The following is a 40,526-nucleotide window of genomic DNA, read 5'->3' on the forward strand; positions in this document are numbered from 1 at the left end:
CTTTGTCCGCAGTGGATATTTTTCGATATAATCAAGTACAATGCACATTTTTACTTTGAGTAGTAGATACACATTTTATTTTTCTACCACTTTTTTATACCGTATTTATATTTCGGACAGGTCTAATAATTTGATTTTGGGCAAAATCAACATCTTTAACTCTTAAACCCAGTCCTTCAGTTAAGCGTAATCCTGTGCCGTAAAGTAACTTAATTAAAAGTTGATGTACGCCGGATAATTTTTGAATAATTGCTAAAATTTCATATGATTGTCAAAACGGTTGGTAAATATTTAGATTTCTTTGCACGAACTGCATCGACTTTCAAATCTAAATCTTGTTTTAATACCTCTTTGTAGAGAAATAAAATAGCATGAAGTGCTTGATTTTGTGCGTTGATGCAGCTACATTTTCATTTACAGTAAGATGTGTTAAAAATTCTTCAATTTCCTTACTCTCCATATCTTTAGGATGACGCCTATTATGAAAAAGGATATAGCGTCTAATCCAGTAAATATAAGTTTTTTCTGTTTGATAAGATAGTGCTTATTATCAAGGAGTAGTAAAAATGCCTGAGCTTGTAATTCATGCGATTGCTTGTCAAGTCGTTTCGAGTGGTGTTGACTCTGATGCTATTGATGCAGTAGTAAACACAGTGAAGAATGCGGCTGATGTAGGTGCTGCCTCTGCTTCTTTCTTCGGTCCTACTGGAGTTGCAGTAGGTGCTGCTTTACAAGCAGCCAAGGGGTTAATTAGTGGAGTTCCAGGATTAATTTCTGCACTAGATAAAGTAGGTGATTATCCTGACCAGTTATATCTCAGTTTTTCTAATCAGGAGCGTGTGGCTAAAATTTGGCCTCAAGGAAAGTACTATGAAATTAATGGCGGGCAAATTGTTCGTCCTAATCTGAAAGTTCCTCTTTCTGATGTTGTTGATGTAAACTTTTGGGAATATGACACTGGCAGTAGCGATGATTTCTTAGGACGACTGACAGTGGATACTTCCCATGCTGGAGGAGTACGCTATCAAATTGTAGCTCGACCTTCTGAAGGAAATGTGTATGTGGTTGCTTACTCCGTCGAAGGGGTAGCTATTTCTCGTCCTGGCACGGGTTGGGAATCGTTGGGGGGATTCCTGAACTCAGGACCTGATGTTTGTTCTTGGGCACCTGGACGATTAGATGTCTTTGCTCGTGGTGGTGATGATGCGCTGTGGCATAGGTACTTCGAGAATGGCTGGTCTGATTGGGAATCTCTCGGTGGATTCCTGACATCAGATCCAAGTGCCGTATCTTGGGGCAATGGTCGGATCGATGTTTTTGCTCGTGGTGGTGACAATGCTCTCTATCACAAGTACTTTGATAACGGTTGGTCGGACTGGGAATCTCTCGGTGGCGAACTGATCTTTGGTCCTGATGTTTGCTCAGCCCGTCCAGGACATCTGGATGTCTTTGTGCGGGGTGCAGACAATGCCCTTTGGCACAAATATTTTGACGAAAATGGTTGGTCAGAGTGGGAATCTGTGGGCGGTGTTCTCACCTCAGATCCAACGGCTGTATCATGGGGAAATAATCGAATCGATGTTTTTGCACGGGGTGGAGACAACGCGCTGTGGCACAAGTGGTTCGATGGTGCTTGGTCTGATTGGGAATCTCTAGGCGGCAGCCTGAGTTCTAGTCCTGATGTTTGTTCGGCCCGTCTGGGACATTTAGATGTCTTCGTGCGGGGCGACGATAACGCTCTGTGGCATCGTTGGTTTGATCAGAATGGCTGGTCTAATTGGGAATCTTTGGGTGGTCTTCTCACGTCAGATCCAGCAGCAGTTTCTTGGAGCGATAGCAGGATTGATGTCTTTGCACGGGGCGGCGATTTTGCGCTCTACCATAAATGGTTCGATGGTAGTTGGAAGCCATAGCTAGTTACCTCTACTTGGTTAAAAAAACGTCTTTGCCGTTCTAGTGAGACATTAGACCTCTTGCATAATTATTTTGTGGTATGGTTAAGGGTTTAGAAAAAATCCATATCAAAATCTATACAGAGAATTGTTGTTACCTCATTAAGATGTCTGATAGAGAAAGAAAGCAAATTTTTAAAACCCCCAATTTTACCATAATTTATAAGAACGGCAGGCTGAAAACCCTTGAGGAACAGGCGCACCGCGCCGTATTCCGTACTTCAGGCAAGGGATGAAAGCCGCCTGAGAAGGCTTTAGCCTTCCGTGAGGTTATGTTTTTGTGGTTCCGGTAAAGTATCTATTAAGTCTTCAATAATTTGAGTTATTGTTTTATCTTTTTCCACTGCTAATAAGCGTAGTTTATTAATTCTACGTTCTGTTATACGTATATGTAAATCTTTCTTTACCATAACTTACACACGATGTGAACACATTTAGGTTAGCATATAGAAAGTTAAATAAAATAAGGAGGTGATTAAGTAGTGTTGGTACTAGAGTACAAAGTTAAAGGTAAGCGACAGCAATATCAAGCGATTGATGAAGCTATTAAGACTACTCAATTTATTAGAAATAAAGCTATCAGATATTGGATGGATGCTCCTCTAGAAGTAAAAGTGAATCAAATTGCTTTGAATAATTACTCTACAGCACTACGTAAAGAGTTCATGTTTGTAGAACAGTTAAATTCAATGGCTTGTCAATCTGCTACCGAAAGAGCTTGGTCAGCTATTAATAGGTTCTATTCAAACTGTAAATCCCAGAAGTCAGGCAAAAAAGGCTTTCCCAGATTTCAAAAAGATTGTCGTTCGGCTGAATATAAGACATCAGGATGGAAGTTACATCCAACTAAAAGACGCATTACTTTTACTGACAAAAAAGGGATTGGTGAATTAAAGCTTTTAGGGAAATGGGACTTGCAAACATACAATGTTAAAGATATTAAGCGGATACGTTTAATTCGTCGTGCTGATGGCTATTACGCTCAGTTTTGTATTGGTGTTGATCTTAAAGACATTCAACCTCAAACAGATGCCGAGATCGGCTTAGATGTTGGGATTGAAAGTTTCTATTCTGACAGCAACGGATATCACCAACCCAATCCAAAGTTTTTGAGGAAAGCTGAATCAAAAATCAAGCATTCTCAAAGACGCATTTACAAAAAAGTGAAAGGTTCTAGTGGCAGAAAAAAAGCTAGAAAACTTTTTGCGAAAAAACACTTAAAAGTAAGTAGGCAACGTATAGAACATGCAAAGAGAATTGCACGTTGCGTAGTCAAGTCTAACGGCTTAGTAGCCTACGAAGATTTAAGGGTTTCTAATATGGTTAAAAACCATTGTTTAGCAAAATCAATTAGTGATGCTAGCTGGTACTTGTTTAGGCAGTGGATAGAATATTTTGCAGCTAAATTTGACAAATTAGCCGTACCTGTACCACCTCAATACACCAGCCAAAAGTGTAGTAGTTGCGGTGTAATTGTCAAAAAATCCCTATCAACTCGCAGTCACATTTGTAGTTGTGGTTGTGAGTTGCATAGAGATACTAATGCAGCAATAAATATTCTAAATCTTGCAAGAGCGAAAAGTTTAGGGTGTGGCTCTGCCGCGCCCAAAGCTTTTCAAGAAGCTAGGGAAGGGCATTCCCTAAGTAACGCTAATGGACTAGTAACCTCTACGCTACTTGGCGAAAGCCTGGTAGAGCAAGTAACTAGGATGAAGTTATAAGTGCGAATCGTTGGCTAGAAACTAAGACCCAAAAGGGTTTTGGAGGATTAGCCGCAAGGTACTTAACCTTGACAACTGAATGACCATGTAGGTGAGAGACAGTATCCTAGAAACCTCAAATCCTACCCCGTAGGTGCAACGGTGAAAGCATCACCCCCAGGTTTGAGACTAGCCATCAAAGCCTGAAGCGAGGTGAAAAGGTGTTATTACTGACAGCCTAAGTCGGTAAGCATCGAGCAAAATTACCCATGAGTAAAGCCTCGGCTTGAAGATGCGTTTGAATCGTGGTCAACACTCAACCAGCGAAATAAGGCTTAATGCGCTGGAGCCAAAAGGCACAGGATAAGGAGTTGGCAAGTTTCTAATTGACCAGCAAGCACTTCCAATAAACCCGACGAAGAGCATCACTCTAAAGGTACACAGCATGGTCATTCGGAACGAGATAACCTCTCGTATGCTCTCAGGAGGTCGAATACCTGAGTAGGTGCTAACCGTATACAGCGAGTAGGAGAGATTGAGTCAAAAGCGAATGTCTGGGGTAATGCCCAGAATATGCAGACAGACTTACGGTGATTTGGATGATAAAGTCCCAAGTAATGAGTAAATATGTCTAATACACAGTCTCAACAACTGATGGTGGAATGGCACTCTATTAACTGGCGCAAGCTAGAGCGTAGCGTGTATAAGCTCCAAAAGAGAATTTATCAAGCCTCTGCCCGTGGTGATGTAAAAGCATATCGCAGACTCCAAAAGACGCTGATGAAGTCATGGTCAGCAAGAGCTTTATCGGTTCGTAGAGTTACCCAGGATAACCAGGGGAAAAAGACGGCGGGTGTAGATGGCGTTAAATCGCTGACTCCTAATCTTCGTTTAGAACTTACTGGAAATTTAAACCTGGGGTCAAAGGTCAGCCCAACTAGGCGGGTATGGATTCCTAAGCCTGGAACGGAAGAGAAGCGACCTCTAGGAATACCTACAATGAAAGACCGAGCCTTGCAAGCACTTGTCAAACTGGCAGTAGAGCCAGAGTGGGAAGCGCGATTTGAGCCTAACTCATACGGGTTCAGAGCCGGACGCTCATGCCATGATGCGGTAGCAGCCATATACGTAGCCATCAACAAGAAAGCTAAGTATGTATTAGATGCCGACATTGCCAAATGTTTTGACCGCATCGACCATGAAGCACTGCTAATAAAATTAAATACATCCCCCACCATCCGCAGACAAGTTCGAGCTTGGTTAAAAGCGGGAGTGATGGACGGTAAGCAGTTGTTTGCGACATCTGAGGGTACACCACAGGGAGGGGTCATTTCCCCATTACTGGCAAATATTGCCCTTCACGGGATGGAAGAACGGATAAAGCAATATGCAGAAACGCTGAAAGGGAAAAAGAATAAGCGGGATAACCGTAAAGCCCTCAGCCTAATCCGTTACGCCGACGATTTCGTGATTCTCCACGAAAACTTAACCGTTGTCCAAAGATGTAAAGAGATTATCTGTGAATGGTTAAAAGGCATGGGTTTGGAATTAAAGCCCAGCAAAACGAGACTTACTCACACCCTCAAGCAGTACGAGCAAGAAAAACCAGGGTTTAATTTCCTTGGTTTTACGATACAACAATTTCCACAAGGAAAGTATCACTCGAAGCAGGGATTTAAGACAATCATCACCCCAAGCAAGCAGAAGCAAAAGGTACATTACGAACAAATCGCCAGTGTTATTGAAGCTCATAAGGCAGCGCCGCAAGCGTCGCTAATCAGCCATTTAAACCCAATAATTAGGGGATGGGCTAACTACTACGCGACTGTGGTAAGTAAGAAAACTTACTCAGATATTGACTACCTTATGTACCAAAAGTTAAGAGCTTGGGCAAAACGCCGCCACCACAAAAAGAACGGGGGATGGGTGTCAAAAAGATATTGGCAGTCCATTGGCGGTAAAAACTGGGTATTCGCAACCAGGAAGGAAGGTTTAACCCCACTTCGGTTACTAAACCATGCCGACACCCCAATAGTGCGTCATGTGAAAGTTAAAAGCGAATCGTCACCATACGACGGAAATCTGGTTTATTGGAGTACAAGAAGGGGTAATAACCCAGAAATGCCAATTAGGATTTCAACACTCCTGAAAAAGCAAGAAGGAAAGTGTACCCACTGCGAAATGTTCTTCCGCGATGACGATGTGATGGAAGTTGACCATATCACCCCGAAATCGCAAGGTGGAAAGGATGAGTATAAAAATCTTCAACTTTTACATAGACATTGCCACGACACAAAGACAGCCAATGATGGCAGTCCTGGCACCAAATCTGGCTGTAATAGTGCCGAGCCTAAGCCCACCAGAAAACTTGAAAAAGTCGAGGAAAAATGGGTAATGAGGTATGCGTGACAAAGCACCAAATCATTGAGGAGCCGTGTGAGGTGAAAGTGTGCGCCGTGGTACGCACTGATTGAATCGCCAACTAAGTTGGCTGGAGTTCGGGGTAATCGACTCCAAGGCGAACAACTTACCTAGACTCGAAAGAGCGAGGGGACAAGAGCATGTTCGTAAAGCGGAGAGTAACAGAAGACGTGTATGTTACGGTTCCGCAACGCCTGAACGATATGGTTAAAGCCAAACTGCTTGAACCCCAATATCCTGCGGTGGAACTGCACATCCTTCGGTAGCACGTCCGTACACCGATGTTATCGGTAGCCATTAAATCAACTTTCGTTAATGGTACACCCTGACCGATAAGCGATGAGTAATGAACTCATTCAAGGATATGAGTAGGAACCTAAGTCGTTCTTTATACGTTCATCAGTGACGGAACATGGGATTGCCTACGGGACGCGAGTCCTATGGTAACGGAGTGACAAACGTTATCGCACAACCATTGATACCAAAGATGGTACTTACAAAGTACTACAAATTACAATGGAGCGCGATGACAATAAGCCTTTGGTAACTCATTTTGGTGGTGTTTGTTTGCGATGGAATAAGTGGGTCAAAATAGACGATAACCTGGCTAGTCATATCTGGAATGGTCGTAGCGAAGTCGTTCAACGTCTTTTAGCCCAAAAATGTGCTCTTTGCGGGGCAACGGATAATATTGAAGTCCACCATATCCGTAAGCTAGCAGATATTAAGCTTCATAGATGTAAAGAACGTCCAGAATGGATGGTCAAAATGTCAGCACGTCAACGGAAAACCCTTGTGGTTTGTCGTCAGTGCCACGAGAAAATCCAATACGGACGCTATGATGGCGAAACCCTCAAACGTTTTGATTACCGGAAAGCGAAGTGATACGGAAACGGTCATGCTTCGTTTGGAGGGGGGTGGTTGGAAAAGTGCCAATACTAGTAACTCGCTGGCTACCTACCCTACCTCACGCACGGTTCTGAAGACCAATGGGGTTGGTGACAACCTCGTTGAGTTTAATTCTCAGTGTCTTTAGACCGGGGAGTGTCAACACTCTCTTCATACTCAGTGGGGTTGCAATTTATTACAAAAATCTGAGAAAATGATAAGAATATGAAAGCAACCTAGCAATATACTACTACCTGTGAAACTTGATTCTGCACCTTTGGGCATTTCTGGCAGATCTCAACCTGAGATCGAGCTAGAACTAGAAGACAGCATTGATTCTAAATTAACTACTGCAACACTAAGTGAGCCAGTTCAGCCTTTAGTTACCGATAGTCCTCAAAAGCAGCAATCAGCAGCGGTAATTTTTGGTACAACCTTCATAACCATTTTTCTAGCAGAAATTGGAGACAAGACTCAGCTATCCACCCTGTTAATGAGTGCAGAATCTCATTCACCGTGGACAGTGTTTATGGGATCTGCGGCTGCACTGGTAACAACCAGTTTATTAGCTGTGCTTTTAGGCAGTTGGATAGCCAGCCGACTCAGCCCAAAAATTGTAGAAAAATCAGCAGGAGTAATGTTACTGTTGATTTCTCTAATGCTATTTTGGGACGTGTTGCAGGGGTAATCAAAAGTCAAAAGTCAAAAGTCAAGAGTCAAGAGTCAAGAGTCAAAAGTCAAAAGTCAAAAGTCAAAAGTCAAAAGTCAAAAGTCTCTTATTTATTCTCCCTCCACTCACCCACTCCTCCACTCCCCCACTCCCCCTAACCAATATGAACTGGCATCTTTTAGGATTAAGCTTTATTACAGTTTTTTTATCAGAATTAGGTGACAAAAGTCAGTTAGCGGCGATCGCACTTTCAGGCCGTTGTCAATCTCCACGCGCTGTATTTTTTGGCGCAGCAAGCGCATTACTATTAACAAGCCTTTTGGGAGCATTAGCAGGGGGAGCAGTAGCAGAATTATTACCTACACGCGTGTTAAAAGCGATCGCTGCTGTAGGATTTGCCATCCTCGCTGTACGCCTCCTGTTGTTTAACAATGAAGCTTCCTCGGATTCTGAACAAACACCATAACCAAATCTCTGAATTGTACACAGGACTTACGCAAGTGTCATATTTTTAACGCCAGAGGTTGTCCAGAGTCAAAGGTAAAAAGTCCAAAAAATCTTGACCCTTGACCCTTGATTCTTGACCCTTGACCCTTGACCCTTGACTCTTATACCAGAAGCCTTGTGTGCCAGTTGCGTAAGTCCTAGTATATTCAAATAAATATATCCACATAGCAAAAAGACGCCAAGTATTTCTTAGCGTCTTTGCAATCTCTACGTGAGATTGAATCCTTAAAATTCTTGTCGCCAACACCAGCTTAAAAGCGTACCACCAGCTACCAGTTTGACCATTTCCAGTAGCCAATAACCACCGTGCAGTAAATTCATCGTTGATGGAATTGCAGCAGCGGCTTCAAATAGGTTTAGTTGAACTCCTATGGCGCACATTTGCGGAGTTAAGAAATAGGTGTCAAGCAGAGCTATAGTTAGCAGCAGCGCAGATAAAACAATACCGCCAATACGCCAGTGAGATTGGGTTTTGCTCAAAGCTAGTGCCCCAGTCAACACCACAGCAGCAGATAATAATTCCATGCGATTAAAATTCCAAAAAATCACATAGCCTGCTGTAGTAAAACCAGCTTGATTCATCATCCCAGAAAGATAAAGACTAGGCATAATTACCCAATCTAAAACTACACTGGCGCTGAGCCAAAAGCCCAAAGTCAGCATAATGGCGGTTTGCCAAATTGGTCGCTTTAATTCAAAGCTAGAACTAGAAATAGCAGTCATAAAATAATTGCCTGTGTTGTACTCTTAGTGTGTAACCTCACCAGTTAGTTTGACAAGAAATATCAATTATCCTTTACAAAGCAATTGCCACCGCAGAAGCGATCGCTGTTATTTTTGATTCAATTCCAATTTTTTTTAATTTTAGTTGAGAAATATTAACTTAGATAAAAAATAAAAAAGCCAGCCCAAATACTAACTGAGCGGAAAGTTAAAAATTACACAAGAGTGTAGAATATATTTTGTTTGTTTGGCAAAAAAGTTTTCCTAACTTGTGTCCTAATATTTCCTAACCTTGCGTAGAAAATACTGGCATTTTATCAAGCCATATATTTCTTTACAAATGCTGCATTTCAGATTACTTAACATTTTTAAAAGAACAGGCTTCCCACCCGTCCTATCTGATGAAGTGGAACTATTGAAGGCAGCTATCACTGACGCTAAGCAGAGAGGACTTGATCCACAATATACGCCAGAAGTACAGAATATTGTTAGACGCATGATAACTTTGATGCCGTTTGTTGAAAAATTCCGAGAATTAGAACAGGTAGTACGTGCAGACTGGATTATAAGGGAAACGAAGCCATCCGATGATCCTGAAGTTAAAGCATCAGGACAACGAATTATTTTAGTTAGTAATGAATTGTTTATCGATAGGCATTGTCGGCGTTTTTACAAATATCTTCAGCATTTAGGAATATCTGAGCTACCGTTTTTAGGAGAAAATACTTACAAAGAATAACGGGAAGTGTGAAAGCTCCTCATGATGTGGCACTTCGCCGTGCGGAGTACCACATCTGTAATATTTTGGTAAATAACACAATTAGTGCCCCTACGAAAGATATGGTTTTTCAGCTTGATTTATATTTGGTATTTCTTGTCAATGCGTAAGTACTAACAATTTCAAACTTACATCTCTCATAACTTTCCAACGGGCAAAATCTATTTCTCGTGAAATGTCCAAACGCCTTCATCCCAATCTGCATCTGATGGGGGTGATTGCAACCAATGCTGACAACGGCGCAGATGTAACATAGCAGCTTTGTCATTTTTATCGGCGGACAAAACTTTAGCAAACTCGTTTTTAGCAAAGGTAAATTGGCGATTGAGGTAATACTGGCGTCCTCTGTGATAATGCTCAATGACTTGCAATTTTTCGCTACTAATTGGATCAGAACGTAAACTTACCAATTCGTATATGGCTACTGCCTCATTTCTACCCTTGACGCGAATATAATCTAGTTCCCTCGCCCAAATATCATTTTGGCAAGGTTGATAAGTGTTATCGCTAATAATAATGTCGCAACCATATTGTTTACTAACACTTTCTAGTCTGGAGCCAAGATTAACACCATCACCAATGGCGGTAAATTCCATCCGCTTACTAGAGCCAATATTACCACTGATTACGGTATCAGAATTGATGCCAATGCCAATATTAATTCTCGGCTTATTCGCTATATAGCGACGTTGATTAAAATCTTGTAAGCGATGACGCATTTCTAGGGATGTTTGCACTGCCATCCAAGCGTGTTCTTCTAATGCTAAAGGAGAACCAAACACAGCCATAATCGCATCGCCGATGTATTTATCAAGAGTACCTTTATGTTTAAAAACTGCTTCTACCATTGATTCAAAATATTCATTGAGCATACTCACCACTTCTTCTGCTTCCAGGTTTTCCGTCAAAGTGGTGTAGCCACGAATATCAGAAAATAAAATTGAAACTTCTTTGCGATCGCCTCCTAGTTTAGCATCATCCAATTTCAGCAATTCTTCGGCTAATTCCTGGGTCATATAGCGGTACATCGTACTTTTGAGGCGCTTTTCATCACTGATATCTTCCATGACAACTAGCGCTCCACAAACCTGTTGTTGATCGCTAGCATCAGCAATTGTGTTAATCGATAAATTAATACTGTGCTGTTCTATTCCAGTAGTCAAAAGTGTGCGATCGGGGTAATACTGCTGGCGACTTTTTAAGTCTGTTCCATGTAAAGCATCCTGACACCACTTGCTAAAGTCGCTTTCCTTGATACCGATCACATCATTAACTAATTTACCTTCTAAACGGTCGTCTAATTCCACCCCTAACAAACGCTTGGCACTTTCATTCGCAGCGATAATTAACCCGGCTTTATCAGTAGAAACAACTCCATTGGAAAGACTACGCAGAATATCTCGCTGCATTTGTTCTTGTTGCTTGACTGTGGCAAATAACTGTGCATTTTGTAATGCTACTCCTGCTTGAATATTAAAAGCTTCCATGAACTCTTCATCATTACGATCAAAGCTAGCTTGGAAACATTCGGGAGCTTTGGGCCAAAAAGATGGATTATAAAGCGGGAAATCCCCTGATTTTTTTTTATTTACTAACTGTGTAACACCAATTAAATCTTGATCGGCGTTAAACACTGGCATACACAGTAAACTACAGGTGCGATAGCCATTTTGCTGGTCAATTTGTTTAGCAGTATCTGAATCTGGGTGATCATACAAGTCGAACGGAATATTTAGCTTTTTGCCAGAAGCAGCTACTATACCAGCAAAACCTTTACCTACAGGTATTCGCAACTCTTTCGTTGAGCCATCATCTTGAGTAATTTTCGTCCATAATTCATGGCGATCGCGATCTATTAACCATAAAGTACTGCGATCGGCATTCATTAGTTCCTTCGCCTCATCCATCACCCGCTTTAGGGTATCTTCTAAGTCGAGACTGCTTTGAGAGAGTGACTTGATGGCTTTCATCAGCGCCGCCACTGCTCTTTGTTTTTGGGTGGCTACATAAAAAGAGCGTGACGATTCTAAAATTAGTCGAATTGAAGGAGCAAATTCTTGAAATAATTCTTCGTCAGCACTTGTAAAGCCCTTGGTATCAATGCGCTCTGCAAGTGGAGCATGTGGATTATTACTGGAGTTTAATTTATTTAACAATTGTACCACTGCAACTAATTGCCCATGTTCATTCAACAGTGGCAAAGCCAGCATAGTGTAAGTGCGATAGCCAGTCCTTTTTTCTTGTTCCTGGGCAAAATGCGATCGCGGATCGTTATAAAAATCAAAAGGAATATTGATAACTTGCTTGAAAGTAGCGACTTCACCACCAATGCCTTTATCTGTTGGGATGCGAATTTCTAGAGAGCGATCGCCTTGTCCCTCTGCTACTATTGACCAGAGTTCTTTTTTATCTTCATCTAATAAAAATATCGTAGTGCGATCTGCTCCTAGTAATTCACCAGTTTTCAAGGTAATTGAATGCAACATTTCTTGCAGAATTGTTTCAAACCCCTGAGAATCTAGCATTGACAGGGTTTGATGCACAATCTGTAATTTTTGCTCAACATCTCTAACAACCTGTTTAAAAGTATCCTGAGTCAGAGGAGCAAGAAACGTAGAAATAGTTCCTTGTCTTGTGGGAAGAGCACCCACAGGAGCAGAATTTGGTTGTAAGTCACGGTTCTCTTGGTTACGAACACCAATAATCAAATCGGCTCTCTCCCCAGAACTACCTTGATATACTGACATAACTACCATTTGAGATAACAGGATTAGATTTTAGGCTGTTTAACAATGCCATTAAATTTACGTAAGTACTACTAACCGATTCTCATTGAGCACCCAATCTGAAGATGCATTAGCTCTAGCAAAAGTGCGATCGCAAAACTTGCAGATATTACCAGGCCACTTAGCCATAAACTACTTGACTGGCAATGCTTGTGCAGGTAATGTATACATAGTTCCCAAATCTATGACTAAATTAACAGCTTTATATTCAAAATAATCTGGTTGCTAGAGGGAGGAAGGTAATAAAGTTGTGTAACAAATCTTCAGTTGTTGCATAAAACCTAGATAAAAGCCGTAGATACAAAAGGAGACACTGAATTCCATTAGGAAAGTCTCCAGATTATCAAACTGTTTTTTGGTTATCGCTAATCCTTGGCAATTCATTTCCAAACATTTGATTCAAGCGCTGTTTCTTGAAAGAGGTAAACTTACACATGACTTATAAATCAGGGCAAGCGAATATTTTGGTAAAGAGTGGGGCGATCGTCGCATCTGGTCCACCTAATCCATGGCCTCTAATACCTCAATCACCTTTGAACGCCCCACCACGAAAGCCCAAGCAACCTCCAGAGCAACCTAACCCTAATCAACCTCTAGAGCAACAACCTAAGCCTAATCAGCCTCCAGAGATATCCATACCACCACAGGAAACCTCTGAGTCGAACTGAAGGGTTATATAAACTTTTGGTAGTTTTTAATAAAGAGGCACATTCTTATATGACTCAAAGCGCTAAAGGTTGCTCTTGGCAATTAAGTTTATTAAGTTATTTAGCAACTGCTGGGACGCTAACCTTTAGTATTGCTTTTCCTTTTGCAAATTCTGTCTTTGCCCAGAGTGCCATCACTGCTGATGACAGCCTAGGAGATGAAAGATCTCAGGTTATCGAAAACTACCTTGGTAATCCTACTGAAGCGCTGACGGGTGGAGCAAGTCGTGACAATAATCTGTTTCACAGCTTTCTAGAATTTAATGTTAAGGAAAACAGATCAGCTGTTTTCTTGAGTCCCAGTAATATTCAGAACATTCTAGTCAGGGTGACGGGTAGTAACCGCTCTGAAATCCTGGGCAGGCTTGGAATTTCTGGTTCTAATGCCAATTTATTTTTGATTAATCCTAACGGGATCATCTTTGGACCAAATGCGACACTCAATGTGGGTGGGTCGTTTGTTGCTAGTACAGCTAGCAGTGTCAAGTTTGCTGGTGACAACGTTTTTAGTGCAACTGCCCCCCAAACAACATCTCTGCTGACGGTGAATGTACCAATTGGGTTGCAATTCGGTAGGACAGGGGGAGATATTAATCTCCAGGGGACATTAGCAGTACAATCTGGTAAAACTTTGGCGTTAGTCGGCGGTAACATTACCCTAGATGGTGGCAATGTCAGCCTAGAGCGCAATAGTCTAGAAGCAAAAGATGGTCAAATTGCTTTGGGAGGGATACTCGAAGCAGGCACAGTAGAACTGAACCTTGATAGTAATAACCAGATCCTAAGCTTTCCTAAAGACGTTGTACTAGCAGATATATCATTCAAAAATCAAGCTCGAGTGGATGTTAGTGGTGAGGGCGGTGGTTATATCCAGCTACAGGGCAAACGGATTACGCTCACTGATGCGTCACAAGCTGTTGCAAACACCCTAGGGAATCAAAACGGCAGAGGAATCTCTATCCAAGCAGAGCAGTTAACTCTTCAAGATGGATCGCAAGTATCAACTTCAGTAGGATCTTCTGCTCTTCCGGGCGTTACGGGGTCTGGGGGAAGTTTAGTGGTGAGAGCAACTGACTCTGTGAAAGTGATCGGAACAATACCAACTGGTAAGATCAACGCAGGTAATCCCAGCGCTTTGTTTGCTGATACTTATGGTCAGGGCGCAGCGGGCAGCTTAACTATTGAAACGGGAAAGTTAATTGTTGAGAATGGGGGAAACGTATCAACTGCTGCTCGGCAGGGTAGTGGTCGTGGAGGAGAGTTGGAGGTGACCGCCACAGATTTTGTAAAACTAAGTGGAGTCTCAGATCTTGGATTTCCTAATGGCTTGTTTACTCAGACTTTAGATGCCGGAAATGCAGGTTCCTTGACGATTAAAACTCCTGCGTTAATTATTCAGGGTGGATCAGTTGTAACAGCTGGTACTGGCGTGAAAAGCCAAGGTAACGGAGGGGCTTTGACTGTACGCGCCTCTGATTCTGTGGAACTGAGCGGAACAACACCCAATAGTCAGGAGACAAGTGGCTTGTTTGCTCGGAGTCGAGGTAGCGGAGATGCAGGTTCTGTGTCGATTACCACAGGACGCTTGATTGTGCGAGATCAGGCTCAAGTAACCGTAGCCGCATTGGGTTCAGGGAATGCAGGCAATCTGGATATTACAGCCCGCGAAATCCGTTTAGATAGACAAGGAAAATTGCTTGCTAACACCACATCAGGAAATGGTGGCAATATTAACTTACAATTACAGAACTTGTTGCTGTTACGCAATATGAGTCAAATTTCTGCTACGGCAGGTACTGCTGGTGCTGGTGGTGGAAATGGCGGCAATATTACTATAGATAGTCCTAATGGTTTCATCGTTGCTGTTCCTAATGAAAATAGCGACATTAGCGCTAATGCTTTCACAGGCTCTGGTGGCAAGGTCGAAATCACAGCTTATGGTGTCTTTGGCATAGAACCGCGTAGTCGAGAAGACTTGGAGAAACTCCTGGGAACAAATGATCCAACTAAACTAAACCCTCAAAAGCTACCAACTAACGATATTACGGCTATTTCTCAAGCAAACCCGACTTTAAACGGTGTGGTAAATATTAACACCCCCGATATCGACCTTAATGAGGGATTAATTAACTTACCAACCCAACCAGTTGAACTAAAAGTAGCCCAAGTATGTAAAGCGGGTGCAGGTCGAAATCAAAACAGTTTTACGGTTACTGGTCGAGGTGGCGTGCCTTCTAGTCCTACCGAACCTCTTAGTGCTGATGCTGTTCTAGCAGATTGGATTACTCTCGATAAAGTTAGTGCAACTCCACATAACACACCTGTTACCCAAAATTACACTAAACCCAACCCAGAAACCATCGTCGAAGCTACAGGGTGGGAAATAAATGCTAAGGGGGAGATAGTCCTTACTGCTACTGTGCCTAATGTCACTCATCATAATTCTTGGCAGAAGTCAGCTGATTGTAGTGCGCTTCAAGCATCGTCCTAAACTGTGGTGTTAGCTTATCAGTCTGAAAACAATGCTTTCAGCATCAGTCGAGGATTGAGCAAACTGCTCGGAGGTTTTAGTGTCCATAATTATTCCTCCTGTCCCTGACGATCATCGTGGGTGGCGCAACATGGGAAAGATAGCCGGTGATGTCCCAAGCTGAATCGTGCCGAGTAACTCAAAACCGTGCCGTTTGTATAACGGGAGATTTGTTGCATTTGTGGATTCAAGATATGCCAGCTTTTGATCGCGATCGCACTGCATCAGTGTGTGCTGTAGCAAAGCTGAACCGTAGCCATTACCCTGCTGAGCCAGCTCCACACCAAGTAATGGCAGATACCAATGCGGTTCACTCGGATGGTAGTGATCCATCTGCTCAAATACTGCAAATACTTCTGCTTGATCCTGATCGGAAACGCTTTGCTGCAATTGTGCAATCAGCCGGTCTTTGTCGGGATGGATTCCCGGCGGTAACCAAAGTGCGGTACCGGAGTAGCCATCAATGTAGTAGGCGGTGTTGTGTTCAAAGGCTCTACCAGCCAATGCCCTTACAAAGTGTGGGAAGTGTGTCAAGTACTCATGGGCATTTGGATACAGCCAACGTCCAGCCGGATCGGCGATAAACGCCAGTACGATTACAGCAATGACATATTCTTCATTAGATACCGTTGCGGTTTGGATTGATGATGTCATTACAGCTTTCTCCGTTTGTTGTTAGAGGATGTCTGAGAAGTGTGAATCATTACGCTCACTTGAACGGCGAGAAATGCCGTCAGCGAAAACAAGACCGAAGCAATCCAAACATAGCTGGTGCGGTGATAGCCTGCGATCGGGATGTTGAACCCGCTCAACTGTCCAGCCCATCATGGAGTCTCTTGCATAAATGGGCAAATTTTCATCTTATCAATTAACAGATTATTTGTTGTCGTTAATAAATTAATCTCGCGCTAAGCTCGATAGTTGTGGTGCCAAAACTAGTCATGAAAATCTGTATTGTAGGCGCGGGTGCTATTGGTGGTTATTTGGGAGCGAAATTAGCACTAGCAGGTGAAGCCGTAACATTGCTCGCTCGCGGTTCTCACCTAGAAGCAATTCAAAAAAATGGGCTGAAGCTGATAATGACAGATGGTTCCAGTCAAATAGCCACTCCGACTCTCGCAACCAGCGATATCCGTGAAGCGGTAAAACAAGATGTAGTAATCTTAGCTGTCAAAGCTCACAGTGTTGCAGCGATCGCTCCTTCTCTACCATCTCTTTATGATGCTCACACGATGGTGGTAACAGCCCAAAATGGGGTTCCTTGGTGGTACTTTCGTCAGCATGGCGGTGAATATGAAGGTATACGCATTCATTCTGTTGACCCAGATGGGATTATTGAAACTCATATCGGTGCTGATCGAGCGATTGGCTGTGTAGTTTACCCAGCAACTGAGATAGTTGAACCAGGTGTGATCAAGCATATTGAAGGCGATCGCTTTACTTTAGGTGAAATCAATGGTATCAAAACCGAACGCATCCAGTTATTAGCACAGGCTTTGAAGCAAGCAGGATTCAAAGCACCTATACGAAATCAAATTCGTACTGAAATCTGGATTAAGTTGTGGGGTAATCTGGCGTTTAATCCGATCAGCGCCCTGACTGGTGCAACTCTGGAGCAGATTTGTCAGTATCCCCTTACCCGTGAACTGACGCGACAAATGATGTGTGAAGCTCAGGCGATCGCCGAAAAGTTAGATATTAAGTTTGGCATTACCTTGGAACAGCGAATTAATGGGGCGGAAAACGTCGGTGCTCACAAAACCTCAATGCTACAGGATATTGAGGCTGGGCGTCCCACGGAGATAGAGGCTATTGTCGGGGCTGTAGCAGAATTGGGACGATTGACTCAAATCCCCACACCCTATATTAATGCAATTTATGCCAGCGTCAAGCTGTTAGAAGTAACTCGATAGAGGTTTAGTAGCCAAACAGACTGCTCAGTATTTTTGAGAATGCGATCGCGATTAATAAGTTGTACGTTTTGAAGTTTACAGTATCAATTCATCCAGTCACTTCTCATGGGTTTTACTGAAACTGTAAGCGTTCATTTTTGCATTTACTCTCAAACAAGCCTTGATTTAATAAGTAATTTTTAGTACTGAAAATAAAATCAGTATAATTCACTTTTGATTAAGTTTAAGTTGCAGTAGCTCCTAACCCCACCGCAAACCTCTTCGTCGGAAGATACGTAAATCTGCGGGTGTTAATTACCCGGAGTCATATAACCCGCAACTTGGGTTATTGTTATTAGGGTTCGACAAATCGCATGATTTTTAACTCCGTTTAACTTTTAAAACATCCTCTGAGATTGTAGTATGCCAAACTGACGATTTGAAATATCTTTTAGTGCTTGATGCCATTACTGATTTTGCTCCGATATTTGGAAATCGGGCGGTAGCTTTGGCTTGTAAGTTGGGGAGAACGCCAAACTTGTAGAAACACAAACTAAGAACACAATTTCAAATAATTCGTAATTCGCCCTGGGGCTACGCCCCGCTGCGCTAACCTAATTCGTAATTAAGTTTTGCATTAGCGTTCGCGCAGCGTCTGGGGATTTTAACCCCACCCCAAAACTTGTCGCGCAATATAAGCGAGGGACTTAGAATTCTCCAAAATGTTAAATCGAAATAATTTAAATTTAAATTTAAGACATTGAATAGCTCTCATGGATATACAGTAATAAGAGCGATCGCTAATTAATATTTAAATTAATTTAACACAAGCAATAATATCTTGTTGTCTACTAATTAATATAATTAATAAGCAAAAATTTACATCTTTATCTTTATCAATAACATCAGTTATTTTGATGCAATAGTTCTAATGCATATCCACTTCTTCTGAACGCTAATGGATAGAGGCTTATCTGCAATGACTTGTAGCAAATTTAAAAAATATATACTGATATGGACTTGACATTTTTAAGGAAAATGTTAAAACAAATACTATGCATTAAGTGGTCTTTTTAAAGCTCATTTAAAGTTCATTGAAATGATCAAACAACAGGTAAGCTCATCAGGTTTTACCCACTTTTTGCCACTCCTAAATTATCTATAGGAGTGTAAGTGTCTTTTATTTTTTATGCTGAAATTGGTTAACCCAAGTTTCTAGCAGCCATTAATGAACCAGCACTGCAAGAAGGTTTCCTTCTGTGGTGACTGGTGTCATCACAATACTCATTTGACAGGTTTCAGATTCCGTTTTATTCCCAAGCACCTACACACTTTAAGCAATTAAATTATGTTTCTTTCTCAAGCTCTGATGATAACCCTAGTTATCAGCCCAGGAATTGGCATAGGGTTAAAAGCTGCACCTTTTGGAAGCGTAGACTTGAATAAATCGAAACTGACGCACACAGATACCACAGGTAATTTTAACTGGGGTAAAGGCGCACCTACTTCTAAAATCGGCTCTGACAAATTATCTTTGAGTACTTCTAAGACGTACTATGTCTCTGAGAATGGAGACGATAAAAATGATGGTCTGAAATACACTACCCCATTTCGGACGCTGCAAAAAGCAGCAAATCAGGTGAAAACACCGGGCGATATCGTCTACGTCATGAACGGCACTTATACGCGAGCAGACACTTCCAAAGAACTCCTGGTGATTTATGAGAAACATGGCACACCCACTGCTCCGATTACTTTCAAGGCTTATAAGGGACACCGACCCGTCATTAAATCGCAAAATCCTTATGCCATTAACGTCGTTGGCTCCTCTTACATTATTATTGACGGTCTTGAGCTAGTTGGGAATAACGACAATGTGACTTTGGTGTATGCACAACAGCAAAAATCCAACATAAACAATCCGCTAACGAATGGCGCGGGGATTGCGCTCCATCCATCCTTCTCAGCAGGAGTAATTAAAAACAATTCTCACCATATGGTGATTCGCAACAACAAAATCTCTAAGTTTGGTGCTGGAGCAATCGTTGCCTTCAAAACCGACTACATCACTATTGAGAACAATGTGATCTTTAAAAACTGCTTGTATAGTTCGACAGGAGCAAATACAATTACCATGCTTTACAACTGGAATTATGACGATAATACCACCGACTATAAAATTATTATTCGTGGGAATACAGTTTACGACAATCAAAGTTTAATTCCTTGGAAATTTTCAGGAAAGATCGCTGAGTCTAATGGAATCATAATTGATGATGCTCTAAATACCCAAAAAAATTCATCTCATGTACCATATCGGGGAAAAACATTAATAGAAAATAACATTGTTTACAACAATGGCGCTGCTGGGATTCAAGTATTTAAAAGTCCCAATGTGGATGTGATTAACAACACAACCTATCAGAATTCTCAGAATTCTACTACTAGTTATTTAGGAGAAATTGCAGTAGTCATGACTGAGCAAGTAAGAGTTTTTAACAATATTATGTACGCCAAGAAAAACGGAATAGTCAACCATACAAAAGGATCAAAGAACACTGTCAAGTTTGATTACAACATTATTTACAATTCTTCTAAATTCACCAGTTCAGAATCTAACAACATTATTGGGCAAAACCCACTATTTGTAGATATTGGCTACAAAAATTTCTCCCTTAAACCTGGTAGCTTTGCCATCGATTCTGGAATTAATAGCTTTAATGGCGTGCAAGCACCGAAGATTGACCAGAAGGGCGCTATTCGTCCACAAGACGGAAATGCTAACGGCGATGCAAGGATAGATATGGGTGCTATTGAAGTTAGTTCACCTTAGCAGCAAAACCCTTTAAACAAAAAACGATACAGCTTTTAGGCAGACGCGCTAAATGGCTTCTCTGCTGATTGCACGACGGTGCTAGTTTGGTGAGCAAATTTTGCACCGTCACTGATTCCTTAAAATATAATGTAAAATCACAACGTTTTTCCTGCTTCTTAATTTTATCCTTCAGTGTTATGACTTACGCAGGAGTTACGGAATAACGTAGACGCATTCGCGCAGCGTCTCGTAGAGAAGCGGCTTGCCGCAGGCTACCGCAGGGGCACAGAGAAGCCAGTGCCCCTGCGGGGGTTCCCCCCGTTGTAGCAACTGGCGCAACACGGAGAAATCAGAGTTTGAGAGATATTTTGCGTAAGTCTTAAGTGTAAAAACAAAACTATAAAACGATTTAAATTATCGTTAGCAAGCATACTGACTGCTTCAAAACACGATGCATCATGTCTTAAAACTAAAAAGCATAAATTATATAAACAAATATTTATTTTTATACTATATTTAACTGAATGTATAGATTAGTATAGTTTTTTGTACTTGTGATTTATAACTTAAGTTATTGATGAAACCTACTATAGAGGGATGAAATAGGGAACGTTCCTGTTAGAGGAACGTCAATTTTCGCTATTTTAATTGCATCCAAGTCTAAACAGCAAAGGAAAGGAGCGAATTACTTTGAAACTCCTACACATTGTGTTTCATTCTGCCCACAACTACCCCAGACTATAAGTTTTATTGCTCATGCTCAATCTGTCAGTTCCTAACTCTCAAGAGAATCAGTCACTGCTTGACGCTACTAACTGGAACGTTATTGAAACGAAGTTTGACCCCACGCAGCTCCACCATAAAGAAACTGTCTTCACGCTTAGCAACGGTTTATTAGGAACGCGGGGTACTTTTGAGGAAGGCTATCCCCAAGATTTTTCAGCAACACTCATCCACGGTGTGTATGATGATGTGACAATTTCCCATACCGAACTAGTCAACTGCCCGAACTGGCTGCCATTGGTGGTGCAAGTGGCAGGCCAACGCTTTAGTATGCATACTGGTGAGATTCTCAACTACGAGCGTCAGCTTGACTTGCGTTTGGGTATAGTTAGCCGTGATGTGCGGTGGCGCAGTCCTACTGGTCATACCCTAGATTTCCACTTCGAGCGTTTTGCCAGTTTAGCAGATCAACATGTTTTGGCCATCCGCTGTCAAATTACATCTGTAGACTTTGAGGGTGAAATTACTGTAGAAGCTGGGTTTGACGCCGAACCGTACACCCAAGGTGTTCAACACTGGCAAACCTTAAATCAAGGTGGTGCAGATAATATTATCTGGCTGCACAGCCAAACTTATCACTCAAGCACTCAACTGGGTATGGCAGCTAAGTTAGTGGTAGAGGATGACGATAGTCCATCTATGCATGTCGAGAATACTTCTAATTCTCCAAGCTTGGCAACCACCTTTGAGTTATTAGAAGGAAAAACGGTGACTGTAGAAAAGATTGTCACCCTGTTTACGTCACGGGAGACAGAAACCCCGATGACAGATGCTCTACAAAGGTTGGCTGATGAGCCAAGATACACAACCCTGTTAGCCGCTCACATTACCGCATGGGAACAGGTATGGCAAGACAGTGACATTATTATTGAAGGCGATCGCATTTCTCAATTAAGTGTCCGTTATAATCTCTTCCAATTACTAGCTGTTGCACCGCGTCACGACGAGCGGGTGAGCATCCCTCCCAAAACTCTCTCCGGTTTTGCCTATTGCGGACACATCTTTTGGGATACAGAAATTTTTATCCTTCCCTTCCTGACCTTAACTCAACCAGCTTTAGCGCGTAATTTGCTCACTTACCGTTACCACACTTTACCAGGAGCACGACGCAAAGCCCAGGAAGCGGGATATCAAGGAGCCATGTTTGCTTGGGAAAGTGCCACCACTGGCGATGAAGTAACTCCCCGGTGGGTACCAGGTGCCAATGGTGAGTTAGTTCGGATCTGGTGTGGTGATATTGAAGTGCATATCACTGCTGACATAGCTTATGCCGTTTGGCACTACTGGCAAACCACCAACGATGATGACTGGATGCGGGATTATGGTGCAGAAATTATCCTCGATACGGCTGTTTTCTGGGAAAGTCGGGTGCAGTGGAATCAAGAGCGCAACAGCTACGATATCCTCGATGTAATTGGCCCAGATGAAAATCACGATCGCGTCGATAATAATGCCTTTACCAATCTCATGGTACAGTGGCACTTACAGTCTGCTTTAGCACTTTTGGACTGGTTTAAGCAAGCTTATCCCGAAAATTCAGCACAACTTGTGCAAAAACTCAACTTGACCACAGAACGTTTGCATCAATGGGCGGAAATCCAAGAACGTCTATTTATCAACAAAGATGCCCAAACAGGTTTAATTGAGCAGTTTGAGGGTTTTTTCCAATTAGAACAAGTCAATCTTGCTGATTACGAACCACGCAGCAACTCTCTGCAAGGACTTCTAGGAATTGAAGCCACCAGCCAAAAGCAGATTCTCAAGCAACCGGATGTGTTGATGCTGCTTTATTTACTGCGCGATCGCTATGACTATAATACTCTCGCCACCAACTGGGACTATTACACCGAGCGCACCGACCATAGTTATGGTTCTTCACTCGGCCCAGCAATTCACGCTATTTTAGCTTGTGACCTCAATCAACCAACCATAGCCTACACCCACTTTCTGCGGGCAGCATTGGTAGACTTGGAGGATGTCAGACGTAATGCAGCTGAAGGAATCCATGCCGCAAGTGCTGGAGGAGTATGGCAAGCGGTGGTTTTCGGATTTGGCGGTATTCGGATGACTCAATTTGGCCCGGTTGCTTGTGCAAATCTACCCCCTGGCTGGACGCGTTTGAAATTTCGACTGCAATGGCGTAATGAGTGGTATGACTTCGACTTGCAAGCAGAAAAACAAATGGAAATTGCCAACCAAGAAGTAAAAGTTCCGAAGGCAGATACACATCCGGCAATTAGTGGCGTAATCTTCGACTTAGATGGAGTGTTAACTGATACCTCAGAGTTTCACTATCTGGGTTGGAAGCGACTAGCAGATGAAGAAGGCATCCCCTTTGACCGAGAGGCGAATGAGGCGATGAGAGGCTTGCCAAGACGGGAATCACTGCTACACATTTTAGGCGATCGCCCCGCTCCTGAAGAGAAAATTCAGGAAATGATGGAGCGTAAAAACCGCTACTACCTGGAACTTATGCAGAAAATTAACACCGCAGATTTACTGCCTGGGGTGACAAATTTATTGCAGGAATTGCGAGCATCTGGAATAAAAGTAGCATTGGGTTCATCAAGTAAAAATGCCCAGACTGTGATTGAACGGTTGGGTATTAGAGATAAATTCGATGCTATAGCCGATGGCTACAGCGTCTTTCAATCTAAACCAGCACCAGATCTGTTCCTATTTGCTGCCCAGCAACTCGGACTCTCGCCATCACAGTGTGTTGTCGTGGAAGATGCAGCGGCGGGTATAGAAGCTGCTCATGCTGCTGGCATGTCATCTGTGGGGATTGGCCCAGTTGAGCGAGTGGGTAGGGCTAATGTGGTCTTATCCAGTCTGAAAGGTCTGCGCTGGCAAGATTTGCACGAGCGGGTAACTACCAGCAAGAAAACACATGCACTCGTAGAAGCGACAGTGTAAGAGGTTGTTTGAAAAGTCTGATAGGTTGTAAAAAAGCTCTCTCGGTATACGCTTAAGCAAGACTAGACTAATTCCGCTTTGCTATCGGCTTTCAGCCATGAGAGAGTAAACAGGTTTAATAGAGGGTGCAATTTTACATGATGGAAACCTTATTTCATGCCTACACCCCTCTACTGACCTGGATAGGTTTAGGTTTTCTAATATCTCGGTTCATCCCAGATAGTTTTCTAAAGCTACTGGGTTACGCGCTTTACTGGGTTGGAATTCCGCTGCAACTTCTAGTTCTGGCACGTCATACTAACTTGTCTACTGGTGGACTAATACCTGGGATAGCAGTAGGAATCTTGGTTCTGAGTCTGATTTTAGCCCTATTAATCTGGTGGGGACGGCAATGGTTAATGAGTCGAAAAGAGCAGCCAAAACAGGAAAGCCTGGATTTGTCACTCAATACTTCATCTTCCATTAACTCCTTGATGCGAGCAAGTTTGGGCAGTTTTCTTCTAGCTACAATTTTGGGCAATACAGGCTTTGTCGGATTGACACTTACACAGGTGCTGACCAGCCCTGAAAATACTGACTGGGCAGTATTATTTAGCGTCACCAACAATGTTGTAGGCACATACGGGATTGCTGTCTTAATTGCTAGCTATTTTGGGAAGAGTCAAACCCAGAACCGTTGGTGGATTCAGTTACGGGATTTAGCCACTGTCCCCAGTCTATGGACATTTTTCATTGGCTTGAATACTCAGTTTGTGGAATTACCAGCAGTGGTAGAGTCAGGACTAAACCAAGCCGTTTGGGTTGTAATTGCTTTTGCTTTGTTACTGGTGGGTCTGCGACTTGGAACAATGAGAGGATGGAAAAATTTAGAAATCGCCTCAATTGCCAGCGTGTTAAAAGTCTTCATTGTGCCTGCGTTGGTGGGATTAGGTGCTACCTATTTAGGCGTGACTGGCGAACAGCGTCTAGTACTGGTGCTGATGTCTGGAACACCCACAGGGCTTTCTGTACTGATTCTGGCAGAAGTTTACGACCTGGATCGGAACTTATTGGCTAGCAGTATCGCTCTGACTTTTGTGGGGTTATTTTTCGCACTTCCCCTCTGGCTCGCCTGGTTTGGCTAAAGTTGACATCTGGAAGACCCAATAATTTCTGAGAAAAATTCTATGGGTTTAGAAACTAGGATGGATCTATCAAGCAAAAAAACAGTTACACTAGCCTTGATCTTGGAAAGTCTAAGCAAAACAAAAATGATGCCTCAAGTCAGCCGTTCAAGCTAAATTATATTCTCATTTCTAATGTCATACATATCGGTTACTAAAGCTAAGCACCTTGGAGGTTTCCCGAAATTTATGGTTTCCAAAAACATCTGCTTCCAGGAGGAAACACTAGTAGTAATAAGCTAGTCTATTTTCCAACAGAAGCAAGGGATTTTTTCGTAGCTCTATGATTGATGATCGTACTAGTAATTTAAACAATAAGTTGATCGGTTTTTGTGTCAAAGGTTTGACAGCGAATTACCGAACAGTAAATTTGTTAGTCGGAATGTTCGTCGCTGTTCCCGTCACTTTGGCATTGCCTGTGGATGCTTTGCAAGTAAAAGTGATTCCGACTAATCCTAAATTAGGGGATACGCTGTCGATAGAGATTAATCTAGATAATCCAGAAAGTGGTGGCAATCCAACGGTGGCTGTTGGCCAGAAGACTTACCCAGCATTTGCAATTGCACCGAGTAAGTATCGGGCTTTTGTTCCTACAACTCCATTAGAAACTGCTGGAACTAGAAAATTCAGGATTTCTGGGGATGGTCAGGTGCAAAATTTGGCGGTGAAAGTGAGCGATCGCAAATTCCCCGTACAACGCATTAATTTACCACCTGGAAAAGCCGGACTGCAAGCGACAAAGTTGGAACTTCAACGCGTAGCAGCTTTTAAGGCACTACAAACACCACAAAAATATTGGAGTGGTTCCTTCCTGAAACCAAACGCAGGGCGGATTAGTACGACCTATGGTGTACGTCGCTACTATAATGGTAAATTTGCAAATGACTACTACCATCGTGGCGTTGACTACGCTGGCGCAACGGGTTCGCCTGTGACAGCCCCAGCCGCAGGGCGAATTGCTTTGGTTGGTAGGGTATCTCAAGGGTTTCGGGTTCATGGTAACGTAGTTGGCATTGACCACGGTCAAGGCGTAACCAGTATTTTCATGCACCTGAGTCGTATTAATGTTAAAGAAGGTGATTTAGTGAAGGCTGGTCAATTAATTGGCGCAGTCGGTTCAACAGGTGCTTCCACAGGCCCGCACTTACACTGGGGGCTATATGTCAATGGGCAATCTGTTGATCCAACACCCTGGCGAACCAACATCTTTAATTAGTAGAGACTCAGTTGATTATGTCGGTACATAATTTGTGTTTTTTGTACCTATAATTAGGCAAAATAAATTAGATTGATACCGTCCCTACCTTGCTTGGCTAGAGTAAAGATGATGAGCGTTATGAGTATCGAAAAAATTGTAGAACAAGCTCTCCAGGATGGTTATTTGACACCAGCAATGGAAGCAGAAGTCGGACGAATCTGTGATAATGCCTCGGAACTCTCAATTGAGGAGTACATGGCACTGGATCGGCTGATGGGGTCACTGTTGACTGGTGAGGTAGTGGCGGTACCTCGCAAACAATTTATTAACGTCATGGAAGAACTGGTATTGACGGAAGCGATCGCCCGAGTAGCAGAAATTGAAGCTACCAGCGAAAGTTCTCTGGATGTCGGAGATATTGCCGCTTACGCCCTCAACCGTCTCCCACCTTTGTATGCTACTACCGAAGAAGGTGCTAACTACCAGCGTCAAAGGGCTAAAACAGAACTTCAAGAATTAATTTCTCAGCAAGTAGGCGAAGCGATCGGCCGTTACCTGGATAGACCTAATTTCTTCCCAGAACGTCAGGACTTGGGTAAAAATACTGCTAATGATGTTGTACGCCAAGTCAGTGCTTTACTCCAGGCACACGCACCTAACTTTGAGCAAAAATCACCACAATCTTAATAAAAGTCGGTGGGAAACTCTGTTACGAAAGTGGTTACAGAGGGATAGCCGCCCGCCGACTTTGGGCATTGGGCATTGGGCATTGGGCATTGGGCATTGGGCATTGGGCATTGGGCATTGGGCATTGGTAACTTCTTCCTTATTCCCCATTCCTTGTCTTAAAAAGTTTCCCACGGCAGGAAATCCGCCGTGGGAAACTTTTCGCCTGTGAATGAAGTTTTTCATAGTTATTAGGACTTACGCACTGTACAAATAAAACATTATGTGTACGAACGGGATTTGGTCGTTCCAGACTTTTGACAATTACCGTTACATAGATGGCGATCGCTAAAAGACAATTGAAAAATCACGTTTTCACGCCTGAAACCCATACCTGATATCTAGTATTTACTGTCAATGCGTAAGTCCTAGTTATTTGTCATTAATCATTAGTTTTTAGACAAATGACTAATGACCAATGACTAACAACTTTTGTTTAATTACGCACTATTACAGTTGTGCCTACTTTGACCTGCTCATACAACATTCTGACATCAGGATTACGCATTCTCAAGCAGCCGTGGGATACAGCGGTTCCCACCACTTCCACCTCTGGCGTACCGTGAAAGCCAATTTGATTGCGTCCATCTGACCAAAAGCCAATCCATCTATCTCCCAAAGGACTATCAGTACCTGCCTCAAAGACTTTGCCAGTAATTGGGTGACGCCAAATAGGATGGTGTTGCATGTGCATCACTTGGAAATCACCTGTGGGTGTTTCCCAACCTTTCTTACCTATAGCAATCGGGTAACTGGCAATTACCTCATCTTTGGCATAGACATAGGCGCGGTGGTCGCTTAAATCAACAACCACTTGTGTATTAGAAGATGACAGTTGATTAGATGATTTTTGTTGAGGTAAAGCCTGAGCTAATAGAGACTTTGGCCAGTTGTCTTTAGTTGTATTATCCCTTTGTTCTGGCGCTACTAATCGTGCTTTGCTTGGGAGGCCAGTCACTCTAGTTACATTTTTGCCAATAGCCAAGGGCTTTGATTTAGAAACCCTCTGATTTTCTTTGCGTCGATTAGACACAGACACACCCAGTGCATCCTCTAAGCCCACTTGTGAGAGATTGCCATAAACAGCTTGGCGGCTTCCTTGAGGACTGGAATCTGGCCGCAACGAAGCAGATGCGGGTTTTCCAAAATACGGTTCGGCTGTAGTAATGCGCCAATGGACAGCCAGAGATAAAATTGCTGTGCCAAAACAGAGCATCATTACCATACGCGCTACTGATTCATTTCTTACCATTGCCATCGCTTATTGTTTATCCCTGACATATCCAGCAAATAAATTGGATGCACTCATGCACCAAGGGTCAAAAATTTATAAATACTTCTCAATTTCATTATGAATCTGCTAATACTTCTGGGCAAACTAAAGCTATATAAACTTTGCCAACAGAAAAAATCTAAGTAGAAAACTTCATTTCTTTGAAGTTCCAAAGGTCGGAAGCCTTTGCTTGAAACACTCTCTGGAACTCTCGAAATGTAGCAATCAATCATTAATGGTGTGGGTGGAACAAAGACCATGTTTGAAAAAATATTGCTAACAGTCACAATTACATTTTCCCTCAATTTCTTTTTTCAAGTTCGTGTACCCGAACACACTAATTTTGGTAATTACCAACAACACTCAGAAAAAACATCAACTATTCTAGTAACAAATTCAAAAAAATAATAGTCATAGTAAATACAGCAGCCTAAATTACAAAAACTCTAACCTAGCTTTTAAGGGTATCAAATCTTACGTCTTAGATCCAGGATAAAGTATGAAATAGTGTGAAAGGGACTGGGGACTAGGGACTGGGGGTAAAATCGAAAAATTATGGTGGGGGCTTTTACCCGCCACCAAATTTTCAAAAACTTTTCCCAGTACACAGTACCTAGTACCCAGTACCGGAGCGGCGTTCCTCCCCCACCATACATAAAAGTTGGTGGGGGAGGAACGCCGCGACCAGATGAAATATGAATTGAAAAGTGCAAAATTTTGATCCCTCATCTTTAAAACCACATTTAACTATTTTTGTCAATAGCGTATACTTAGTTGCAAGTACTAGCACACGTATGCGTAAAATTGCTATTCCCTTACCAACTGTTAACTGATGGATAAAAAAGAAATTGTGCAAGCAAAATTAAGGAGATAGTGGCTTTTTCTGTTGCCTATAATGTGCCCAAACTTGTATACCTCAGTGTTACAGTCAAAAATCCGTCACCTTACCAAGGAACTTCGTGCTCATTAGCAGGTCTAATAGAAAGGGATGATTTAAAGCCAGTACGATCTATGAGCCAGTCGATTACTGTATCCTGGTCAACTGTTGATGCAAGGTATCCAGAAGCATCAGTGCAAGTTGACAAACTCTCTAATCATGATCTGATTTTGCGCTGTCAAGTGGGGCTGCGCCCTGATCGTGCTGCGTTTGCAGAACTATTGCGCCGCTATCAGACACAAGTTGATAGGGTTTTGTACCACCTGGCTCCCGATTGGTCAGACAGGGCTGATTTAGCTCAAGAAGTTTGGATTCGAGTGTATCGGAATATTAACCGATTGCAAGAGCCTTCTAAATTTCGGGGCTGGTTAAGCCGAATTGCCACCAACTTGTTTTACGACGAGTTACGCAAACGCAAGCGGGTTGTTAGTCCGTTGTCCCTGGATGCTCCTCGCTCGGTAGAAGACGGCGAGATGGATTGGGAAATTGCTGGAGATACCCCCGGACCAGAGGAAGCACTTACCACAAGAGAATTTTACGAACAATTACGGGAGGCGATCGCCGATTTACCAGAGGTGTTTCGTACTACTATTGTCCTGAGAGAAATCGAAGGCATGGCGTATGAAGAAATTGCCGAAATCACTGGAGTTTCCTTGGGTACGGTGAAGTCGAGAATAGCCAGAGCTAGATCTAGACTCCAAGCTCAGTTGCAAAATTATCTAGATATCTAATTTACAGCACCTTCTCTTTGCCCATTAACAGAATTTAAGCATTGATTAAGAATTGTGAGGAAAAAGCAGATTACTTCTGTCATCAGGAGGAAAAATGATTAATTTCTCCGGATTGTCAGAATCCTTTACCCGTGTATGAGTTGGTAATAATGTTAAGATGACTACTGATTCTCAATTTTATGACCGTTCCCGCTCGCAACTAACTAAAAATTTGCCAAATGGAATGGCTAAGAATACCAATGAATCAACGGGTTTTATGGACATGGTGAAGCGCGATCGCTTCGAGTTATTAAGTGCCTACCTCGATGGTGAGGTAACAGCCGCTGAACGCAGGCAAGTAGAAGAATGGTTGGCAAACGATGCCTCAGTCCAATGCTTGTATGCCCGATTATTAAAGCTACGGCAAGGCTTACGGACTTGCCCAGTACCAGCAGCCCAACAGTCACCAGAAGCAACAGTCCAGCAAGTATTAGCACGTTTGCATCGCCGTTCTTGGTTAGCTTGGACGTTTGGAGGTGCGGCTATTGCTGCTTGCGTTCTCGGCGCAGTATCTGGTGTACTACTTGGTGGTGGTGCAAAAGCGCCGCAACTGGCGCAAAAGCCACCAATAGAACCAACACAACCGACTTCAGCGTCTATTGTCCCTTCAGCTTCTCCGCTGATGGTGGGATTAAATAATCCAGTAATTGAAATTCCCAAAGCAGCAGTAGCTTCTCCGGAAAATCGATTAAATCATGTACAACCGCAACAACGAGATACCAAACAAGATATTAACTAATTACAAAGTCAACAGTTAATTCACAGTTCATACCTGCACTTTGGAGTTAAACAGGAGTTGCTCCAGTAGCCATCTGGTTGAGGAAAACCTCTAAATTGGTAAACTCGTTCTTGGGTCATTAAGTAGACCTAATCGCAACCCAGGAATGATCCTTTTGGCTAATAAGGCTCCATAATTTATAAACTGGAGTTTAGACTAGTTCCCGGTGCGAAACTAGAGACACAGTAAACCAAAAGTATTATTAAAGCGGAAAAAAAGAAAAAATAGCATGGAGAGTGATAATGGCAGCGAAATAAATTAAGAACTCAAATATTTGGGAAAGAAAGTAATGCTGATGAAGTGATTTGCATCTGGTTTCAAATATTAATTAAGAAGAGAGTAAGCATTAATTGAATATGATTACTTAATAGATAATTATACTCATTAATCACGTTAAAATGCTAAAAAAGCGTTTTGAGTATTATTAGAGATTAAAGATGGCTGAAAGTATTAATTCTAATTTATCTAGATATAACCCAGCAGCAATTGAGGAAAAATGGCAAAAAACATGGGCAGAACTTGGCTTAGATAAGACACCCGCAGCAAGCGACAAGCCAAAATTCTACGCTCTGTCTATGTTTCCTTATCCATCCGGTAGCCTACACATGGGTCACGTCCGTAATTATACAATTACTGACGTCATTGCTCGCCTTAAGCGAATGCAGGGCTATCGGGTGCTGCACCCAATGGGTTGGGATGCGTTCGGCTTGCCAGCAGAGAACGCTGCCATCGACCGTGGTGTTCTACCAGCAAAGTGGACTGATCAAAATATTACTCAGATGCGGCAGCAATTGCAGCGTCTTGGTTTGTCTATTGACTGGGATAGCGAAGTTGCCACTTGTTCGCCAGATTATTATAAGTGGACGCAATGGATTTTCTTACAGTTTTTGCAAGCGGGGTTAGCTTACCAAAAAGAAGCAGCGGTAAATTGGGATCCCATTGACCAAACGGTGCTAGCAAACGAGCAAGTTGATAACGAAGGCCGTTCCTGGCGCAGTGGGGCAATAGTTGAGCGCAAATTATTGCGGCAATGGTTTTTGAAGATTACCGACTACGCTGAAGAATTGCTTAATGACTTGGATAAGTTGACAGGTTGGCCAGAACGCGTCAAGTTGATGCAGGCAAATTGGATTGGCAAATCAACAGGCGCTTACTTGGAATTTACCATCATTGGGTTAGATGAAAAAATCGCTGTATACACTACACGTCCAGATACAGTTTATGGTGTCAGCTACCTAGTGTTAGCACCAGAACATCCTTTCACAAAGCGCGTCACCACCAAAGCACAACAAGCCGCAGTAGAAACCTTTATTAAAGAGGTTTCCAATCAAAGTGAATTGGAACGCACTGCGGAAGATAAACTCAAGCGGGGTATCTCAACAGGTGGTAAGGCAATTAATCCATTTACAGGGGAAGAAGTGCCCATTTGGATTGCTGATTATGTACTGTATGAGTATGGTACTGGGGCAGTGATGGGTGTGCCTGCTCATGATGTGCGGGATTTTAAGTTTGCCCAAACTTATGATTTAACGATTGATTTTGTCATCGCTTCGCTAGATGATGTTGCGGATTTTCATTTAACTCCAGCATCAGAGATAGATGAAGTCACACAACTTATTCAGGTTGAATATAACCAGGCATACACTGAACCAGGAATCTTAATTAATTCTGGGCCTTTTACTGGCATGACTTCTACAAATGCTAAACAAGCGATTGTTGAATACGCCGAAAAACAAGGTTTTGGTAAAGTACGGGTACAATATCGCTTGCGGGATTGGTTGATTTCACGACAGCGGTATTGGGGGGCACCTATCCCAGTTATTCACTGTCCCAACTGTGGAATAGTACCAGTACCTGAAGCCGATTTGCCAGTGCAGTTGCCGGAAAATGTCGAGTTTACCGGACGCGGTGGTTCGCCTTTGACTCAGTTAGAAAGTTGGGTAAGTGTGTCTTGTCCAACTTGTGGCACTCCGGCGAAGCGAGAAACCGACACGATGGATACCTTTATTGATTCTTCGTGGTATTTCTTGCGGTTTCCTGATGCCAAGAACGAGCAGCAGGTTTTTGATTCCAGTAAAACCAACGACTGGATGCCAGTGGATCAGTATGTGGGTGGAATTGAACACGCGATTTTGCATTTGTTGTATTCGCGGTTCTTTACTAAGGTGCTACGGGATAGAGGCTTGTTGAATTTTGATGAACCCTTCCAACGTCTTTTGACTCAAGGCATGGTACAGGGCTTAACTTACCTAAATCCCAACAAGGGCGGTAAAGATAAATGGATTCCCTCAAATCTTGTGAATACAGATGATCCTCGTGACCCTCAGACAGGTGAACCACTGCAACGCCTTTATGCCACCATGTCCAAATCTAAGGGCAATGGTGTCGCGCCGGAAGATGTAATTGGTAAATATGGCATAGACACAGCACGGATGTTTATCTTGTTCAAAGCGCCGCCAGAAAAAGACCTGGAATGGGATGAAGCTGATGTAGAAGGACAATTCCGCTTCTTAAACCGGGTGTGGCGCTTGGTGACAGATTATGTTGCTGCTGGAGTATCCCGTAAGAAAGCCCAGCTATCAGATTTGTCTAAGCCGGAAAAAGACTTGCGGCGGGCGATTCACACTGCTATCAAAGCAGTGACAGAAGACTTAGAGGACGAATATCAATTCAACACAGCTATTTCAGAATTGATGAAGTTGAGTAACGCCTTAACTGATGCCAATTGCAAAAATTCACCAGTTTATGCGGAAGGAATTCAGACTGTGGTAGCGTTGCTGGCTCCTTTCGCACCACACATTGCTGATGAATTGTGGCAGTTATTGGGTGAGAGCAATTCAGTCCACACTCAAACTTGGCCGTCTTTTGATCCTGCTGCTTTAGTAGCTGATGAAATCACTCTGACGATTCAGGTTAACGGCAAATTTCGCGGCGTGATTCAAGTGCCGACGCAAGCAGATAAAGCAGCCCAGGAGAAGTATGCCTGTGAATCAGAAGTCGCCCAGCGTTATATCACAGGCAAGGAGATTAAAAAGGTAATTGTAGTACCTGGGAAGTTGGTGAATTTTGTAGTCATTTAGCTTAAACCGACAGAAGCCCCATATCCGACCGAAGGCGGTGTGGGATGAATGACGGGGCGGTGAGGAGTCCCAACCCCGATCAATAACGACTATCACTCGTTTAGCGTCATCGTGTCTTTACATTTTCAAAAGAAACTCTTTCCGAAAACTTCTCAAGATGGGTGGTAAATGTTACGCTATCCCATCATGACCATCAAGCGCCGACAATTTATTACAACCTTTGGGCTAGCTGCCTTAACTACCCAAATCCCACTACCTACCGCCCAAGGCAAGCTGTCCCCAAACACCATCCTTAAACCGCCCTGCCTACAAATCGGTGATACGGTAGGATTGATCGCCCCTGCGGGTATTATTGACGCTAAAGACATCGAAGCAGCAAATGAATCTATATCACGGTTAGGTTTAAAAGTCAAGCTAGGGAAGCATATTTTAGATCGTTACGGCTATTTAGCTGGAAAAGATGCCGATCGCGCTTACGATGTTAATGTTATGTTTGGCGATCGCTCTGTGAAAGCAATTATTGCTATGCGTGGAGGCTGGGGCTGTAATCGCATTTTACCCTTACTCAACTACTCGCTAATCCGTTCTCATCCCAAAATCCTTATGGGGTACAGCGATATTACTTCTCTATTGTTGGCAATTAATGCCCGCAGTCGGGTGATTACTTTTCATGGGCCAGTGGCTACGTCTACTTGGAATCAGTTAACGGTAGATTACCTCAAGCGCATCCTATTTAATGCTGAAGCAGTAACAATGCGAAATCTGAACACTAGCGGAGTGCAAGCGCAGGCGATACCTATTACTTCGGGTGTCTACGTTCCAAGAAAAGCTAGAGGTAAACTTGTGGGTGGTAACTTATCAGTGCTGTCAGCGATGGTAGGATCACCTTACTTGCCTTCCTGGAACAAAAGCATCTTGTTTGTAGAAGAAATAGGTGAGGATGTTTACCGTATAGATCGGATGCTGACGCAGTTAAAAACTGCTGGTATTCTTAACCAAATTTCTGGTTTTATTTTTGGGCAATGTACTAACTGTAGTCCTGGGAATGAACCGTCATTGACTTTAATGCAAGTATTGCAAGATCACATACTTCCTTTAGATATTCCCGCTTGGTACGGTTCAATGATTGGTCATATTAAGGATAAATTTACTGTACCAATTGGTTTGGAAGTAGAAATAGATGCCAATGTTGGGACAATAAGAATGTTAGAGGCCGCTGTCAGCAAAAAGAATGACTCAATTAAACGCTTTTATTAACTTGCTCATAAACATCTAAAACTTGACGCGCACAAGATTTTTCAATGTCAGATGCATAAAAGAGTGGTTGGACGTTGATTACGGTAAAACTCTCTGTAAAACGCCATCAACCACATATTTACAACACGTCCCATATTTGCTTCCCTGGTTTATCCAGCAACCGCATCTGAATCTAGTTTCCACTCATGCTTGAGCAATTGCTGGTAAGTCTTTTCTTGAATCATCATCCGCTCATACAGCATGAGCAGAAACGTTTGGGCCTGTTCGCGGGACATTTGCTGCACTTGGTCAGCAAAGCAACGGAGGCTAAATTCTTGTTCTAAAGATAATTTCATGGGCTGGTTCATTACTGGCTCCTGTGCCAAATTGGCGAAAACTAGCTATTTTGGTTTGCAGCTAGATACATTGAGCTATACACCCATTGAGCTTGAGGGCCTTCCCTTCTTTGTGGGTGTTATATTCTGTGAATTTATATTAACTAGTATAACAAAATATTTACAAAGCTGAAACGATAAGGGGTCAGCTTTTAACGCAGGGGAACGCAGAGGTATCACTGTGTAATTAAATTTTCAGCTTTGCCAAACCCAAATAACGGATGCCTTCTGGAGAGACGTCAAAACGGCAGGGTAAGACTTCTAAACCTAGAGCGATCGCAGCCCGCAACAACTTACCATATATAGGGTCTGTGATATCACCGGGGGCGAACTCAGTACAATCTCCCCGATTGATAAAGTAAAGCATCACCGCACGAGTTAGAGGTAGCAGCGCCGTCAGTTCCCGCAAGTGCTTTTGTCCCCTTGTCGTCTCCGTGTCGGGAAATACTGCTAATCTCTCCTGCGCCCAAGTTGTGTTTTTCACTTCTAAATAAATCGGGCGATACTCATCACTCCCTGTCAAGAAAAAATCCACCCGACTTTTTTTATCTTGTCCATAAACTACTTCACCCCTAATTTGGCTATAGTCGCCCAATTCCGGGAAAAGTTGTTTTGCCAAAGCTAGCTTCACTAATCGATTGGGTAAAATAGTATTTATGCCTACCCAAGTCGGCTCATTATCATGTACCTGAATCAGTTCCAAGGTGTAAGCCAATTTGCGGTTGAGATTATCGCTTTTAGAAAGCTGTACTGCACTACCAGGAGTCGATACTCCAGTCATTGGCCCTGTATTTGGACAGTGTGCTGTCACTACTTCGCCAGAAACAAGTTGAACATCGGCAAAAAAGCGCTTATAACGCTTAAGCAAAATACCAGGATACAGGGGTGGATAGCGGTAAAGCCAATCAATCATTATGGAACCTTGGAACTGCTAGTAAATATACGTCGATTTTGCTGTAATTCTTCTTTAATGAACTAAAACTGATAGCGCATACACTGTACCGCTATTTAGAAACCTGCCAAAGCAGAATTTGTTTCTGGGGTCTTGTGGAAAAGCCCTATTATTATGTTTGAGCGCCTTCTAATATCACAATTTGTCAATTTTTGTAGTTAATTTTACGACATTTTAATAAAAAGTAGCATATACTTATATTGTATAAGCCTCTCATCAAGAAAAATTCGGGAAGATTTAAACGTGCAAGGAGGTAAATCCTATGCAAAAAGTATTGGGATTAACGGAATTAGAATATGCCTTTCTATTTACCCTGAGAAAGGTAAATTCAATAAATCTAGAAGGTTTTAAGCAATTTTTTAACGAACTACCTCTTGACCCTTATATCAAAGGTAATTATCGTTTTAGAAGATTATCTCGGTTCACAGTTTCTAGAGATTATTTAATCAAACTACCTCATGGCTATCTCTTCCAAAGCAAAGAATATAATCCATTAGTGGGCGATGTAAAAAGAGAGTTTGCAGAATTAGATGATGCACTCATAGAAGTTGATATCTTCAAAAACCTGGTTTTGGCATTTAGTGATTCGTGTAAACTTCATCCTGAAGCTGAAATTGGGGTTCATCAAATCAGAACTATCTGTTCTCCAGATAATTTAGGTAATCCAGCACCTGAAGGTATTCATCAAGATGGCACTGATTTTATTGGTATCTTCTCCGTTGATAGATATAATATTCAAGGTGGAGAAACACATTTATACACTGCTAAAAAAGAAAAGCCTGTATTTAGTAAAATTCTAAATCCCGGTGAACTATTATTAGTCAACGATCATGAATTTTTCCACTTCACTACTCCTATAAAACCACTCACAGACGCTCAGGGAACAAGAGATGTTTTTGTTCTAACTTCCCCCAGTCTACTTTCTGAATAATATTCTCAAAATTGCTATTTTAGTCAACTGTAAATATTTTGCAATCTACAAGATATGGGGAAGTGAATGCAGTCATTTCCCCAGCTTTTTTACCTGGTATTGGAAATAATCGTGCAGATAGTGGTTTATCCAACTTGATAGCTAAAGTTGCCATATCAATTAATAGTGCTGCAATCTTTTCTGTTGTGATATCACCTGGAATTGGCACTGTATCCAATCCACAGCCACAAACTGCTGAATATAATAATAAATTGGTAATATTATAAGTCTGCTCGTTAGCTCTTGCAGCCAGACCTACGTCTTCGCAAACTGGAAGCATAAGACCAGAGTAGCCGCAGATTTTTACTGATACACTTTTCAACACACGAGTCAGCATACCAGAAATTGCCAGTGTTCCTTGATTTCCAAATTTCCCATTCATCAGTAGTATTTCATAAGCAACAGCAATACTATTTTCTTTATCTAAAGATGGCGTAAGAGATGTATCAATACCTCGATATGCAATATCAAATTTATCAGATATTTTTTCAGCGATCGCAGCAATTTTATTCAATTCTACTTCCAATAGTAATTGCAGATTATTTTCTGCTACTTGCATATTCTTGTTCGCATGAATGAAGGCTTGCGTTACCAAATTACCTAATTCCAAACCTATAGCAAAAGATGTATTTCCTGCATGGTAGGAAGTAGGAAAAAAGGGAATATCTGGCTGGCAGTTTGCCCATGCACAGAAGCGAAAATTACCATAGCCATTTTCACTTTCTTGGGAAATTTGTTTAATAACTTTAGCAGATTCCCAGGCATTTTCAAAGTTTATACCAGTCTGGCGATCGCCAATTTTACTTGAGGAGTAAATCACCGATGTATTTCTGTTTATATCTGGAATTATAGCAATAGTTTCGGGTTTACTTGCATAACCAATATTGAAAAAGCTGATATTAAGATTTTGACAAACTTGTTCTAAAGCTTGAATTTCACTGATAATTTCGACTGTTGAAAATCCTTGTAAATATTCTGCCCAAGCATTAGTAGCTATTCTAGTAGTTTGGACTTCGTAGCCTTGTTGTTCAAAAAACACCTTTGCTTGCTGGTTAAATCTAGCCGCGTGTTTAATTTTTTCTATCTCCTTTGAGGATTGAAGTGAGATTCCTGTCGTGATAGTTCTAATTTTCATGACTACGAAGTATCATTAAGATAACAAAAATTTATATATTATTGTTTTAACGTAGATTTAGACTAAACTAAACTCAAAACATTGGAAGTGTATAATATTCCATTGGGTATATACTCTTGATAAAAATTTACAATAACCTGTTCGTTTGGTTTTACGAAGAATAGAAAATAATTGAAAGTCATGCTGAATACTTAAAATATTCAGGGTCAATACCTTTTGGAATTAAACTAACTGATTCAACCAAAAAAACGCCATGAATGAAGATTTTTACAATAAAGGATTAGAAAAAGCTAAACAAAAAGACTATGCTGGTGCTATTGAGGAATTTAACCATGCTTTACAATTAACACCTTACTTTGCTGAAGCTTATTTTCAACGGGGTTTGGCATATTATGACTCAGGCGCAATTCTTCAAGCTGTTTCAGATTACACCGAAGCCCTAAAGCTTAATCCTAAGAGTGTCGATGCATATTATTGTCGTGGATTAGCAAGGGTAGCACTGAAAAATCTGCCAGGGGCGCTGGAAGATGTTGAACACGCTATTCGTCTGAATTTAAATTATGCAGCTGCTTATAGTCTGCGGGGAATTGTGCGGCGCAAACAGGGGTATATTCAAGATGCGATCGCCAATTTTAGAAAAGCAGCAAAATTATATCTAGAGCAACAGGATAAAGAAAATTGTCGCCTCTGCCTAGAAAAGATTAAAAAGTTACAACCCCCAGAAAAACTAGCTGCTCAGCAATTAAGTTATAAAAATACGTCAATCACATCCACAAATGATTATTTTACGCAATTATTAGAAAAGGCTGAAAGAGGAGACACACAAGAGGCGATCGCTGATTTAAACTGGGTGTTACAAGCAGATTCGCTAGATGCCCAAGCTTACTGCTGTCGTGGCGTTGTGCGTTGTAAAATGGCTAGTTATCGAGAAGCGATCGCTGACTTCAATCAAGCACTACGACTAAATTTTCAAGATGCAATTGTCTATCGCAACCGAGGCAAAGCACGTTATTTGTTAGGTGATCATCAAGGAGCGATCGCAGATTTTAACCAAGCACTCCAGATGCAACCGCAGGATGTTTTAGTCTATGTTGCTAGAGGAAACGTCTATCGAGCAATGGGCAATTATCTCAGCGCAATTCAAGACTATAGCCAAGGGTTACAAATTAATCCCGATGATGCCCAAGCCTACTACAATCGCGGCATTGCATATACTTTCATGGAAGAAATGCAAAACGCTGTAGAAGATTATCAGCGGGCTGCAAGTATTTTTTGTGAACAAGAAGATTGGCAAAATTATCAACAGGTTTTAAACAGCCTAGAAAAAATTCAGAAATTTAGTCCTGAATCCAAAAAGCAAAAAGATAACCTGCTACGTCAGCGACTTTTGCGACTAGTTGGAGGATATTGGGAAATCGCTCAAAGATTGATTGACCAAAAGCAAGATTACTATCCTGGAATGTCAGAAGAGTGGTATTTGCAAAAAGTGGTCGATGATTTGGAACGCGATCGCGGCAGCTAATAAATTGGATGATATCTCAACTAAAAAACTAGTTGTTCAGTTTACCTAACTCCCATGCCCCATGCCCGGGAGCAACGCGATTTTGTGAGGTGCTGAAACCTACGACGTATAAGTAATCGGACAGAAATATTTACACATTAGGTTTTAGGCTACATAAGGGTTTCAGGTCGAAATTTGTGTAATTAATTTTGTCTTACTACTTATAGGTTGTTTCAGGATGCGATCGCAACTAGAAAATCAGGTTTTGTTGAGAATATAGAGGTTTAATTGAGAACTAAACCCCGATCTCACTTTTTCGCGTTGCTCCCCCCATGCCCCATGCC

33 protein-coding genes and 1 pseudogene are annotated in these 40,526 nt (G+C 42.1%); 25 read left to right on the forward strand and 9 right to left on the reverse strand.

Features of this window, described 5'->3' with window-relative positions:
• Positions 1–94 precede the first annotated feature (94 nt).
• Complete coding sequence (locus IQ246_RS31280; RefSeq protein WP_370588496.1) at positions 95–259, reverse strand: tyrosine-type recombinase/integrase; 165 nt, start codon at positions 257–259, stop codon at positions 95–97.
• An 81-nt stretch (positions 260–340) separates the two neighbouring features.
• Positions 341–529, reverse strand: a pseudogene (locus IQ246_RS31285) (phage integrase N-terminal SAM-like domain-containing protein); the annotation flags it as partial.
• 37 nt (positions 530–566) lie between these two features.
• Between IQ246_RS31285 and IQ246_RS13535 the strand changes: the two are divergent.
• From IQ246_RS13535 to IQ246_RS13560, 7 genes are all read left to right on the forward strand, one after another.
• Positions 567–1,913 carry a hypothetical protein gene (locus IQ246_RS13535; protein WP_194003829.1) on the forward strand — a complete coding sequence of 449 codons (1,347 nt, stop codon included), beginning with the start codon at positions 567–569 and terminating at the stop codon, positions 1,911–1,913.
• A 521-nt stretch (positions 1,914–2,434) separates the two neighbouring features.
• On the forward strand, positions 2,435–3,673 hold the full coding sequence (locus IQ246_RS13540) for an RNA-guided endonuclease TnpB family protein (protein WP_194003831.1): 1,239 nt from the start codon (positions 2,435–2,437) through the stop codon (positions 3,671–3,673).
• A gap of 606 nt (positions 3,674–4,279) precedes the next feature.
• A complete protein-coding gene (gene ltrA, locus IQ246_RS13545) occupies positions 4,280–6,061 on the forward strand; it encodes a group II intron reverse transcriptase/maturase (protein WP_194003833.1) in 1,782 nt (593 codons plus the stop codon).
• A gap of 152 nt (positions 6,062–6,213) precedes the next feature.
• Positions 6,214–6,339: a hypothetical protein gene (locus IQ246_RS30890; protein WP_255515547.1), complete on the forward strand. Its 126-nt coding sequence runs from the start codon at positions 6,214–6,216 to the stop codon at positions 6,337–6,339.
• Positions 6,340–6,589: 250 nt separating this feature from the next.
• Positions 6,590–6,958 (forward strand): hypothetical protein, encoded by a 369-nt coding sequence (locus IQ246_RS13550; RefSeq protein WP_194003835.1) that lies wholly within the window; start codon positions 6,590–6,592, stop codon positions 6,956–6,958.
• A 259-nt stretch (positions 6,959–7,217) separates the two neighbouring features.
• A complete protein-coding gene (locus IQ246_RS13555; RefSeq protein WP_194003837.1) occupies positions 7,218–7,649 on the forward strand; it encodes a TMEM165/GDT1 family protein in 432 nt (143 codons plus the stop codon).
• 145 nt (positions 7,650–7,794) lie between these two features.
• On the forward strand, positions 7,795–8,097 hold the full coding sequence (locus IQ246_RS13560) for a TMEM165/GDT1 family protein (RefSeq protein WP_194003839.1): 303 nt from the start codon (positions 7,795–7,797) through the stop codon (positions 8,095–8,097).
• Between the two features lie 266 nt (positions 8,098–8,363).
• Here the strand turns inward: IQ246_RS13560 and IQ246_RS13565 are convergent, their stop codons facing one another.
• On the reverse strand, positions 8,364–8,861 hold the full coding sequence (locus tag IQ246_RS13565; RefSeq protein WP_194003841.1) for a hypothetical protein: 498 nt from the start codon (positions 8,859–8,861) through the stop codon (positions 8,364–8,366).
• Positions 8,862–9,201: 340 nt separating this feature from the next.
• On the opposite strand from IQ246_RS13565, the gene IQ246_RS13570 reads away from it, so the two are divergent.
• Positions 9,202–9,600 carry a hypothetical protein gene (locus IQ246_RS13570; protein ID WP_194003843.1) on the forward strand — a complete coding sequence of 133 codons (399 nt, stop codon included), beginning with the start codon at positions 9,202–9,204 and terminating at the stop codon, positions 9,598–9,600.
• 200 nt (positions 9,601–9,800) lie between these two features.
• On the opposite strand, the gene IQ246_RS13575 is transcribed toward IQ246_RS13570, so the two are convergent.
• A complete protein-coding gene (locus IQ246_RS13575; protein WP_194003845.1) occupies positions 9,801–12,386 on the reverse strand; it encodes an adenylate/guanylate cyclase domain-containing protein in 2,586 nt (861 codons plus the stop codon).
• An 85-nt stretch (positions 12,387–12,471) separates the two neighbouring features.
• On the opposite strand from IQ246_RS13575, the gene IQ246_RS13580 reads away from it, so the two are divergent.
• From IQ246_RS13580 to IQ246_RS13590, 3 genes are all read left to right on the forward strand, one after another.
• The gene (locus IQ246_RS13580) at positions 12,472–12,642 is read left to right on the forward strand and encodes a hypothetical protein (protein WP_194003847.1); all 171 of its coding nucleotides are present in this window, start codon (positions 12,472–12,474) and stop codon (positions 12,640–12,642) included.
• 217 nt (positions 12,643–12,859) lie between these two features.
• Positions 12,860–13,093, forward strand: coding sequence for a hypothetical protein (locus IQ246_RS13585; protein WP_194003849.1), 234 nt, complete (start codon positions 12,860–12,862; stop codon positions 13,091–13,093).
• Positions 13,094–13,142: 49 nt separating this feature from the next.
• On the forward strand, positions 13,143–15,623 hold the full coding sequence (locus IQ246_RS13590) for a filamentous hemagglutinin N-terminal domain-containing protein (RefSeq protein WP_194003850.1): 2,481 nt from the start codon (positions 13,143–13,145) through the stop codon (positions 15,621–15,623).
• Between the two features lie 111 nt (positions 15,624–15,734).
• Here the strand turns inward: IQ246_RS13590 and IQ246_RS13595 are convergent, their stop codons facing one another.
• Positions 15,735–16,316, reverse strand: coding sequence for an N-acetyltransferase (locus IQ246_RS13595; protein WP_194003852.1), 582 nt, complete (start codon positions 16,314–16,316; stop codon positions 15,735–15,737).
• Between the two features lie 41 nt (positions 16,317–16,357).
• Here IQ246_RS13595 and IQ246_RS13600 point away from each other — a divergent pair, with 41 nt between their 5' ends.
• From IQ246_RS13600 to IQ246_RS13635, 8 genes are all read left to right on the forward strand, one after another.
• Positions 16,358–16,534 (forward strand): hypothetical protein, encoded by a 177-nt coding sequence (locus IQ246_RS13600; protein ID WP_194003854.1) that lies wholly within the window; start codon positions 16,358–16,360, stop codon positions 16,532–16,534.
• 69 nt (positions 16,535–16,603) lie between these two features.
• A complete protein-coding gene (locus IQ246_RS13605) occupies positions 16,604–17,575 on the forward strand; it encodes a 2-dehydropantoate 2-reductase (RefSeq protein WP_194003856.1) in 972 nt (323 codons plus the stop codon).
• 1,327 nt (positions 17,576–18,902) lie between these two features.
• Positions 18,903–20,387, forward strand: a complete 1,485-nt coding sequence (locus IQ246_RS13610; protein ID WP_194003858.1) for a choice-of-anchor Q domain-containing protein — start codon at positions 18,903–18,905, stop codon at positions 20,385–20,387.
• Between the two features lie 738 nt (positions 20,388–21,125).
• Complete coding sequence (gene pgmB / locus IQ246_RS13615) at positions 21,126–24,068, forward strand: beta-phosphoglucomutase (RefSeq protein WP_194003860.1); 2,943 nt, start codon at positions 21,126–21,128, stop codon at positions 24,066–24,068.
• Between the two features lie 137 nt (positions 24,069–24,205).
• Positions 24,206–25,192, forward strand: a complete 987-nt coding sequence (locus tag IQ246_RS13620) for an AEC family transporter (protein ID WP_194003862.1) — start codon at positions 24,206–24,208, stop codon at positions 25,190–25,192.
• Positions 25,193–25,514: 322 nt separating this feature from the next.
• Positions 25,515–26,447, forward strand: coding sequence for a M23 family metallopeptidase (locus IQ246_RS13625; RefSeq protein ID WP_194003864.1), 933 nt, complete (start codon positions 25,515–25,517; stop codon positions 26,445–26,447).
• Between the two features lie 120 nt (positions 26,448–26,567).
• Positions 26,568–27,116: a late competence development ComFB family protein gene (locus IQ246_RS13630; protein WP_194003866.1), complete on the forward strand. Its 549-nt coding sequence runs from the start codon at positions 26,568–26,570 to the stop codon at positions 27,114–27,116.
• Positions 27,091–27,327: a hypothetical protein gene (locus tag IQ246_RS13635; RefSeq protein WP_194003887.1), complete on the forward strand. Its 237-nt coding sequence runs from the start codon at positions 27,091–27,093 to the stop codon at positions 27,325–27,327. Before IQ246_RS13630 ends, IQ246_RS13635 begins: the two co-directional genes overlap by 26 nt.
• A gap of 264 nt (positions 27,328–27,591) precedes the next feature.
• Here the strand turns inward: IQ246_RS13635 and IQ246_RS13640 are convergent, their stop codons facing one another.
• A complete protein-coding gene (locus IQ246_RS13640; RefSeq protein ID WP_194003868.1) occupies positions 27,592–28,413 on the reverse strand; it encodes a L,D-transpeptidase in 822 nt (273 codons plus the stop codon).
• A gap of 1,026 nt (positions 28,414–29,439) precedes the next feature.
• On the opposite strand from IQ246_RS13640, the gene IQ246_RS13645 reads away from it, so the two are divergent.
• The 4 genes from IQ246_RS13645 to IQ246_RS13660 all read left to right on the forward strand — a co-directional run bounded on the left by IQ246_RS13645 (position 29,440) and on the right by IQ246_RS13660 (position 35,250).
• A complete protein-coding gene (locus IQ246_RS13645; RefSeq protein ID WP_194003870.1) occupies positions 29,440–30,096 on the forward strand; it encodes a sigma-70 family RNA polymerase sigma factor in 657 nt (218 codons plus the stop codon).
• A 157-nt stretch (positions 30,097–30,253) separates the two neighbouring features.
• Positions 30,254–30,874 carry an anti-sigma factor gene (locus tag IQ246_RS13650; protein WP_194003872.1) on the forward strand — a complete coding sequence of 207 codons (621 nt, stop codon included), beginning with the start codon at positions 30,254–30,256 and terminating at the stop codon, positions 30,872–30,874.
• A gap of 476 nt (positions 30,875–31,350) precedes the next feature.
• Positions 31,351–33,993, forward strand: a complete 2,643-nt coding sequence (leuS, locus tag IQ246_RS13655) for a leucine--tRNA ligase (protein WP_194003874.1) — start codon at positions 31,351–31,353, stop codon at positions 33,991–33,993.
• Positions 33,994–34,179: 186 nt separating this feature from the next.
• The gene (locus tag IQ246_RS13660; protein ID WP_194003876.1) at positions 34,180–35,250 is read left to right on the forward strand and encodes an LD-carboxypeptidase; all 1,071 of its coding nucleotides are present in this window, start codon (positions 34,180–34,182) and stop codon (positions 35,248–35,250) included.
• A 149-nt stretch (positions 35,251–35,399) separates the two neighbouring features.
• On the opposite strand, the gene IQ246_RS13665 is transcribed toward IQ246_RS13660, so the two are convergent.
• Entirely contained in the window at positions 35,400–35,597 is a 198-nt protein-coding gene (locus IQ246_RS13665) for an NblA/ycf18 family protein (RefSeq protein WP_194003878.1), read from the reverse strand.
• Positions 35,598–35,811: 214 nt separating this feature from the next.
• A complete protein-coding gene (gene sfsA, locus IQ246_RS13670) occupies positions 35,812–36,537 on the reverse strand; it encodes a DNA/RNA nuclease SfsA (RefSeq protein WP_194003879.1) in 726 nt (241 codons plus the stop codon).
• A gap of 301 nt (positions 36,538–36,838) precedes the next feature.
• On the opposite strand from sfsA, the gene IQ246_RS13675 reads away from it, so the two are divergent.
• Positions 36,839–37,507 carry a 2OG-Fe dioxygenase family protein gene (locus IQ246_RS13675; RefSeq protein ID WP_194003881.1) on the forward strand — a complete coding sequence of 223 codons (669 nt, stop codon included), beginning with the start codon at positions 36,839–36,841 and terminating at the stop codon, positions 37,505–37,507.
• A gap of 19 nt (positions 37,508–37,526) precedes the next feature.
• Here IQ246_RS13675 and IQ246_RS13680 read toward each other — a convergent pair whose 3' ends face one another.
• A complete protein-coding gene (locus tag IQ246_RS13680) occupies positions 37,527–38,681 on the reverse strand; it encodes a DUF711 family protein (protein ID WP_194003883.1) in 1,155 nt (384 codons plus the stop codon).
• A gap of 253 nt (positions 38,682–38,934) precedes the next feature.
• Here IQ246_RS13680 and IQ246_RS13685 point away from each other — a divergent pair, with 253 nt between their 5' ends.
• Positions 38,935–40,203, forward strand: a complete 1,269-nt coding sequence (locus IQ246_RS13685; protein WP_194003885.1) for a tetratricopeptide repeat protein — start codon at positions 38,935–38,937, stop codon at positions 40,201–40,203.
• The last annotated feature ends 323 nt before the right edge of the window (positions 40,204–40,526 follow it).

Source organism: aff. Roholtiella sp. LEGE 12411 (assembly GCF_015206995.1).
Taxonomy (GTDB): Bacteria; Cyanobacteriota; Cyanobacteriia; order Cyanobacteriales; family Nostocaceae; genus Komarekiella.

Excerpts from the sequence above, each read along its gene's own strand:
- IQ246_RS13535 (WP_194003829.1), top strand. The coding sequence starts at position 567 with ATGCCTGAGCTTGTAATTCATGCGATTGCTTGTCAAGTCGTTTCGAGT.
- ltrA (WP_194003833.1), top strand. The coding sequence starts at position 4,280 with ATGTCTAATACACAGTCTCAACAACTGATGGTGGAATGGCACTCTATT.
- IQ246_RS30890 (WP_255515547.1), top strand. The coding sequence starts at position 6,214 with ATGTTCGTAAAGCGGAGAGTAACAGAAGACGTGTATGTTACGGTTCCG.
- IQ246_RS13550 (WP_194003835.1), top strand. The coding sequence starts at position 6,590 with ATGGAGCGCGATGACAATAAGCCTTTGGTAACTCATTTTGGTGGTGTT.
- IQ246_RS13560 (WP_194003839.1), top strand. The coding sequence starts at position 7,795 with ATGAACTGGCATCTTTTAGGATTAAGCTTTATTACAGTTTTTTTATCA.
- IQ246_RS13565 (WP_194003841.1), bottom strand. The coding sequence starts at position 8,861 with ATGACTGCTATTTCTAGTTCTAGCTTTGAATTAAAGCGACCAATTTGG.
- IQ246_RS13570 (WP_194003843.1), top strand. The coding sequence starts at position 9,202 with ATGCTGCATTTCAGATTACTTAACATTTTTAAAAGAACAGGCTTCCCA.
- IQ246_RS13575 (WP_194003845.1), bottom strand. The coding sequence starts at position 12,386 with ATGTCAGTATATCAAGGTAGTTCTGGGGAGAGAGCCGATTTGATTATT.
- IQ246_RS13585 (WP_194003849.1), top strand. The coding sequence starts at position 12,860 with ATGACTTATAAATCAGGGCAAGCGAATATTTTGGTAAAGAGTGGGGCG.
- IQ246_RS13590 (WP_194003850.1), top strand. The coding sequence starts at position 13,143 with ATGACTCAAAGCGCTAAAGGTTGCTCTTGGCAATTAAGTTTATTAAGT.
- IQ246_RS13595 (WP_194003852.1), bottom strand. The coding sequence starts at position 16,316 with ATGACATCATCAATCCAAACCGCAACGGTATCTAATGAAGAATATGTC.
- IQ246_RS13605 (WP_194003856.1), top strand. The coding sequence starts at position 16,604 with ATGAAAATCTGTATTGTAGGCGCGGGTGCTATTGGTGGTTATTTGGGA.
- IQ246_RS13610 (WP_194003858.1), top strand. The coding sequence starts at position 18,903 with ATGTTTCTTTCTCAAGCTCTGATGATAACCCTAGTTATCAGCCCAGGA.
- pgmB (WP_194003860.1), top strand. The coding sequence starts at position 21,126 with ATGCTCAATCTGTCAGTTCCTAACTCTCAAGAGAATCAGTCACTGCTT.
- IQ246_RS13620 (WP_194003862.1), top strand. The coding sequence starts at position 24,206 with ATGATGGAAACCTTATTTCATGCCTACACCCCTCTACTGACCTGGATA.
- IQ246_RS13625 (WP_194003864.1), top strand. The coding sequence starts at position 25,515 with ATGATTGATGATCGTACTAGTAATTTAAACAATAAGTTGATCGGTTTT.
- IQ246_RS13630 (WP_194003866.1), top strand. The coding sequence starts at position 26,568 with ATGAGTATCGAAAAAATTGTAGAACAAGCTCTCCAGGATGGTTATTTG.
- IQ246_RS13640 (WP_194003868.1), bottom strand. The coding sequence starts at position 28,413 with ATGGCAATGGTAAGAAATGAATCAGTAGCGCGTATGGTAATGATGCTC.
- IQ246_RS13645 (WP_194003870.1), top strand. The coding sequence starts at position 29,440 with ATGAGCCAGTCGATTACTGTATCCTGGTCAACTGTTGATGCAAGGTAT.
- IQ246_RS13650 (WP_194003872.1), top strand. The coding sequence starts at position 30,254 with ATGACTACTGATTCTCAATTTTATGACCGTTCCCGCTCGCAACTAACT.
- leuS (WP_194003874.1), top strand. The coding sequence starts at position 31,351 with ATGGCTGAAAGTATTAATTCTAATTTATCTAGATATAACCCAGCAGCA.
- IQ246_RS13660 (WP_194003876.1), top strand. The coding sequence starts at position 34,180 with ATGACCATCAAGCGCCGACAATTTATTACAACCTTTGGGCTAGCTGCC.
- IQ246_RS13665 (WP_194003878.1), bottom strand. The coding sequence starts at position 35,597 with ATGAACCAGCCCATGAAATTATCTTTAGAACAAGAATTTAGCCTCCGT.
- sfsA (WP_194003879.1), bottom strand. The coding sequence starts at position 36,537 with ATGATTGATTGGCTTTACCGCTATCCACCCCTGTATCCTGGTATTTTG.
- IQ246_RS13675 (WP_194003881.1), top strand. The coding sequence starts at position 36,839 with ATGCAAAAAGTATTGGGATTAACGGAATTAGAATATGCCTTTCTATTT.
- IQ246_RS13680 (WP_194003883.1), bottom strand. The coding sequence starts at position 38,681 with ATGAAAATTAGAACTATCACGACAGGAATCTCACTTCAATCCTCAAAG.
- IQ246_RS13685 (WP_194003885.1), top strand. The coding sequence starts at position 38,935 with ATGAATGAAGATTTTTACAATAAAGGATTAGAAAAAGCTAAACAAAAA.